Annotated in this window: 49 protein-coding genes, 1 rRNA gene and 1 pseudogene (1 of these 51 only partly in view); 11 read left to right on the top strand and 40 right to left on the bottom strand. The window is 73.2% G+C overall.

Annotation, left to right across the window (positions count from 1 at the left end; genetic code table 11):
* On the bottom strand, positions 1 to 602 hold the 5' portion of the coding sequence (locus ACZ68P_RS18340) for a DUF1684 domain-containing protein (RefSeq protein WP_471007258.1). It extends 187 nt beyond the left edge of the window; 602 of the gene's 789 nt are visible here — the first part of the coding sequence; its start codon is at positions 600 to 602; its stop codon lies off the left edge, out of view.
* A 181-nt stretch (positions 603 to 783) separates the two neighbouring features.
* Positions 784 to 2,040, bottom strand: coding sequence for a DUF5685 family protein (locus tag ACZ68P_RS18335; RefSeq protein ID WP_471007256.1), 1,257 nt, complete (start codon positions 2,038 to 2,040; stop codon positions 784 to 786).
* Between the two features lie 322 nt (positions 2,041 to 2,362).
* Between ACZ68P_RS18335 and ACZ68P_RS18330 the strand changes: the two genes are divergently transcribed.
* A complete protein-coding gene (locus ACZ68P_RS18330) occupies positions 2,363 to 2,797 on the top strand; it encodes a cell division protein SepF (RefSeq protein ID WP_365721019.1) in 435 nt (144 codons plus the stop codon).
* A gap of 173 nt (positions 2,798 to 2,970) precedes the next feature.
* Here ACZ68P_RS18330 and ACZ68P_RS18325 read toward each other — a convergent pair whose 3' ends face one another.
* Positions 2,971 to 4,704 carry an MFS transporter gene (locus ACZ68P_RS18325; RefSeq protein ID WP_471007255.1) on the bottom strand — a complete coding sequence of 578 codons (1,734 nt, stop codon included), beginning with the start codon at positions 4,702 to 4,704 and terminating at the stop codon, positions 2,971 to 2,973.
* A gap of 405 nt (positions 4,705 to 5,109) precedes the next feature.
* Between ACZ68P_RS18325 and ACZ68P_RS18320 the strand changes: the two genes are divergently transcribed.
* A complete protein-coding gene (locus ACZ68P_RS18320; RefSeq protein WP_471007252.1) occupies positions 5,110 to 6,111 on the top strand; it encodes a phosphatase PAP2 family protein in 1,002 nt (333 codons plus the stop codon).
* Between the two features lie 124 nt (positions 6,112 to 6,235).
* Here the strand turns inward: ACZ68P_RS18320 and ACZ68P_RS18315 are convergent, their stop codons facing one another.
* The 4 genes from ACZ68P_RS18315 to ACZ68P_RS18300 all read right to left on the bottom strand — a co-directional run bounded on the left by ACZ68P_RS18315 (position 6,236) and on the right by ACZ68P_RS18300 (position 10,473).
* Positions 6,236 to 6,454, bottom strand: coding sequence for an I78 family peptidase inhibitor (locus ACZ68P_RS18315; RefSeq protein ID WP_471007250.1), 219 nt, complete (start codon positions 6,452 to 6,454; stop codon positions 6,236 to 6,238).
* A gap of 307 nt (positions 6,455 to 6,761) precedes the next feature.
* Positions 6,762 to 7,742, bottom strand: coding sequence for a helix-turn-helix transcriptional regulator (locus ACZ68P_RS18310; RefSeq protein WP_471007248.1), 981 nt, complete (start codon positions 7,740 to 7,742; stop codon positions 6,762 to 6,764).
* Positions 7,743 to 7,908: 166 nt separating this feature from the next.
* Complete coding sequence (locus ACZ68P_RS18305; RefSeq protein ID WP_471007247.1) at positions 7,909 to 9,183, bottom strand: glycosyltransferase family 4 protein; 1,275 nt, start codon at positions 9,181 to 9,183, stop codon at positions 7,909 to 7,911.
* A 597-nt stretch (positions 9,184 to 9,780) separates the two neighbouring features.
* On the bottom strand, positions 9,781 to 10,473 hold the full coding sequence (locus ACZ68P_RS18300) for a LysM peptidoglycan-binding domain-containing protein (protein ID WP_471007245.1): 693 nt from the start codon (positions 10,471 to 10,473) through the stop codon (positions 9,781 to 9,783).
* 381 nt (positions 10,474 to 10,854) lie between these two features.
* On the opposite strand from ACZ68P_RS18300, the gene ACZ68P_RS18295 reads away from it, so the two are divergent.
* Together ACZ68P_RS18295 and ACZ68P_RS18290 are read left to right on the top strand one after the other, a co-directional pair.
* Positions 10,855 to 11,637: a hypothetical protein gene (locus ACZ68P_RS18295; RefSeq protein WP_365721033.1), complete on the top strand. Its 783-nt coding sequence runs from the start codon at positions 10,855 to 10,857 to the stop codon at positions 11,635 to 11,637.
* 182 nt (positions 11,638 to 11,819) lie between these two features.
* Positions 11,820 to 12,086: a hypothetical protein gene (locus ACZ68P_RS18290; protein ID WP_471007243.1), complete on the top strand. Its 267-nt coding sequence runs from the start codon at positions 11,820 to 11,822 to the stop codon at positions 12,084 to 12,086.
* An 81-nt stretch (positions 12,087 to 12,167) separates the two neighbouring features.
* Here ACZ68P_RS18290 and der read toward each other — a convergent pair whose 3' ends face one another.
* From der to aroH, 5 genes are all read right to left on the bottom strand, one after another.
* A complete protein-coding gene (der, locus tag ACZ68P_RS18285; protein WP_365721037.1) occupies positions 12,168 to 13,616 on the bottom strand; it encodes a ribosome biogenesis GTPase Der in 1,449 nt (482 codons plus the stop codon).
* Positions 13,617 to 13,687: 71 nt separating this feature from the next.
* Positions 13,688 to 14,374: a lysophospholipid acyltransferase family protein gene (locus tag ACZ68P_RS18280; RefSeq protein ID WP_471007242.1), complete on the bottom strand. Its 687-nt coding sequence runs from the start codon at positions 14,372 to 14,374 to the stop codon at positions 13,688 to 13,690.
* Positions 14,329 to 15,015, bottom strand: coding sequence for a (d)CMP kinase (gene cmk, locus ACZ68P_RS18275; RefSeq protein ID WP_471007239.1), 687 nt, complete (start codon positions 15,013 to 15,015; stop codon positions 14,329 to 14,331). The genes ACZ68P_RS18280 and cmk overlap by 46 nt, the downstream gene beginning before the upstream one ends.
* A 167-nt stretch (positions 15,016 to 15,182) precedes the next feature.
* Entirely contained in the window at positions 15,183 to 16,271 is a 1,089-nt protein-coding gene (locus tag ACZ68P_RS18270; RefSeq protein WP_471007236.1) for a prephenate dehydrogenase, read from the bottom strand.
* Entirely contained in the window at positions 16,268 to 16,630 is a 363-nt protein-coding gene (gene aroH / locus ACZ68P_RS18265; RefSeq protein ID WP_365721045.1) for a chorismate mutase, read from the bottom strand. Before aroH ends, ACZ68P_RS18270 begins: the two co-directional genes overlap by 4 nt.
* 231 nt (positions 16,631 to 16,861) lie before the next feature.
* Between aroH and ACZ68P_RS18260 the strand changes: the two genes are divergently transcribed.
* Both ACZ68P_RS18260 and ACZ68P_RS18255 read left to right on the top strand, forming a co-directional pair.
* A complete protein-coding gene (locus tag ACZ68P_RS18260; protein WP_471007235.1) occupies positions 16,862 to 17,332 on the top strand; it encodes a Rieske (2Fe-2S) protein in 471 nt (156 codons plus the stop codon).
* A gap of 10 nt (positions 17,333 to 17,342) precedes the next feature.
* Positions 17,343 to 18,095, top strand: coding sequence for a nucleotidyltransferase domain-containing protein (locus tag ACZ68P_RS18255; RefSeq protein ID WP_471007232.1), 753 nt, complete (start codon positions 17,343 to 17,345; stop codon positions 18,093 to 18,095).
* On the opposite strand, the gene ACZ68P_RS18250 is transcribed toward ACZ68P_RS18255, so the two are convergent.
* The 14 genes from ACZ68P_RS18250 to ACZ68P_RS18185 form a co-directional block, all read right to left on the bottom strand.
* Positions 18,012 to 18,830 (bottom strand): nucleotidyltransferase domain-containing protein, encoded by an 819-nt coding sequence (locus ACZ68P_RS18250; protein WP_471007230.1) that lies wholly within the window; start codon positions 18,828 to 18,830, stop codon positions 18,012 to 18,014. The genes ACZ68P_RS18255 and ACZ68P_RS18250 overlap by 84 nt on opposite strands.
* Before the next feature lie 3 nt (positions 18,831 to 18,833).
* Complete coding sequence (locus tag ACZ68P_RS18245) at positions 18,834 to 19,859, bottom strand: ADP-ribosylglycohydrolase family protein (protein WP_471007227.1); 1,026 nt, start codon at positions 19,857 to 19,859, stop codon at positions 18,834 to 18,836.
* Positions 19,856 to 20,593, bottom strand: a complete 738-nt coding sequence (locus tag ACZ68P_RS18240; protein WP_471007224.1) for an NUDIX hydrolase — start codon at positions 20,591 to 20,593, stop codon at positions 19,856 to 19,858. The genes ACZ68P_RS18245 and ACZ68P_RS18240 overlap by 4 nt, the downstream gene beginning before the upstream one ends.
* On the bottom strand, positions 20,590 to 21,669 hold the full coding sequence (locus tag ACZ68P_RS18235; protein ID WP_471007222.1) for an AAA family ATPase: 1,080 nt from the start codon (positions 21,667 to 21,669) through the stop codon (positions 20,590 to 20,592). The genes ACZ68P_RS18240 and ACZ68P_RS18235 overlap by 4 nt, the downstream gene beginning before the upstream one ends.
* Entirely contained in the window at positions 21,666 to 22,319 is a 654-nt protein-coding gene (gene pnuC / locus ACZ68P_RS18230; protein ID WP_471007220.1) for a nicotinamide riboside transporter PnuC, read from the bottom strand. The genes ACZ68P_RS18235 and pnuC overlap by 4 nt, the downstream gene beginning before the upstream one ends.
* A 134-nt stretch (positions 22,320 to 22,453) precedes the next feature.
* A complete protein-coding gene (locus ACZ68P_RS18225; protein ID WP_471007217.1) occupies positions 22,454 to 23,758 on the bottom strand; it encodes a pseudouridine synthase in 1,305 nt (434 codons plus the stop codon).
* Positions 23,758 to 24,348: an SMC-Scp complex subunit ScpB gene (scpB, locus tag ACZ68P_RS18220; protein ID WP_471007214.1), complete on the bottom strand. Its 591-nt coding sequence runs from the start codon at positions 24,346 to 24,348 to the stop codon at positions 23,758 to 23,760. The genes ACZ68P_RS18225 and scpB overlap by 1 nt, the downstream gene beginning before the upstream one ends.
* The gene (locus ACZ68P_RS18215; RefSeq protein WP_471007211.1) at positions 24,345 to 25,250 is read right to left on the bottom strand and encodes a segregation and condensation protein A; all 906 of its coding nucleotides are present in this window, start codon (positions 25,248 to 25,250) and stop codon (positions 24,345 to 24,347) included. The genes scpB and ACZ68P_RS18215 overlap by 4 nt, the downstream gene beginning before the upstream one ends.
* A gap of 557 nt (positions 25,251 to 25,807) precedes the next feature.
* Positions 25,808 to 26,308 (bottom strand): hypothetical protein, encoded by a 501-nt coding sequence (locus tag ACZ68P_RS18210; protein WP_471007209.1) that lies wholly within the window; start codon positions 26,306 to 26,308, stop codon positions 25,808 to 25,810.
* Complete coding sequence (locus ACZ68P_RS18205) at positions 26,293 to 27,336, bottom strand: ParA family protein (protein ID WP_365721067.1); 1,044 nt, start codon at positions 27,334 to 27,336, stop codon at positions 26,293 to 26,295. The genes ACZ68P_RS18210 and ACZ68P_RS18205 overlap by 16 nt, the downstream gene beginning before the upstream one ends.
* A 431-nt stretch (positions 27,337 to 27,767) precedes the next feature.
* Positions 27,768 to 28,883 carry an alanine dehydrogenase gene (gene ald, locus ACZ68P_RS18200; RefSeq protein ID WP_365721069.1) on the bottom strand — a complete coding sequence of 372 codons (1,116 nt, stop codon included), beginning with the start codon at positions 28,881 to 28,883 and terminating at the stop codon, positions 27,768 to 27,770.
* A 151-nt stretch (positions 28,884 to 29,034) separates the two neighbouring features.
* Positions 29,035 to 31,020: an AAA family ATPase gene (locus ACZ68P_RS18195; RefSeq protein ID WP_471007205.1), complete on the bottom strand. Its 1,986-nt coding sequence runs from the start codon at positions 31,018 to 31,020 to the stop codon at positions 29,035 to 29,037.
* 335 nt (positions 31,021 to 31,355) lie between these two features.
* Positions 31,356 to 31,985: an NUDIX domain-containing protein gene (locus tag ACZ68P_RS18190; protein WP_471007203.1), complete on the bottom strand. Its 630-nt coding sequence runs from the start codon at positions 31,983 to 31,985 to the stop codon at positions 31,356 to 31,358.
* Positions 31,986 to 32,063: 78 nt separating this feature from the next.
* A complete protein-coding gene (locus ACZ68P_RS18185) occupies positions 32,064 to 33,713 on the bottom strand; it encodes a CTP synthase (RefSeq protein ID WP_471007200.1) in 1,650 nt (549 codons plus the stop codon).
* 438 nt (positions 33,714 to 34,151) lie between these two features.
* Here ACZ68P_RS18185 and ACZ68P_RS18180 point away from each other — a divergent pair, with 438 nt between their 5' ends.
* Both ACZ68P_RS18180 and ACZ68P_RS18175 read left to right on the top strand, forming a co-directional pair.
* Positions 34,152 to 35,954, top strand: a complete 1,803-nt coding sequence (locus ACZ68P_RS18180) for a glycoside hydrolase family 15 protein (protein WP_471007198.1) — start codon at positions 34,152 to 34,154, stop codon at positions 35,952 to 35,954.
* Positions 35,955 to 36,044: 90 nt separating this feature from the next.
* Complete coding sequence (locus tag ACZ68P_RS18175; protein WP_471007196.1) at positions 36,045 to 37,439, top strand: FAD-binding protein; 1,395 nt, start codon at positions 36,045 to 36,047, stop codon at positions 37,437 to 37,439.
* 3 nt (positions 37,440 to 37,442) lie between these two features.
* On the opposite strand, the gene ACZ68P_RS18170 is transcribed toward ACZ68P_RS18175, so the two are convergent.
* Together ACZ68P_RS18170 and ACZ68P_RS18165 are read right to left on the bottom strand one after the other, a co-directional pair.
* Positions 37,443 to 39,128, bottom strand: coding sequence for a flavin monoamine oxidase family protein (locus tag ACZ68P_RS18170; protein WP_471007194.1), 1,686 nt, complete (start codon positions 39,126 to 39,128; stop codon positions 37,443 to 37,445).
* A gap of 31 nt (positions 39,129 to 39,159) precedes the next feature.
* Positions 39,160 to 40,686, bottom strand: coding sequence for an APC family permease (locus ACZ68P_RS18165; protein ID WP_471007192.1), 1,527 nt, complete (start codon positions 40,684 to 40,686; stop codon positions 39,160 to 39,162).
* Positions 40,687 to 40,847: 161 nt separating this feature from the next.
* On the opposite strand from ACZ68P_RS18165, the gene ACZ68P_RS18160 reads away from it, so the two are divergent.
* On the top strand, positions 40,848 to 42,497 hold the full coding sequence (locus ACZ68P_RS18160; protein WP_471007191.1) for a PucR family transcriptional regulator: 1,650 nt from the start codon (positions 40,848 to 40,850) through the stop codon (positions 42,495 to 42,497).
* Positions 42,498 to 42,562: 65 nt separating this feature from the next.
* Here the strand turns inward: ACZ68P_RS18160 and ACZ68P_RS18155 are convergent, their stop codons facing one another.
* The 5 genes from ACZ68P_RS18155 to ACZ68P_RS18135 form a co-directional block, all read right to left on the bottom strand.
* Positions 42,563 to 43,654 (bottom strand): glycosyltransferase family 4 protein, encoded by a 1,092-nt coding sequence (locus ACZ68P_RS18155; protein WP_471007189.1) that lies wholly within the window; start codon positions 43,652 to 43,654, stop codon positions 42,563 to 42,565.
* Positions 43,655 to 43,998: 344 nt separating this feature from the next.
* On the bottom strand, positions 43,999 to 45,726 hold the full coding sequence (gene recN, locus ACZ68P_RS18150; protein WP_471007722.1) for a DNA repair protein RecN: 1,728 nt from the start codon (positions 45,724 to 45,726) through the stop codon (positions 43,999 to 44,001).
* 156 nt (positions 45,727 to 45,882) lie between these two features.
* Positions 45,883 to 46,785 carry an NAD kinase gene (locus ACZ68P_RS18145; protein ID WP_365721089.1) on the bottom strand — a complete coding sequence of 301 codons (903 nt, stop codon included), beginning with the start codon at positions 46,783 to 46,785 and terminating at the stop codon, positions 45,883 to 45,885.
* Complete coding sequence (locus ACZ68P_RS18140; RefSeq protein ID WP_471007187.1) at positions 46,782 to 47,597, bottom strand: TlyA family RNA methyltransferase; 816 nt, start codon at positions 47,595 to 47,597, stop codon at positions 46,782 to 46,784. Before ACZ68P_RS18140 ends, ACZ68P_RS18145 begins: the two co-directional genes overlap by 4 nt.
* A 7-nt stretch (positions 47,598 to 47,604) precedes the next feature.
* Complete coding sequence (locus ACZ68P_RS18135) at positions 47,605 to 48,330, bottom strand: hypothetical protein (RefSeq protein ID WP_471007186.1); 726 nt, start codon at positions 48,328 to 48,330, stop codon at positions 47,605 to 47,607.
* 42 nt (positions 48,331 to 48,372) lie between these two features.
* On the opposite strand from ACZ68P_RS18135, the gene ACZ68P_RS18130 reads away from it, so the two are divergent.
* Entirely contained in the window at positions 48,373 to 48,720 is a 348-nt protein-coding gene (locus ACZ68P_RS18130; protein ID WP_471007184.1) for an SCP2 sterol-binding domain-containing protein, read from the top strand.
* On the opposite strand, the gene ACZ68P_RS18125 is transcribed toward ACZ68P_RS18130, so the two are convergent.
* The 4 genes from ACZ68P_RS18125 to ACZ68P_RS18110 form a co-directional block, all read right to left on the bottom strand.
* Positions 48,709 to 49,626 carry an ABC transporter ATP-binding protein gene (locus tag ACZ68P_RS18125; RefSeq protein WP_471007720.1) on the bottom strand — a complete coding sequence of 306 codons (918 nt, stop codon included), beginning with the start codon at positions 49,624 to 49,626 and terminating at the stop codon, positions 48,709 to 48,711. The two genes, ACZ68P_RS18130 and ACZ68P_RS18125, sit on opposite strands and share 12 nt — an antisense overlap.
* A gap of 41 nt (positions 49,627 to 49,667) precedes the next feature.
* Positions 49,668 to 50,702 (bottom strand): FecCD family ABC transporter permease, encoded by a 1,035-nt coding sequence (locus ACZ68P_RS18120; RefSeq protein ID WP_471007182.1) that lies wholly within the window; start codon positions 50,700 to 50,702, stop codon positions 49,668 to 49,670.
* Complete coding sequence (locus tag ACZ68P_RS18115) at positions 50,699 to 51,751, bottom strand: FecCD family ABC transporter permease (RefSeq protein WP_471007718.1); 1,053 nt, start codon at positions 51,749 to 51,751, stop codon at positions 50,699 to 50,701. The genes ACZ68P_RS18120 and ACZ68P_RS18115 overlap by 4 nt, the downstream gene beginning before the upstream one ends.
* A gap of 266 nt (positions 51,752 to 52,017) precedes the next feature.
* The gene (locus tag ACZ68P_RS18110; protein WP_471007717.1) at positions 52,018 to 53,082 is read right to left on the bottom strand and encodes an HAD-IIA family hydrolase; all 1,065 of its coding nucleotides are present in this window, start codon (positions 53,080 to 53,082) and stop codon (positions 52,018 to 52,020) included.
* A gap of 84 nt (positions 53,083 to 53,166) precedes the next feature.
* Here ACZ68P_RS18110 and ACZ68P_RS18105 point away from each other — a divergent pair, with 84 nt between their 5' ends.
* Complete coding sequence (locus tag ACZ68P_RS18105; protein WP_471007179.1) at positions 53,167 to 54,453, top strand: DUF1015 domain-containing protein; 1,287 nt, start codon at positions 53,167 to 53,169, stop codon at positions 54,451 to 54,453.
* 54 nt (positions 54,454 to 54,507) lie between these two features.
* Here ACZ68P_RS18105 and ACZ68P_RS18100 read toward each other — a convergent pair whose 3' ends face one another.
* The 3 genes and pseudogenes from ACZ68P_RS18100 to rrf form a co-directional block, all read right to left on the bottom strand.
* Positions 54,508 to 55,314 carry a tetratricopeptide repeat protein gene (locus ACZ68P_RS18100; RefSeq protein ID WP_471007715.1) on the bottom strand — a complete coding sequence of 269 codons (807 nt, stop codon included), beginning with the start codon at positions 55,312 to 55,314 and terminating at the stop codon, positions 54,508 to 54,510.
* Between the two features lie 600 nt (positions 55,315 to 55,914).
* Positions 55,915 to 56,826, bottom strand: a pseudogene (locus ACZ68P_RS18095) (hypothetical protein); the annotation flags it as partial.
* Positions 56,827 to 56,963: 137 nt separating this feature from the next.
* A 5S ribosomal RNA gene (rrf, locus tag ACZ68P_RS18090) occupies positions 56,964 to 57,054 on the bottom strand; the annotation flags it as partial.

Genomic DNA, 57,054 nt, shown 5'->3' with positions numbered 1-57,054 from the left:
TCCCGGCCGCTGGTGGCGTCCGCGAAGACCGCCCAGAGCGTGCCGTCGTCCTCGACCGCGACCTGGAGGACGTGCTCGGCGCCGTGGAGCTCGAAGGCGAGGTCGCCGGCGAGGTGGAGCCCGCGCTCCCTGCCGTCCGCGTTCTCCACCCGGACGCTGCGGGCCCGCTCGTACGCGCGGAACGTGCCGGGTACCACCCAGCGCTCGTCGTAGGGTGTCGCCTCGATGCCCCGGAAGGACCGGCGGGTGTGCGACTCCGGGTCGAAGTCCCGTACCGCCCAGTCCCCTTCGCGGCGCAGAAGGACCAGCCGCCGCCCCGCGGACTCGGCGCGGGACTCGTGGACCGGGGAATGGTCCGCGGTGAGCCGGACGGTGCCGATCAGCGGCTTGCCGTCGACGGTGACGGCGTCCTCGACACCCGCCGTGAGGGTCACCTCGTCGCCGTCCACCCGCCACAGCCCGGGAACGGCCGGAATTCGCCCGTCCGGATAGTCGGAGAGCCAGTACGTGCCGGCGAGGGAGAGCGGTCCGTACGACGAGGCGACCGCGGCGACGCGCTGCTCGTGCCAGTGCCGCCAGTCCGCTTGGGGGTCCGTGCTCATGGGTTCCACCCTTCCACACGGGCCGGGGAACCCCGCGAGCCGGCCGTGACGTCGCGCCGGAGTACCCCGTACGGAAGACCACGGCCGGGCCGGGCCCGAGCGGATCCGGATCAGCCGGCTCGGCTCGGCCGGGACTCGACCCGTCTCGGCTCGGCTCTGCGGCGCGGACGACGACGGGACGTCAGCAGTCGCACCCGCAGCAGTCACAGCACTCGCAGGCGCAGTCGCAGCCGTCCTCGTTGCGGCAGCAGCCCTTGCGCTTCTTCCGGGACCACGGGCCCTCGTACTCCTTCGCGCAGCAGAGCTGGCAGGTGCAGAACAGCCAGGTGAAGGCGGCGCAGCCGGCGAGGAAGCCGCGCGGCTTCGGGCGCTGCGGCCCGCCGCCCCCGCCGAACTGCGGCGGCGGCCCGCCGTATCCCCCCGGGCCGCCCGGGCCCCCGGCCCCGCCTCCGTAAGGATTCCCGCCATACGGGTTCCCGCCTCCGTTCCCGTACGGGTTCCCGCCGCCCTGCGCGCCGCCGTTCCCGTACGGATTGCCCTGCCCCGGGCCCGGAGTGCCGTGCGCGCAGGTCGTCGTCCCGAACGCGCGGTCCACCGAGTTGCGCAGTTCGTGCGCCAGGAGCATGTGCGCCAGCGTGCCGTCGACGAACTCCGTGTCCCGCAGCGCCAGGCGTATCCCGTGCAGCGCGTCGTCCGCGAGGCGCCGGGCCTCCGCCAGGGAGGTGCCCGTGGCGGTGAGCGGGTTCCAGGCACCCGACGCGGCGTCGGCCTCCTGGTCCTCCACGGCGTCCAGGAGGTGGGCGAGGCGTCCGAAGAGCCGACCGGCCTCGGCCAGCGGCGCCGCGTTCCCCGGCCGGCCGGCCAGGGCGGCGGTGTGGGCGAAGGCGGCCGCGGTGGCCGTCTCGGTCGGTTCGGTCACGACCAGGAGCGACGTGCCGGGGCCGGCCAGGGACTCGATGCCGCCCTGCCGGTCCACCGCGTCCACCAGGACGTCCGTGTCGAAGCCGAGTTCACGGCCGGTGCGGGCACCCGCGAGGTCCCAGGACCTCGCGACGCGGCGGGCCGCGGCGGCGACCGGGCTGCGGGCCAACAGCCCGTCCCGGTCCGCGACGTGGTCGCGGACCTTGGCCGAGGCGAGCACCAGGGACACCGTGGCGGCGAGCCGGGCCCCCTCGCCGTGGGCGACGGGGGCCCTCTTCATCTGGCGCAGGGGGCAGGGCCCCGCCGTGCGCCGGCCGCCGGGGACCGCGCCGGTGCGCGTACCCGTCTGAGCCTCCGTCAGGACCGAGACGATGAGGCCGTCGTAGTTGGTCACCACCCGCGCGAACTGGCCATGATCGGCCCGAAGGGCCAGGCAGAGGCCGCAGAGATGGGCCATCCACTCCGTCTTGAGACCGTCGGTGAGACGGTGCGTGCAGGGCCTGACGATTCCGAACAAGAGACTCCCCCGTGAGTCGTGCGCAGGTGACGTGCGCGCGTGCGCCAGGCATCGTATCGAGCCGGGCCGTTCACCCGTACGCCCGCCACGTCACCCTTCCGGCCCGACTTTCATATTTTAAGTTGCGCAGCCCGTGCAATCCTCCGTCAGGCCCCGCATACCGCAAGTTTCCTGACGATTCGCCAGCAACCGGGCCTCACGTTCTGCACCAGTACCGTCACGAATCCCCTGCGCGGCGACTATCCACTTGGCGCGCGATCCGCATGATGGACCACGATAGGGAATGCGGAACCACAAGTGACCGCGCTGAAAGGAGGCGTCCATGGGATCGGTGCGCAAGGCGAGTGCCTGGCTGGGACTCGTCGAGGACAACGACGAGCGTTACTACGACGACGAGTACGCCGAGGGTGCCGAGAACGGCGACGCCTGGGTGACGGACCCGCGGGTGCGGGTGGCGTCCGACTCGGCGCATGAGCAGGGCCGCCGGATCGCGACCGTCTCCCCGGACGGCTTCCGGGACGCCCGGGGCATCGGCGAGCTGTTCCGGGACGGGGTCCCGGTCATCGTGAACCTCACCGCCATGGAGCCCTCCGACGCCAAGCGGGTGGTGGACTTCGCCGCGGGTCTCGCCTTCGGCCTGCGCGGATCCATCGAGCGCGTGGCGACCCGGGTCTTCCTGCTGACCCCCGCCGACACGCAGATCGTCAGCGGGGACTCCGCCGGGCGTGCGCAGGACGGTTTCTTCAACCAGAGCTGAGCGAGGTGCTCCCGGCCGGCCCGATCCGGTCCGACCGATGACACCTCGCCCGGTGAGCGCCTCGCCCGGGTCGGCCTCGGTCCGCGCCCGGCACATGCGCGCCCGGTACGTCCCTCGCCCGGGTCGGCCTCGGTCCGCGGTCGGCATGTCCGCGCCCGGTACGTCCGCTCCGGTCAGCGCGCGGTGTGTCCGGATGCGGCCCGCTCGGCGTGTTCACGGACGACCCGCTCGCGACCCGCGGCCTCCCCGGCAGGGTGTTGTCCCCGCCCGACGGGCTCGCTGGGCAGGGGCTCGCGCGTGGCCGGCACCCGTACGGCGTCGCAGGCGTCGGCGAGCACCGGGAAGGCGGCCGCCGTCTCCTCCGCGTCGGCCGGGCACTCCATGACCCGGGGCAGCCGCAGGGCCATCAGGGCGCCGAGCAGCAGCAGCCCCGCGCTGACGAAGAGCGTCACGTGCAGCCCGTTCACGAAGGCGTGCCGAGCCGCGTGGTACAGCGCCGATCCAGCCGCGCCGCCGAGCTGGTCGGCGGTCTGGTAGGCCTCGCCGAGCGAGTTCGCCGCGGCCCGGCTCGCGGCCTCCGGGACCCCCGGCACGGAGGCGAGACCGGGGGCGTACGACGCGTTCATCACGCTGCCGAGCAGCGCGATGCCCATGCCCGCACCGAGCTGGTACGAGGTCTCCCCGATGGCCGCCGCCCCGCCCGCGCTCTCCGGCGGGGCCTCGCTGAGCATCGACTCGTAGGCCGAGAAGAGCGTCGTCTGCAGCCCGAAGCCGAGCAGCACGAAACCCACGGTGAGCAGGAGCGGCCGGTCGTTCTGGCCCATCAGGACCAGCAGCAGGACGGCCGCGGCGGTGAGCACGAAGCCCCAGCCGACCATGTGGCGCGGCCCGATCCGGCGCAGCGTGTACGAGCCGGTGGCACCGGCCGCCATGGCGGCGAAGGTGAGGGGCAGCAGCCGCAGCCCGGTCTCCAGCGGGCTCAGGCCGAGGACCAGCTGGAGGTACTGGACGGCGATCAGCTCCAGGCCGACCAGGGCCAGCATGGCGAGCACGATGCAGCCCACGGAGGTGGTGAACGCGGCGCGGGAGAACAGCCGCATGTCGATCAGCGGGTGCGTGCGCCGCCGCTGCCGTCGTACGAAGAGGACCAGGAGCGCCGCCCCGAGGAGCAGCGGCCCCGCCGTGGCGAAGGAGAGCAGGGGCTCCCCCGCGCCGATCCGCTTGACCCCGAGGACCGCGCCGAGGACTCCGGCCGCCGCCATCAGCGCGCCGAGGACGTCCCAGGGACCGTCGCCGCTGCCCTTGGACTCGGGGAGCAGCCAGCGTCCCGCCGGGAGGATCAGCGCCATGAGCGGGATGTTGATCAGGAAGACCGAGCCCCACCAGAAGTGCTCGACCAGGAAGCCGCCGAGCACCGGACCGGTGGCGGCGCCGACCGCGGCGACCGCCGTCCAGATGCCGATGGCGGTGGCGCGCTCCCGCCGGTCGGGGAAGACCGCCCGGAGGATCGACAGGGTGGCCGGCATGATCATGGCGCCGCCGACCCCGAGGAGGGCGCGGGCCCCGATGAGCACCTCGGGGGCGGTGGCCAGGGCGGCCACCGCGGAGGCGACCCCGAACAGCGCGTAACCGAGCAGGAGCACCCGGCGCCGCCCCACCCGGTCACCGAGCGTGCCGAAGAGGATCAGCAGCGAGGCGCAGATCAGGGGGTAGGCGTCGACGATCCAGAGGAGCGCGGTGGAGCTGGGTCGCAGGTCCTCCGTGAGGGAGGGGACGGCGACGTGGAGCACGGTGGCGTCCAGGGCGACCAGCAGCAGGCTGACGCAGAGGACGAGGAGGACGACCCAGCGGTTGGCACCGCCGCCCGCGGCCCGGAGCCGTGCTCCGGCCGTGATCGTCCGCTGCATGTCCGTACCTCCCATGGAATCTCTCGCGCTCGGCGGTCGCCGACCGGGGCGCGTGGCCTCGGGGCGGCCCGGCATCGACGGGCGAGTGAGCCGTCAGCGTACGCGAGTTCGCGGCCCGAGCGCGTGGTGCAGCTCTCACCCCGTCGGGCCGGGAGGTGTGGCGTACGCCACTCCGCCCGCGCCGCGTGTCGCATGGAATTCCGCACGGACAAGCCTGCGAGGCATTATCCCGGCGTACAAACAGACTTCCGGAAAGTCGCCTCGCGCATTAGGGCCGAAGGTCATCGGATTCTCAGACCGGGGCCGGGGAAAAACCCCCGGTTGAGACCAACTCCACATCACATCGTCATCACGAAGAGACCGGATCGACCAGGCTCGCTACTCACTCCCTGTAACGTCGATTGGGTGCGTACCGACATCTTTGCCCGGCTGGACCGGGAGCCGGAACCGCCGAAGATAGAGGTCCCGCGGATGACCCGCACGCGTCTCGCCCTCTTCGGCGGGACGTCGGCGTTCTATCTCGCCATCGTGGTGGCCGTACTGCTGTCGACCGGGCTGGTGACCCTCGACTGGAAGATCATGCTCTTCCGTCCCTACCAGCAATGGCCGGAGCTGCACGCCTTCCTCGACTACTACGTGGTCCTCGGTCAGCGCGGCCCCACGGCCGTGATGGTGGCGGCCTGGCTGGGCTGGCGCTCATGGCGCCAGCACACGCTGCGGCCGCTGCTCACCCTCGGCGCGGCACTGCTGCTCCTGAACGTCACGGTCGGGGCGGTCAAGCTCGGACTCGGCCGTCTCGGTCCCCACTACGCGACGCAGATCGGCTCGGCCGAGCTCTTCGCGGGCGGCGATATATTTCCGTCCGGACACACCGCCAACGCGGTCGTGACCTGGGGAATCCTCGCCTATCTTGCGACGACCCCCCGGGCCAGGCGCTATCTCTCGGCCCTCTCGGCCGTGGTCGCCCTGGGCGTGGGCCTCACCACCGTCTACCTCGGTACGCACTGGCTCAGCGACGTGCTGCTCGGCTGGGCCGCCGGCCTGCTGATCCTGCTCGCGCTGCCCTGGTGCGAGCCGTTGATCGGCCGGGCCGAGGCGTTCGTCCTCGGCCTGCGGGACCGGGTGCGCGAGCAGCTGCGGGCCCGTCGCCGCCTGGTGCCCTCGCTGCCCGTCGCGACCGGAGGGCCGCGTCCGGCGCCGTATCCGCGGCGTCCCGCGGCGGCCGAGGAGCCGGTGCGGGAGGTCATCGGTTCGCGGACCGGCCGGGCTACGTCCGGGCGCGGGGAGGGGCGGCTCGCCCCGCCGCTGGCCGCCGCCCGGCCGCACGCCGTGCGCTCGGAGCGCACGCCGGTCACCCCTGCCGGCAGCCGTCGGCCGGGGCACTCGCGGCCGCTCACGGGCGGCTGAGAACCCCGCACGACCGCGACCCCGCACGACGGAGAGAGGGAAGGGCCCCGGCCGAAGCCGGGGCCCTTCCCTCTCTCCGTCGGTGGACGGGTGTCACACGGCGGCCGGTACGGCCCGGCGGATGTCAGCCGAGCCAGCAGCGGATGACGGTGCCGTGGTCCACCTCGAAGTTGATGCGCCCCTCGAGGTACTCCATCGTGATGATCGAACCGGGCGGAAGGGAGCGCACCACGCCCCAGCCGCGGGCTCTGGCGAGCTGCTCGGCGCGCTCCGCGTCGAGCCCCACATAGGACTCCGCGGAGCCGTCTTCGGAAGGTACGGGAGAGGTCGGCTTCGGTGTCATGTGCTCACGTTAGGCGGCGCCGGACGGTGACGGAAGCGCAGAGCGTTCGAGAAGCCCGAACAACCCCATGTACCTCACCGGTCACGCTTGTGTCACAGGTTCTCGACATATGTTTGGACACAGGATCATCACTCGATCCGGCGGTTTCCGGCCGTTTCTCCAGCAATTCCGCGACTCATATGGAAGGTCGCACAGAGGTAAGGCAATTCCGTTCCGCGCACGCCCAGGCGGAATTGACGGGGCGCCACACCCTCCGGCCGCATTACCCGCGGTCCGGGCCCCATTCGCCCTCTCTCCGGTGCCCTGATCAGCCCTCGCCGGGGGCGGTGGACCGCTCCAGGGCGCGGTCGATCCGGTCCCTGATCGTCCGCATCCGGTGATCGAGGCCGGGCGGCTCGAGCACCTCGAACTCCAGACCCATCAGGGCCACGTGCATCAGCAGATAGTCCATGTTCGGGGCGCCGGTGCGCAGCAGGCACGCATGCTCCCCGTCCGCCTCCAGGACGCCGTCCATGGGCCCGACGACCGTGGCCGCCTCCGCGAGCGGAACGTGGAGGCGGAACGTGGCCTCGAGGGCGTAGGCGGCGGTGGACACGCCCTTCGAGACATAGGCGGCGAGATCCTCGGCCGGCGGTTCGCGGGGAGGGAACCGCGGGCCGTGGGGCGGCCTGGGGTCGATCCGGTCGGCCCGGAACGTACGCCAGCCGGCCCGGTCCACGTCCCAGGCGACCAGGTACCAGCGGCGCTCGGTGCACACCAGGCGGTGCGGCTCGACGGTGCGACGGGTCGGGGCGCCGCCGTGGTCGCGGTACTCGAAGCGGAGCCGTTCGCCGTCCCGGCAGGCGGCCACGAGCTCGGTGAGGACCGCCGGGTCGACCTGGGTCGGCGGGGTGCGGAGCATCGGCACGGTGAAGGCGTTCAGCGCGCTCACCCGGCGCCGCAGCCGGCCGGGCAGGACCTGCTCCAGCTTGGCGAGGGCGCGTACGGAGCTCTCGCCGATGCCCTCGATGCCCTGGCCGGCGGCCGTGCGCAGTCCGACGGCGACGGCGACGGCCTCCTCGTCGTCGAGGAGCAGCGGGGGCAGCTCGGCGCCCGCGCCGAGCTGGTACCCGCCCCCCGTACCCGGGCTGGCGTTGACGGGATAGCCGAGCTCGCGCAGCCGGTCGACGTCCCGCCGCACGGTCCGCGGGGTGACGCCGAGCCGGTCGGCGAGATCGGCACCGGACCATTCACGGTGGGCCTGCAGCAGTGAGAGCAGACGCAGCAGTCGTGCGGAGGTCTCCAACATGCGGCCGAGTCTGCCAGCCGTCGCGGACAGGTACGGTCCGCAAGGGTCTCGCTCCCCGGCTGGAACTCCTCTCGCCCGTAAGACCCGGTGGAGAGCGCCGTCGGCGGAAGGCTTTCTCCGCCGACGGGGCGGCGCCTCCGGCTCGAACGGGCTCAACGGAACGGGCTCAGCGGAACCGGCGGACCAGTGCTCCGGCCTTCGCCTTCGCCGTGTAGACGGCGTCGACCGCCGTACCGACCGCGCGGTGCAGGGCGTCCCCGCCTCGTCCATGAGTGTGGGCACGCGCGCCCCGGGCGAGGAGCGCGGACCAGATCTCCTCGTGCCGGGCGGCGATACGGACCGGGTCGAAGCGCTCGGACGCCGCCAGGGCGGCCCGCGCGGTCTTCGCGCGCAGTTCGTCGTCCTCGATGAGTTCGAGCAGGGCCCGGGCGATCGCGGAGACGTCGTCGACCGGTACGAGACGGCCGTCGACCCCGTCCTCGATGATCTCCCGGGGGCCGTGCGGGCAGTCGGTGGAGACGACCGGCAGTCCGCACCGCATCGCCTCGACGATGGTCATCCCGAAGGACTCCCGCCGGGAGGTGACGGCGGCGAGCGAACCCTTGGCCCACTCCGGCTCCATCGGGTGGGCCGTTCCCATGAGGAAGACGTTCTCGCCGAGGCCGCGCCGTTCGATCCGGCCGGCGAGCGTCTTCCTCAGGTTGTCGGAGGCGTCCCCGGTGCCGTAGATCCGCAGCTTCCAGTCGGGGCGGGCCGCGGCCACCTCGGCGAAGGCGTCGATGAGCACGTCGTACCGCTTGACCGGCGTCAGCCGGCCCGCCGCGACGACGATCTTCGCGGCGGGGTCGGCCGGCGGCACGCTCGGCGCGGGGACGCTGTTGGGCACCGCGTCGATCCGTACGTCCGGCAGCGCGAGCGCGCGGTACGAGCGGGCGTCGGCCTCGGTGACGGTGGTGACGGCGTCCAGGAGGGCGTAGTGATGGCCGATGTCCCGGCGCAGCCGGTAGCTGTGACCGTCCAGGATCAGGTGCTCCTGGCCGACCAGGACGGGGCCGCGCCGGGCCTGGCGGGCGAGCTGGACGTTGAGCCCCGGGCGCGTGGCGACCACGACGTCGGCCTCGACGGTACGCAGGTGCTCGCCGATCCGGGCGTCGGTGAGCGCGCTGTACTGCTTCCACCGGCCGTCGCCGCGCGGGAAGACGCGGGCGGGCCGGGAGAAGTCGGGGTTCCCGCCGTCGTAGCCGGGGCTGTTCTTGCGCAGGTCGACCAGGTGACGCAGGGTCACGCCGGCGGGGACGCCGAGGATCGGCTCGTCGCGGTGGCGGAACACGGAGACGATCTCCACCTCGTGACGTTCGGCCAGCACCTGGGCGAGGGTGAACGTCGTCCGGATCGTGCCGCCGATGTGGTAGCCGTTGTGGAGCAGAAAGGAGATACGCATCGCGCTGCCGGTTCCCCCCGGTCAGATGGTCGGTCGGGGCGACTGTACTGCGTGGCCGCCCCGCCGTTCACGGTCGGTGGCCAGGGGCCAGGGGGCGGTGACGCGACCGACGGCCGTAGGGGCGGGAGGCCGCCCGGCCGGCCCCGTGCTGCCAACGGGATGCGGGAGGGCAGCTGTCGGGAACCTGACCGGCCGTCGGGACGTGCGGCGTGGCGGGTGGGAGGCGGGCGGCGCTCCGCGTGACCTCGACGTCCACGCGGAGATCACGTGGCGGCCGGGCGCCCTCGTCCCTGGACTACGGCGCGGAGCGGTCGCGTTCTCCGCGAAGGCCGCCTGGGGCGTACGACCGGAGGCCGCCGAGCCACGGCGGGCGGACCCGGCCGACGGGCCACCCAGCCCGGCGCAGGACCGGCAGCCGCCGAGCCACGGCCGACCCCCCGCGGCCAACGGCCCACCGGACCCCGGCGCGTGACGGGTGGTCGTCGCGTGCCTCGGCGGGAGGGTGGGCGACCTCCCCCGTGGCCTCACGGTCGACGCCATCGCCCCCACCGCGCCGGGTGGCGCCGCCGCTCCCGGCATCGGCGGCCGTTCGCCGTCCTACAGCGGGGAGATCCTCAGCATCGTCCCGGTGACGATCCGGTTCGGGTCCGTGCCGATCAGGGCGCGGTTCGCCTCGTAGAGCGCCTGCCAGCCGCCCCGGATCCCGTAGCGCCGGGCGATCGAGCTGAGGGTGTCCCCCGGCTTGACGACGTGAGCCCGCCCGCTCAGTCCGTACCGCTTCGAGCAGACCGGCCAGGCGCCCCACCCCTGGGTCCGCAGGACCTCCTCCGCCACCGCGATCTGCTGCTGACGGGTCGCCAGGTCGGCGCGCGGGGCGTGGCGCAGGCCGCCGAACTCCACCCAGGTCGACTGCCGGAACTGGAGGCCGCCGTAGAAGCCGTTGCCCGTGTTGGTGTTCCAGCGGCCGCCGCTCTCGCACTCGGCGACGCAGCCCCAGGGCCACTGGTCCTTGGCGCACGCGGCGGTCTGTCCGGGCGGAGCGCCCGATCCCGGCGGCGGCCCCGACGCCGGCGGGGCACCGGATCCCGGTGGTGTGTCGGGCTGCTCCGTCCCACCGGGTTCCCCGGGCGCGTCCGGGGGCCCGGGGTCGCCGGGCGTCCAGGGGCCGTCGGAGTCCCCGGGGCCCTCGGGGTCCCACGGGTCGCCGGCGTCCCACGGGCCGTCGTTCCACGGAACGCCCGGGGCCCATGAGGTGTCAGGGGCCCACGGGAAGCCAGGGGCCCATGGCACCGGCGGGACACCCGGGAGCCCCGGCGCCCCTGGCACACCCGGCGCGCCCGGCGCCCCGGAAGCCCCCGGAGGCGCCCAGGGGCCCGGCGGAGGATCGTCCGCCCGGGCCGGCGCCGGAACCAGCGCCAGCAGGGCGGCGGAGCACACACCCGCTGTCCACCATACGATCTTCGACATCGGTGCAGGCTAGGCAGCTCGACCCCCTCCGGTGGCCGTGCCGCGCGGTACGAAGCGCACCCCCCACCCGGTCGGAGGCACCGGCCGTCGCGCAACTTGGCGCGCCGCGACGCGTGACCCCGGCCGAGCCTCTCCCGTTGAACTCGTCATGAGACGAGCCGGGAACCGCCCGGTGTCGCACGTACCGAGTCCAGGGAGCCCCCCGTGCCGCGCATGCTCGACGTCAGCGAGGACGTACGCGCCGAGATCGGCGACGAAGAAGCCGACCGGCTGCTCGCCGGCGACAATGCCCCGGGCAGCTACGACTGCACCTCCTGCCGCACGCCGGGCGACTCCGAGCAGGAGCGCACGAGCACCGTGCTGTTCGTCGGCGAGGAGACCGCCGTCCTGGCGTTCGCCCACGCCAGCTGCATCCCGTCCCAGGTCGTCCAGGTCGCCGAGGAGCAGCTGCAGGGCGCCGTACGTTCCATCGCCGCGACGGACGCGGCGGACGCGCTCACCGCCGCCCACCCGGAGCAGGCCGTTCTCGGGGTGACCAGCGGTCTCGTGCTGATCGAGGGCGAGCTGCACCCGGCGCTGGTCGTCGAGCCGACCGCGCCCGTCGCGCGTCCGGGCTCGGACGGGCTGAGCGACGAGTTCCTGCCGCTCCTGATCGAGCAGGGCTTCGCCCCGGTGTCCGACGTGAACCGCAAGCCGGGCACGCTGCCGGGCTGGTCGGTGCTGGTGGCCATGGGGCAGCTGCACTCCGTGCTCCAGCCCGGTACGGGCGGCGGCGGCCAGGCGGCCTGGTGGCAGGCCCACCAGCCGCTGCAGGTCACGGAAGGCTGGCGCGCGGCGGCGAACAAGTCGCACACGGTCCTGGTCTTCGCGGCGCCGGTGGGCTCGATCGGCCAGCAGCCGCGCGAGGACCTGCTGCGCGACGCGCTGGAGAAGGCCGCCGCCAACGGCCGCCTGGTCGCCGCCGCGATGCCGCTGGCCGGCACGTGAGGGACCACGGGCGTGCCGGTTTAGGACCGGCGGGGCACGGTCCCGGGATCCCTACGGTTCCCCGCCCCCGGCGGGCCCCTCTTTCCGAGGGCCGCCCGCATCCGACGGACGACGGTGTCGTTGGCACGTACGTGCACACATACGACCCACTCCGTCATCCCTTTCCGAGTCAGATCCCCTCGATGCGTCCCGCGCAGGACGTGATGTCGGGCGAGTCGGCGACGCCGATCTACGACGCCCTGTACTCGGAGTACCGCCGGTCGTTCCGCGCCCTGCCGGGTGACCGCAGCGGCGAGGAGGATCTGGGCTTCCGGGCCTTCGGCACGCAGGTGGGCACGGGACTGCACGGGCACTACGGCCACCGGCACGCGACGCAGCCGGCGGCGTGGTCGGCGCAGCACCACCACCTCCCGGCGGCTCTCCCGCCGGGTCCCCGCAGGGGTCTGTAGGACCCGGGCGGTACGGCTGAGGGCCGGGGCACGCGCCCCGGCCCTCAGCCATGTCGTCCGTACGACTACTCCCGCGTACGCCTACTTCTTGCGGCCGCGCTTCTCGCGCACGCGCACCGAGATGTGGATCGGGGTGCCCTCGAAGCCGAACTCCTCGCGGAGGCGGCGCTCGACGAAGCGGCGGTAGCCGTGCTCCAGGAAGCCGGAGGCGAAGAGCACGAACCGGGGCGGCTTGGTGCCCGCCTGCGTACCGAAGAGGATGCGGGGCTGCTTGCCGCCGCGGATCGGGTGCGGGTGGGCGGCGACCAGCTCGCCGAGGAAGGCGTTCAGGCGGCCGGTGGGGACGCGGGTCTCCCAGCCGGCGAGCGCGGTCTCGATCGCCGGGACCAGCCTGTCCATGTGGCGGCCGGTCTTGGCGGAGACGTTGACCCGGGGCGCCCAGGAGACCTGCTGCATCTCGGTCTCGATCTCGCGCTCGAGGTAGTAGCGCCGCTCCTCGTCCAGCTCGTCCCACTTGTTGTAGGCGATGACGAGCGCGCGGCCGGACTCGACCGCCATGGTGATGATGCGCTGGTCCTGGACGGAGATGTTGTCCGTGGTGTCGATCAGGACGACGGCGACCTCGGCCTTCTCGATCGCGGCCGCGGTCCGCAGGGAGGCGTAGTAGTCGGCGCCCTCCTGGAGGTGGACCTTCTTGCGGATACCGGCGGTGTCCACGAACTTCCACGTGATGCCGCCGAGCTCGATCAGCTCGTCGACCGGGTCGCGGGTGGTGCCGGCCAGCTCGTTGACGACGACGCGGTCCTCGCCGGCGACCTTGTTGAGCAGCGAGGACTTGCCGACGTTCGGACGGCCGATGAGCGCGATGCGGCGCGGGCCGCCGACGGCGTTGCCGAAGGTCTGCTCGGGGGCCTCGGGCAGCGCCTCCAGGACGGCGTCGAGCATGTCGCCGGTGCCGCGGCCGTGCAGGGAGGAGACGGGGTGGGGCTCGCCGAGGCCGAGCGACCACAGGGCGGTGGCGTCGGCCTCGCCGGACGGGCCGTCGACCTTGTTGGCGCAGAGCACGACGGGCTTGCCGGCGCGGCGCAGCAGCTTGACGACGGCCTCGTCGGTGTCGGTGGCGCCGACGGTGGCGTCCACGACGAAGACGCAGGCGTCGGCGGCCTCGATGGCGTACTCGGCCTGGGCGGCGACGGAGGCGTCGATGCCGAGGACGTCCTGCTCCCAGCCGCCGGTGTCGACGACCTTGAAGCGGCGGCCGGCCCATTCGGCCTCGTAGGTGACGCGGTCGCGGGTGACGCCGGGCTTGTCCTCGACGACGGCCTCGCGGCGGCCGATGATCCGGTTCACCAGGGTCGACTTGCCGACGTTGGGGCGGCCGACGACGGCGAGTACGGGGAGCGGGCCGTGCCCGGCCTCCTCGATCGCGCCTTCGACCTCTTCGACGTCGAATCCCTCTTCCGAGGCGAGCTCCATGAACTCCGCGTACTCGGCGTCGCCAAGTGCCCCGTGGTCGTGCTGGTCGTTCATGAAGTCCGTTCCTTGATCATTCGTGGTCGGTGGGGTGCCCGAGCCTCGGGGCCCACTACTCAGAGTCTCGCTCAGCGCCCGGTGAGGCGCCTGGCGTTTTTCAGGTGGGCGGTGAGCCGCTCCTGAATACGGAGGGTGGCGTCGTCGAGCGCCTTGCGGGTTCGACGGCCGCCGGGTTCGCCCGCCGCGAAGGCGTCGCCGAAGACGACGTCGACGCGGCTGCGCAGCGGCGGCAGTGCCTTGATCAACCGTCCGGGGCGGTCGGAACTTCCCAGGACGGCCACGGGCACGATCGGCGCGCCGCTGCGGACGGCGAAGTAGGCCAGGCCGGCGCGCAGCGAGGCGAAGTCGCCCTCGCCCCTCGTGCCCTCGGGGAAGATCCCGAGGACGCCGCCCTGCTCCAGGACCGCGAGGGCGTTGGCTATGGCGTTCCGGTCGGCACTGGTCCGGTCCACCTTGACCTGCCCGATCCCTTCCAGGAAGGGGCCGAGGGGGCCGACGAAGGCCTCCTGCTTGATGAGGAAGTGCACCGGCCGGGGGGCGGTGCCCATGAGCATGGGCCCGTCGATGTTGTGGGCGTGGTTGACGGCGAAGATGACGGGTCCGGAGGCCGGTACCCGCCAGGCGCCCAGGACGCGCGGTCTCCACAGGCCGTACATCAGCCCGATGCCGATGCCGCGCCCGACAGCGGCGCCCCTCTCGGAGGGCAGGGTCACTTCGCGGCCGCCCTCTTCTCCTCGACGAGGGTGACGACGCATTCGATGACCTGGTCGAGGGTGAGTTCCGTGGTGTCGACCTCGACGGCGTCGTCGGCCTTGGCCAGCGGGGAGGTCTTGCGGCTGGAGTCGGCCGCGTCCCGCTTGATCAGGGCCTGCCGGGTGGCGGCCACGTCGGCTCCCTTGAGCTCGCCGGAACGGCGCGCGGCGCGTGCCTCGGGGGACGCGGTGAGGAAGATCTTGAGGTCGGCGTCGGGGAGGACGGTCGTGCCGATGTCCCGTCCCTCGACGACGATGCCGCCGTCCGCGCTCTTGGCGATGGACCGCTGCAGCTCGGTGATCAGGGACCGCACCTCGGGGACGGCGCTGACCGCGCTGACCTTGGAGGTGACCTCCTCGGTGCGGATGGGCCCTGCGGCGTCGGCTCCGTCGACGGTGATCGTCGGTCGGGCCGGGTCCGTACCGGAGACGATGACGGGCTTGGCGGCGGCGTTGGCGACGGCGTCGGCGTCGTTGACGTCCACGCCGTTGCTGATCATCCACCAGGTGATGGCGCGGTACTGGGCGCCGGTGTCCAGGTAGCTCAGCCCCAGCTTGGCGGCAACCGCCTTCGAGGTGCTCGACTTGCCCGTGCCGGAGGGCCCGTCGATGGCGACGATCACGGTTTCCACGGTGGGGAACACCTTCCTGGGTACGCGGTGAGGCCCATCAGATGCGGGGGGCCACCCCAAGGTTACCGATTCCCGCGCACCCATTCGGCCCAGCGGGCGGGACGACCGCGTCACCCCGCCCGCCCGGCCGGGGGACGGCCCCCGTCGACTCGCCCGCCGGGCCGGGGGGACGACCGGCGTCAGCCCGCCCGCAACGCCCAGCCCCGCTCCCGCAGCGCGGCCCCCAGGACCGGTGCGGCGGAGGGCTCCACCATCAGCTGGACCAGGCCCGCCTGCTGCCCCGTGGCGTGCTCGATGCGGACGTCCTCGATGTTGACGCCCGCGCGGCCCGCGTCGGCGAAGATGCGGGCGAGCTCCCCCGGCTGGTCGCTGATGAGGACGGCGACGGTGTCGTACTGGGCCGGGGCGGCGCCGTGCTTGCCCGGGACACGGGCGCGGCCCGCGTTGCCGCGGCGCAGGACGTCCTCGACGCCCGAGGCGCCGCCGCGGCGCTCGGCCTCGTCCGCGGACTGCAGCGAGCGGAGCGCCTGGACGGTCTCGTCCAGGTCCGCCGCGACGCCCGCGAGGACGTCGGCGACGGGTCCGGGGTTCGCGGAGAGGATCTCGACCCACATGCGCGGGTCGGAGGCGGCGATCCGGGTGACGTCGCGGATGCCCTGGCCGCACAGGCGTACCGCCGTCTCGTCCGCCTCCTCCAGCCGCGCCGCGACCATCGACGACACCAGCTGCGGGGTGTGGGAGACGAGCGCGACGGCCCGGTCGTGCGCGTCGGCGTCCATGACCACCGGGACCGCGCGGCACAGCGCGACCAGTTCCAGGGCCAGGTTCAGGACCTCGGTGTCGGTGTCCCGGGTGGGGGTGAGCACCCAGGGGCGCCCCTCGAAGAGGTCGGCCGTCGCGGCCAGGGGTCCGGAGCGCTCCTTGCCGGACATCGGATGGGTGCCGATGTAGGCGGTGAGGTCGACGCCCAGCTCCGCCAGCTCCCGCTTCGGGCCGCCCTTGACGCTCGCCACGTCGAGGTAGCCGCGGGCGAGGCCGTCCCCGATGGCGAAGGCGAGGGTGGCCGCCACGTGCGCGGGCGGTACGGCGATGATCGCGAGGTCGACGGGACCCTCGGGCTCCTCGTCCGTACCGGCGCCGAGGGCGGCGGCCGTGCGGGCGCGTGCCGGGTCGTGGTCGCGGAGGTGGACGGCGACGCCCCGCCCCGCCAGGGCGAGGGCGGCCGAGGTGCCGATCAGGCCGGTTCCGATGACGAGCGCGGTCCTCACTGGGCGATGTCCTTGCGCAGGGCGGCGGCGGCGCCGAGGTAGACGTGGGCGATGTCCGGCTTGGGACGGTCGGACTCGACGTGCGCGAGGAGCCGTACGACCCTCGGCATGGCGCCCTCGACGTCCAGCTCCTGCGCGCAGATCAACGGGACGTCGACGATGCCGACGCGACGCGCCGCGGCGGCCGGGAAGTCACTGTGCAGATCGGGGGTGGCCGTGAACCAGATGCTGATCAGGTCGTCGGCGGTGAGCCCGTTGCGCTCCAGGACGGCGGTGAGCAGCTCCTCGACCTGCTCGTGCATGTGCCCGGCGTCGTCCCGTTCCAGCTGGACGGCGCCTCGGACCGCTCGTACCGCCACGTCGTGCTCCTTCGAAATGCGATCAGTGCTCCGATCAGCCTAGTGATCCGCCCGGGGGCCGGGCGGGGCCGACCGTCCTCCGAGACAGGGTCACTGTCGCTCCACGCCGGGCCCGTCGCCACTCGGCGGAGGCGGGGGGCCGGGTGCCGGGGCGGCCGTGCGGGGGAGCCGGACGGGCGGGTACAGGCGTGTTGCCGGGTGCCGGGCGGGGCCGTGACCAAGCTGGACGGCATGAATCCAGAAGCTCCAGACGTCACGCCCCGCCGTACGGTGCTCCTCGCCGGCGCCGGTTCGGTCGCCGCCCTGGCCACCGGCTGCGGCTCGGACGGCGACAAGGGCGGCGCCGCGACGGCGAGCCCGACGGACACGGCGACGGACACGGCGCCGTCCGCGCCGGACACGTCCGCGCCGGCCGGCGACGCGCTCGCGCGCACCTCCGACATCCCGGTCGGGGGCGGCACCGTCCTCAAGGAGCGGAAGGTTGTCGTCACCCAGCCGGTGGCGGGCGAGTTCAAGGCCTTCTCGGCGATCTGCACCCACCAGAGCTGCCTGGTGAGCAAGGTCGAGGGCGGCACGATCGACTGTCCGTGCCACGGCTCGAAGTTCCGGATCGCCGACGGCTCGGTGGCCCGCGGACCGGCGACGCGACCGCTCCCGGCCGAGCGGATCACGGTGTCCGGGGACGAGATCACGCTGGCGTAGCCTGTCGCGCATGACTCCGGTAGAACTGGTGCGCGACCACACGATCTACTCCTGTGTCATGGGGTCGCGCGCCTTCGGTCTGGCCACCGAGGGGAGCGACACCGACCGTCGGGGGGTCTTCCTCGCTCCGACCCCGCTCTTCTGGCGCTTCGAGAAGCCCCCGGCGCACGTGGAGGGGCCGGGCGAGGAGCAGTTCAGCTGGGAGCTGGAACGCTTCTGCGAGCTGGCGTTGCGCGCCAACCCCAACGTCCTGGAGTGCCTGCACTCCCCCGTGGTCGAGCACATCGACGCCACCGGCCGCGAACTGGTGTCGCTGCGGGAGGCGTTCCTGTCCCGTCAGGCGCACCAGACCTTCGTCCGGTACGCGGGCGGCCAGCGCAGGAAGCTCGACGCCGACGTCCGCCGGTACGGGGCGCCGCGCTGGAAGCACGCCATGCACCTGCTGCGGCTGCTGATGAGCTGCCGGGACCTGCTGCGCACCGGTGAACTGACGATCCACGTGGGCGACGAGCGGGAGCGGCTGCTCGCGGTGAAGCGCGGCGAGGTGTCCTGGTCCGAGGTGGAGTCCTGGATGGCGCGCCTGACGGAGGAGGCCGACCGCGCCTCCACCACGAGCCCCCTTCCCGCGGCCCCGGACCACGCGCGCGTGGAGGACTTCCTGACGCGCGCGCGCCGGTCCTCAGCCCTCTCCGTGCTCGATCCGGACCCGGACCACGAGGTCGTGCAGGGCGTCGTGCCCGGCGGTGGCGTCCGGGAGGCCTGACGCGTCCTGCGCCTCGTCCAGGACGCCGTGGAGCGCCTCGACGTCTCCGCGCACACGCTCCGCGTCCACCTCGGCCGGCCCGTGCTCGGCCGCCGCCTTCGCCGCGATCAGGTCCGGTACGTAGCCGGGGGCCTCGGGCACCTCTCCCAGGAGCGTGGGCAGGTGGGCCTGCACCTCCCCCGCCCGCATCAGGTGGATGCCGGTGAGCAGCGCCCGGACGGTGTAGAGGAGCGGCTTCAGCTCCCCCGTCTTCTCGAACAGCCGCCACTGCGTGCCCGCGAAGCCGCGGTAGTGGTGCGCGTGGTGGGTGGTGAGCACCTGCGGTACGAGCGCGCTCAGCTCGGCGTGGACGTCGGTGGTGTGGGCGACCAACGGCGAGAGGAGCTGCTCCAGGACGTAGCCGTTGCGCCGCAGCATCAGCCGGGCGAACTTCCGCAGGTCGTGCGTGACGAGGTCCATCTCGACCCCGTCGCGGTCCCACATCCGGCTGCGGGTCTCCTCCGGATCGCGCAGCCCGATGAGCCCGGCCACCGGCAGCAGGTGCGCTCCGCGCAGGTCGACGTCCGAGTCGCGGGAGGGAAAGCCGTAGAGATGGGCGCCGGAGACGGTGGCGAAGATCAGGGGGTCGGGCTGCTCCGCCACGACGGCGGAGAGGTCGACGGCGGGGTCGAGGACGGCGGTGGGGTTGCGGACGTCGGTGGGGTCGAGGGCGGCGGAGGTCGGAGGGGCGGTCATGGATCAAGCGTCCCAGAGGGCGCCGAGGGCCAGGAGTTCGGAGCGGTGCTCGACCCGGTCCGCCCAGGCGTCCGGCCAGGCCCCGGCGCCCAGGTGGGCGCCCGCGAAGGCACCCGCCAGGCAGGCGAGGGAGTCGGAGTCCCCCCGGGTGCAGGCGGCCCGGCGCAGGGCGGTGAGCGGGTCGCCGGGGAAGAGGAGGAAGCACAGCAGCCCGGTGGCCAGCGCCTCCTCGGCGATCCAGCCGTCACCGGTGTACGTGCAGGGGTCGAGCTCCGGATCCGCCGTGCGCTGGACGGCGTCCAGCCTCTCCAGGGCCGCCAGGCACTCGTCCCAGCCGCGCTCGATGAAGTGCCGGGCCGAGGGGTCCTGGGAGCGGGTCCACAGGTCACCGAGCCAGGCTTCGCGGTACACGGAACGGTTCTCGTACGCGTACGAGCGCAGGTGCCCCACCAGGCCCGTCGGGTCGACGCCCTGGGCCAGCAGGTACACGGCGCGGGCGGTCAGGTCGGCGGCGGCGAGGGCCGTGGGGTGGCCGTGGGTGAGGGCCGACTGGAGCTGGGCGGCGCCGGCCCGCTGCTCCTCGCTCAGCCCGGGCACGAGCCCCAGCGGGGCGACCCGCATGTTGGCACCGCAGCCCTTGGAGTGGATCTGGCTGGCGTCCTGCCACGGCCGGTCGCCGTCGAGGAGCGCGCAGGCGACCAGACAGGTGCGGCCGGGGGCCCGGTTGTTCTCCGGGGAGTGGTACCAGGCGACGAACTCCTCCCGGACCGGCCCGGTCATGTGCGGTGGGGAGAGCACCCCCCGGTCCATGGCCGTGCGGATGCCCCGCGCGAGGGCGAGCGTCATTTGCGTGTCGTCCGTGATGTAGGCCGTGCCTCCGCTGACCGGCAGTTCCATGTCCCGCCAGGGGCCGGATTTCGCCAGGATCGACGGCACGTCGTTGAACTCCGTCGGGAATCCGAGCGCGTCGCCGAGCGCCAGCCCGATCAGTGCCCCGGTGGCCGCCTGCTTCGTCCTGTACGTCGTCATGTGGATCGTCCTTCCGGTCGCAGCAGCGGCGGGTGGAGGGCCGTGGCCTCCCCCGCCCGGTAGAGAGCGGCCGGTTTCCCCCGTCCGCCGGTGAGGCGCGGTGGCCCTTCCACGGCCCGGACGAAGCCGGGGGTGGCGAGGACCTTGCGCCGGAAGTTGGGGCGGTCGAGTTCGACCCCCCAGACCGTCTCGTACACCTGCCGCAGCTCGCCGAGGGTGAACTCGGGCGGGCAGAAGGCGGTGGCGAGGCAGGTGTACTCCAGCTTGGCGCCGATCCGCTCGCGGGCGTCGGCGAGGATGCGGTCGTGGTCGAAGGCGAGGGGCCCGTGCGTCCCGTAGGGCGTCCAGCGCGCCCGCGCCGCGTCGCCGCCGCCGCGCGGCTCCGGCGGATCGGGGACGAGCGCGGTGTACGCGACCGACACGACCCGCATCCTGGGGTCGCGGTCGGGATCGCTGTAGGTGCGCAGCTGTTCGAGGTGCAGCCCGGCGACGGTGTCGGCGGCGAGACCGGTCTCCTCGGCGAGTTCCCGGCGCGCGGCCTGTTCGGAGGACTCGCGGGGCAGGACGAAGCCGCCGGGCAGGGCCCAGGCTCCGGCGTACGGCTCCTGGCCGCGTTCCACGAGCAGGACGTGGAGGCGCTCCTCGCGGAGGGTGAGGACGGCGAGGTCGGCGGTGACGGCGAACGGCTCGAAGCCGTGCGGGTCGTAGCCGTCGGGGGCCTGGGCGCGGTTCATCGGCGCTCCGGGAGGGGGTCGGCGAGGTGCCAGCCTTCGGCGAGCAGGGCGTCCACGGCGGCGACGGCTGTCGCGAGCCGCTCCTCGTGCGGGCCGGTGAGGACGGCGGTGCGGCGGCCGCTGTGGGCGAGCTGGGTGACGAAGCGGGCGGTCATCCAGGGCCGCAGGTGCTCCCCGTCGCGCAGCCCGTCGTCCTCGAAGTCGACGCCGTGGTGGTCGGTGAGGAGCCAGAGGTGCTGGCGGCCGTGGGCGGCGATCTCACCCGTGTCGGAGCTGGTGGTGCCCATGTACCGCTCGTGCCAGATGGTGGTGGCGAAGGCGTCGGTGTCGCAGATGAGCACGGGGGACCCGGCCCGCGCGGCCTCCTCCTCCAGCTCGGCCTGGCGCTGGGCGATGACGGGGAAGTCGCTGGACCGGAAGGTGACGTCCGGCCATGCGGCGTCGGGGCGCTCGGCGCGCAGTTCGGCGAGCTTGAGTTCGCTGTACTCGCGGCCGTACTCCGGTACGTAGCGGGTGCGGGACCAGACCCCGCCGCGGCGCCGGTAGTGGTCGGCGAGGGCGAGGGCCATGGTGGTGGTGCCGGTGGACTCCGCGCCGAGGACGACGACCCGCCGGGTGAGCGCGGCCCGGACGGGCGCCTCCAGGAAGTCCCAGCAGCCGGCGGGGTCCTTGCGGACGGCGGTGCCGGACACCGGGAAGAGCGTGCGGTCGGGGTCGACGCACACGGCGTCGGCGCCGAAGCGGCGGCCCAGCTCCTCCCCGTAGGGCTCGGAGGTGAAGACGGCGTCGACGGGCTCGGGCACGGCCGCGCGGAAGACGGCCATGTGGGCGGCCCACACGTCGGGGTCGCGGAGGTCGACGGGGATGTCGTCGACGGCGCCGACCACGAGGACGTCGGGGTGGATCTCGCGCATCCAGTCGACCCGGTCCTCCAGCGTCAGGGTCTCGACCGAGGAGGCGCAGACGAGGACGGTGAGGCGCTCGCAGCGGTCGCGCGCGGTGCGGACCAGGTGGTGGTGGCCGGCGTGCGGCGGATAGAACTTGCCGAGGACCAGGCCGTGGCCGTAGCGCTTCATGCGGCGGCCCCCACGGGGAGCGGGTGCCGGGCGGCGAGGGCGCGGCTCCAGCGGCGCAGGCCGAGGACGCAGAGCGCCAGGAAGCCGGCGTAGAGCAGGGAGGTCAGGTACAGCTCCTTGTACGCGTACAGCGGTACGTAGATCACGTCGGCGGCGATCCAGAGCCACCAGGACTCCAGCCGCTTCCGGCACTGGCCGTAGGTCGCCGGCAGGGAGAGCGCGGTGGTCAGGGCGTCCCAGAAGGGGACGGTCGAGTCGGTGGCCCGGTCGAGCAGCAGGGTGAGGGCGAGGGTCCCCACCACCCCCGCCGTGATCAGCCACGTCCACTCGGTGCGTGTGGTGCGGCGCACCGGGAGGGCGTCGGAGCCTGGTCCACCCCCGTGGGTCCAGGTCCACCAGCCGTACACGGCGAGGGTGATGAAGACGATCTGGAGGCCGGCGTCGGCGTAGAGACCGGCCTGCGTGAAGAGGAGGACGAAGAAGAGGTTGTTGGCGATGCCGATGGGCCAGTTGGCGAGGTGCTGACGGGCGACCAGCCAGACGCAGAGGGCTCCGCTGCCGAATCCGAGGACCTCGGTCCAGCTGACCGGGGTGTCCAGGACGGTGAAGAGCGGCTGCTGCAGGGGTTCGACGATGCTTGCGAGGCTCACGCCCGCCTCCTTTAAGAGTCACCTTGACTATAAAGCGCGGGAGGCTTCGGCCACAAGTGCGAACGGCGCATGCGAGAAGCCCGTGACCGCCGGGCGGTCACGGGCTTCTGTGCGCGTCGTCGGGGCGACGGGTCCTACATGCCGACTTCCTTCATCAGCATGCCGACCTCGGTGTTGGTCAGCCGGCGCAGCCAGCCGGACTTCTGGTCCCCGAGTCCGATCGGGCCGAAGGCGGTGCGGACCAGCTTCTCGACCGGGAAACCGGCCTCGGCGAGCATGCGGCGCACGATGTGCTTGCGGCCCTCGTGGAGGGTGACCTCGACCAGGTAGTTCTTGCCGGTCTGCTCGACCACGCGGAAGTGGTCGGCGCGGGCGTAGCCGTCCTCCAGCTGGATGCCGTCCTTGAGCCGCTTGCCGACCTCGCGGGGCAGCGGGCCGGTGATGGCGGCCAGGTAGGTCTTCTTCACGCCGTACTTCGGGTGCGTGAGGCGGTGGGCCAGCTCGCCGTGGTTGGTGAGCAGGATGATGCCCTCGGTCTCGGTGTCGAGCCGTCCGACGTGGAAGAGCCGGGTCTCGCGGTTGGTGACGTAGTCGCCGAGGCACTGGCGGCCGTCGGGGTCCTCCATGGTGGAGACGACCCCGGCGGGCTTGTTCAGCGCGAAGAAGAGGTACGACTGGGTGGCGACGGTCAGACCGTCGACCTTGATCTCGTCCCTCTCCGGGTCGACGCGCTTGCCCTGCTCCAGGACGATCTCGCCGTTGACCTCGACGCGGGCCTGCTCGATCAGCTCCTCGCACGCGCGGCGCGAGCCCATGCCGGCCCGGGCGAGCACCTTCTGGAGCCGCTCGCCCTCCTGCTCGGCGCCGGGGAAGGTCTTGGGCGTCTTGATCTCCGGCCGGTCGGCGTACCGGTCGCGGTTGCGCTGCTCGATCTTGGCGTCGAGCTCGCGCGAGCGGGCCGGGGCCTGCCGCTGTCCGTGCGGGCCACGACGGGGCGGGGTGCCGCCCTGCGGGGCCTTCGGGCCGCCCTTGGCGCCACCGCGGGCCGCGGCGCCGCGGCCCTTCTTGGGGCCCTCGGGCGTGCCGCCCACGTCGTAGCGGCGCTCCTCCGGGCGCGGGTTGCGCGGCCGGTCGCTGCCGCCCTGCCGGTCGTCGCGGCCACCACCGCCACCGGCGCCCCGGTAGCCGCCACCACTGCTGCTGCCGCCACCGGCGCCTCGGTAGCCGCCGCTGCCGCCCTGCCGGTCGTCGCGGCCACCACCGCCACCGGCACCCCGGTAGCCGCCACCACTGCCGCTGCCGCCACCGGCGCCTCGGTAGCCGCCGCCACCGCCCGCGCCGCCGCGGCCGCCACTGCTGCTGCCGCCGCGGCCGCCGCTGTTGCCACCACGGCTCCCGCCGTTGTTTCCGCTGCTGTTCCTGCCGCTGCTGCTTCGCATCAATCTTCCGTCGTCTTGTCGTCTGCGTCCGGGTCGAACGACACAACCCCCTCCAGCGTCTCCGCCTCGATCGCGTCCGCCTCGGGGAGGAAGGGCGCGAGCTCCGGCAGTTCGTCCAGGCCGCGCAGGCCCATCCGCTCCAGGAAGTGGTTCGTCGTCCTGTACAGGATCGCACCTGTTTCGGGTTCCGCGCCCGCCTCCTCCACCAGACCCCGCTGGAGGAGGGTCCGCATGACCCCGTCACAGTTCACTCCGCGGACCGCGGAGACCCGCGAGCGGCTGACCGGCTGGCGGTACGCGACGACGGCGAGGGTCTCCAGGGCCGCCTGGGTGAGCCGGGTCTGCTGGCCGTCCAGGACGAACGCCTCGACGGCGTGGGCGTACTCCGCACGGGTGTAGAAACGCCAGCCGCCGGCGACCGGACGCAGCTCGAAGCCGCGGCCCTGGGCGGTGTATTCGTCGGCGAGTTCGCGCAGGGCGTCGCCGACCTCCCGGCGGGACACGTCGAGGACCTTGGCGAGGTGGTCCTCGGTGGCGGGCTCGTCGACGACCATGAGGACGGCTTCGAGGGAGGGCTTGAGGTCGCTCACGCGCGGGCCTCCGTTTCGTGATCGGATTCCTGGTCGAACTCGTCGGTGACGCGGGTCTCCCCGTCGCCGCCGGTCCAGGACACGGTGAGCTCGCCGAGGGCGTCGTCCTGGTCGAGGCCGACGGAGCGGTCCCGGTAGAGCTCCAGGAGCGCGAGGAAGCGGGCCACGACGGTGAGGGTGTCGGGGGCCCCGGCGGCGAGCTCCCGGAAGCTGACGGTGCCCCGCTCCCTGAGGAGCGCGACGACGATCCGGGCCTGGTCGCGGACGCTGACGAGCGGGGCGTGGATGTGGTCGACGTAGACCTGCGGCTTGGCCTTGGGCTGCATGGCCTTGACGGCGAGCCTGGCGAAGCCCTCGGCGCCGATGCTGATGACGACCTCGGGGAGCAGGGCGGCGTGGTGGGGCTCCAGGCCGACGGTGCGGGGGTACCGGCGGCCCTCGGTCTCCCACCGCTCGGCGAGGATCTCGGCGATGCGCTTGTACGCGCGGTACTGGAGGAGGCGGGCGAAGAGCAGGTCCCGCGCCTCCAGGAGGGCGAGGTCGGCCTCGTCCTCCACCTCGGCGGCGGGCAGCAGGCGGGCGGCCTTGAGGTCGAGGAGGGTGGCGGCGACGACGAGGAACTCGGTGGTCTGGTCGAGATCCCAGTCGGCGCCCATGGCCCGGATGTGCGCCATGAACTCGTCGGTGACCTTGGAGAGGGCGACCTCGGTGACGTCGAGCTTGTGCTTCGAGATGAGCTGGAGGAGAAGGTCGAACGGCCCCTCGAAGTTCTCGAGCCGCACGGTGAACCGCCCGTCCCCGGGCAGGGCGCCACCGGGCCCCTCGGGCGAGGGGACGCGGGACACCTCGGGCTCGTCGACACCCGCTTCCCCGGGCGAGGACGCGCGGGACCGTGCGGGCAAGCCGACACCAGGCCCTTCGGGCGAGGTGACGCGGAACACTTCGGGCGAGGGCGCGCGGGGCCCCTCGGTCACGGCGCCACCCGCCCCCTCGGGCGCGGAGGCGGAAACCCCCTCGGGCGCGGAGACCGCGGGGGCCCCTCGGGACACCTCAGGGAAGGACGCGCGGCCCCCCTCGGCCACGGGCGTCTCGCCCGGACGGGCCTCGGGGGCGGGCCCGGGTGCGTCAGCGGACGGTTCGGGGCCCTGGGCGGGGCCCGGGTCCGCCGGTGGGGCGGTCTCCGGGGCCGGAGCCTCCGCGGGCCCCGCGGGGGCGGGCGTGGCCGCCTGGCCGACGCCGGGGGTGGTCTCCCCGCCGGACCCGCCCGGGTCCGGCGCCTCCTCCCCCGGGGCGCGCCCGCCGGAGGGAGGGTCGGCGGGGAGGGGCGGTTCCGAGCCGCTGGGGGCCGCTCCGGGCCCCCGGCCGAGGGTGCGGCGGGGCGGGCGGGACGTTTCGGCGGGGGGCGGGGGCATCGGGGTCCAGGGAGGAGCAGGGGTGCGGCAGGCCCGCAGGGTACCCCTCAGCGGCCGCGCAGGCGGCGCACGAGGATGCTCGCGTCGCCCCGGGACTCCAGGTCCGCCAGGACCACCGCGACCGCCTCACGGACGATCCGGCCCCGGTCCACGGCGAGTCCGTGCTCGCCGCGCAGGACGAGGCGGGCGTGCTCCAGGTCCATCAGCTCCTCTGCGGAGACGTAGACCGTGATCTTCTCGTCGTGCCGCTCACGCCCGCTGGGCCGCCGGTTCGGGGACCGGCCCCGTCGGCGGGCCGCCGGGGCGACCGGCTTCGCCTGCGGCCCGGACTCCGCGGGCTCGGCCGTCCGGGCCCGCGGCTCCGCCGTCTCCGACCCCGCCGCCGAGTGCTCCGCCGATGCGGAGCCCTCGGCCGCCTCCGGGCCGCTCTCGCCCGCCGGAGCCGGCACGCGGGCCTCGCCCCTGCGCGGCGACGACGCCTGGAGCGCCATCCCCCCGGTCGTACGGAACAGTTCGTCGGCGCCGGGCAGACTCACTCGGCGTGACACCGGGCGAGCACCTCCCTGGCGAGCTGTCGGTAGGCGGCGGCGCCCACGGAGTTCGAGGCGTACGTCGTGATCGGCTCACCGGCGACCGTGGTCTCCGGGAAGCGCACGGTCCGGCCGATCACCGTGTGGTACACGTGGTCGTCGAAGGCCTCGACGACGCGCGCGAGGACCTCACGGCTGTGCACGGTCCGGGAGTCGTACATCGTGGCGAGGATCCCGTCGAGCTCCAGCTCGGGGTTGAGCCGCTCCTGGACCTTCTCGATCGTCTCGGTCAGCAGGGCCACGCCGCGCAGGGCGAAGAACTCGCATTCCAGCGGCACGATGACCTTGTGAGCCGCCGTCAGCGCGTTCACGGTCAGCAGACCGAGCGAGGGCTGACAGTCGATCACGATGTAGTCGTAGTCGTTCAGCAGCGGCTTCAGGGCGCGCTGGAGCGTGGACTCGCGCGCGACCTCACTGACCAACTGCACCTCGGCGGCCGAGAGGTCGATGTTGCTCGGCAGCAGGTCCATGTTGGGAACGGCGGTCTTGAGCAGCACCTCGTCCGCCGACATGCCCCGCTCCATGAGCAGGTTGTAGACGGTGAGGTCGAGCTCCATCGGGTTCACGCCGAGACCGACCGACAGGGCTCCCTGCGGGTCGAAGTCGACGAGCAGCACCCGTCGCCCGTACTCCGCGAGCGCGGCACCCAGGTTGATGGTCGACGTGGTCTTGCCGACGCCGCCCTTCTGGTTGCACATCGCGATGATCTTCGCGGGCCCGTGATCGGTCAGGGGGCCCGGGATCGGGAAGTACGGCAGGGGCCGTCCGGTGGGGCCGATCCGCTCGCGGCGCTGCCGGGCAGCGTCGGGTGCGAGGGTGGCCGCGTACTCCGGGTCGGGCTCGTACTCGGCGTCAGGGTCGTAGAAGTGCCCCTCGGGCACCTCGTCGTAGGCGGCGAAGTGGGTGGACTCTCGGCCACTCTCGTTGCCGGCCGTGGCGTTCACGTGTAGGCCGTCCATCATCTTCATCGTGTGGGCTGTCGTCATGGGCTGATGTGTCGCGAAGGTTCGCACAGCGACGGAGCCGACAGGGTTTCCTGGCTGCCCACCCCCGGGAGTAAATGTCGACTCATTCACAAGTCGTCTTACCTCCTTGGAAGTGACCAGGAACATTTATCGATAGGTCAGCGTGGCACCATGCCGACGGTTGGCGACTCTATGGCGTGTCACCGCTCCGCAGCAACACAATCCGCCGGACCCGGCCCGATGTGTCGGCAACCGAACACCCCTCTGTCAAGGGCGCGCAGCCACGCATCCACACGTTTCGGGGGTGTGCGAAACGGTTAAAGGGTTACGTTCGAGGCGAGTTGAACCGGCCCTTCGGCGTGGCCGGACACACATCCGGCCGGACCTTGGTGCACAAGGTCCGGCCGGATGCATGAGGTTGACGGCGACCCTTGACAGGAAGCCGGTGAGCGTCAGCCGAGGAGGCTGCTCAGCTCGACGTGCGGGAGGCCGTGCGCCTCGGCGACCTCCTTGTAAACGACCTTGCCGTCATGGGTGTTGAGGCCCAGACCCAGCGCGGCGTCGCGGCGCAGCGCCTCGACCCAGCCGTTGTTCGCGAGCGACACGATGTAGGGAAGCGTGGCGTTGGTGAGCGCGTACGTGGAGGTGTTCGGGACCGCTCCGGGCATGTTGGCGACGCAGTAGAAGACCGAGTCGTGGACCTGGAAGGTCGGCTCCGCGTGGGTGGTCGGACGGGAGTCCTCGAAGCAGCCGCCCTGGTCGATCGCGATGTCGACAAGGACACTTCCGGGCTTCATCTTGGCGACGAGCTCGTTGGTGACCAGCTTCGGGGCCTTGGCGCCGGGGATGAGGACGGCGCCGATGACGAGGTCGGCCTCGACGACGGCCTTCTCCAGCTCGAAGGCGTTGGAGACGATCGTCTTCACCTTGGTGCCGAAGATCTTGTCGGCCTCGCGGAGCTTGTTGATGTCACGGTCGAGCAGGGTCACGTGGAAGCCCATGCCGACGGCGATCTGGGTGGCGTTCCAGCCGGAGACGCCGCCGCCGATGACGACGGCCTCGCCGGCGTGGGTGCCGGGGACGCCGCCGGGGAGCACGCCGCGGCCGCCGACCGAGCGCATCAGGTGGTAGGCGCCGACCTGCGGGGCCAGGCGGCCCGCGACCTCGGACATCGGGGCGAGCAGCGGCAGCGCGCGGTTCGCGGTCTCGACGGTCTCGTACGCGATGGCGGTGGTGCCGGACTCCAGCAGGGCGTCCGTGCACTCGCGGGACGCGGCGAGGTGCAGGTAGGTGAAGAGGGTCTGGTCCTTGCGGAGGCGGTGGTACTCCTCCGCGATGGGCTCCTTGACCTTCAGCAGGAGGTCGGCGGTCTCCCAGACCTCGTCGGCGGTGGGCAGGATCTGCGCGCCGGCCGAGATGTACTCCTCGTCCGTGATCGAGGAGCCGACTCCGGCGTTCTGCTCGACGAAGACCTGGTGGCCGTTGCGGACGAGCTCGTGGACACCGGCAGGGGTGATGGCCACGCGGAACTCGTTGTTCTTGACCTCGCGGGGGATGCCGACCTTCATCGTCGATCACGGTCCTTGAATCAGGGGAGGGGATAACTGGGGGCACTGCGATACATACCCGGATGCACCATGGCGCACCGGGACAGACCGCGATCGAACGCGGCGCACCCAGTCTAATGAAGGAGTTCCCGCTGTCTAGCCTTGCAAAGCATTAATCTTCGAGAGGAGCACTGCGGATTTCGTAGGCGGAGGTACCGGTTCCAAGGAGTCTTTCGGCAGCTGAGCGGTGCAGGCGGGCGGCGGCGGGATCACCGAGCCGGTCCAGGGTGTCGGCCAGCCGCAGCTGCAGGGCCGCCTGGAGCCGTACGTCCTGGGCGCGGCGGGCCCACTCCACGGCCTCCTCGCACGTCCGCAGCGAATCCTGCGGACGCCCGGCGTACTCCTGGACCCGCGCCGCCTCGCTCAACGCCCGCGCGTATCCGGGGAGATCGGCCTGGCGGCGGTAGCCCGCGGCGGCGGCGCGCCAGTTCCGCAGGGCCTCGCCGTAACGGCCCGCGTAGGTGTGCACCGCGCCGAGCCGTGCGTAGAGCCGGGCCTGGTCGGCCCGCTCGTCCCGGGCGAGGCGCTGGGCGAGCGCGCGGCCGTACCAGTCGCCGGCGCGCTGCCAGTCCCCCAGCTCCTGGTAGGAGCCGCCTACGGATTCCATCGCGCGGCCGACGGCGTACGGGTCGTTCGCGGCCCGCCCGGCGTCCAGCGCGGCCCGGTAGCGGTCGAGCGCGTCCCGGGTCCGGCCGGTCCTGGCGTCCAGATCGGCCAGATTCAGCAGGGCGGCGGCCCGCTCCCGGTGCAGTCCCCGGCGCTCGGCCACGTCGAGGACCAGCCGGTGCAGCCCGTAGAGGTCCGGGGCCGCCGCCTCGGCCCCCCGGTGGGCGGCGAGCGCCCGGACCAGGGCGGCGACCAGACGGCGGGCCAGGGTGTCGAGCTCCCCGTCGGCGACCGCGAGCCGGGCGGAGGCGAGCAGGACGGGCCTGCGGCTCTCCAGCCACTCGGCCGCGGCGGGCACGTTCGGGAAGCGCAGGGCTCGCGGCAGGCCGGCCAGGTTCCTGCGGGCGGCGGACCCCTCGGGTTCGGTGACGGCGCGGCAGGACTGGAGGAGCCGTACGGTCCGCTCCAGCATCCGGGCCCGGGCGAGCTGCACCTCGGCGGTCCTGTCCCGCTCCTCCAGCTCGGCGCGGAGCAGGGGCACGAGGTGCGCGGGGACCTCGTATTGTCCCCCGTCGCCCTCCCTGACCAGCCCGAGGGCGACGAAGTCGGTGAGCGTGGTGGCGGCCGCGGAGACGGAGCAGCCGGCCAGGGCGGAGGCGGTGTGGGCGTCGGCGCGGCCGAGCGGGGCGAGGCAGAGGAGCCGCAGGGTCCGCGCGGCCGGCGCGGGCAGGGACTCGTGGACGAGGCGGAAGGCGCGGGTCAGCGGGTCGCCCGGGAGCGCGCGCAGCCGCTTGGCGAGATCGGCGACGGACGCCTTGGGGCGGGCGGCGAGCCAGCCGCCGGCGAGGACCAGGGCGGCGGGCTGGCCTCCGCACTCCTCGGCGAGGGTCTCGGCGGCCTGCGGGTCGACGGTGACGCGCACCGAACCGGTGTAGGTGGTGAGCATCTCGATGGCCGACTTGGGGTCGATGCCGCCGAGCGTGCAGGGGCGGACGTCCGGGATGCCGGTGAGGGGGCCCCGGGCGACGGCGACGACCAGGGCGTCGGGGTTGTCGGGGATCAGCGGGTCGACCTGTTCGGCGTCGACCGCGTCGTCGAGGACCAGGACGGTCCGCCGGTCCGCGAGGGCGTCGCGGACCAGTCCGGTCAGCTCGTCCTCGGCGGCGCCGGGGGGTTCGTCGACACCGAGATCCTGGAGCAGGCCCCGGGCCGCCCGGGCGGTGGGGACGGGGTCGCCGCCGGGTTCGGTGAGCCGGGCGCGGTACACCCCGTCGGGGTACCGCTCGCCCAGTGCGGCCACCAGCTCCTCCGCGAGGGCGGTGCGCCCGGAGCCCGGCCGCCCGGCGATCAGCAGGACGCGCGCGCGAGGGGCCTTGCGGCCGGTGAGGGTGTCCAGCCCGGTCCGTTCGATGTCGGCGCGCAGGGCCTTCAACTCCCGCTGCCGCCCGAAGAATCGCCGCACCCCGCCCGCTGTCACCGCCTGATCCGTCACGGGCCACGCTCCCGTCCACCTGCGCACGAGCCGATCCCGCGGGGATCTCCGCGCGGGCGATGCCGAGCGTAGTTCAGGGCATGGTCCCTACCCGGCGGAGCGCGGCGGACACGTCCCCCGATCGGATCAGCAGATCGTCGGACCGCAACCGCCGGGCGGAAGGCGCCGGACCGCCAGGCCTCGGACCGTAACCACCGGGCCGAAGGCGCCGGACCGGACCGCCGGACCGAGGGCTTGGACCGCCGGACCGAGGGCTTGGACCGCCAGGCCGACGGCGCCGGACCGGCCGGGGTGCCGAGTCGGCCCGGCGCCCCGGTCGGCCCGAGGGCTACGCCCTACGCCTCGAACGGACGGGCCGGCCACGGCGAGGTCGCCGGGCGCAGTGTGTCGAGGCCGCCCTCCACCGCGCGCGCGGCCGCCAGCGAGAGGACGCCCACCACGAGGCAGTTGTTGTGCAGCTCCCCCGCGAGGGCGCCGCGGACCAGGTCGTCCAGGGGGACGCGGGCCAGCTCCATGTCGGCCTCCTCCTCGGCGACCTCGAAGCGCTCGCCCTCGGCCGCCGAGAGGTCCCGGGCCAGGAAGATCCGTACCGCTTCGTCGCAGCCGCCCGGCGTCGTGTAGACGTCGGTCAGGACCCGCCAGTCCTCGGCCTTGACGTGCGCCTCCTCGTACAGCTCGCGCTCCGCCGCGTGCAGCGGGTTCTCGCCCGGGACGTCCAGGAGCCCGGCGGGGATCTCCCACAGCTTCATCCGCACGGGGTGCCGGTACTGCTTCAGCACCAGCACCCGGTCCCGCTCGTCGAGGGCCACGACCGCCACCGAACCGGGGTGGACCTGGTAGTCGCGGCGCGCGACCGTGCCGCCGGGCATGACCACGTCGTCCGTGCGGACACTCGTCTTGTTGCCCTGGAAGGGGGTCGTCGTGGCGACGACCTGCCACTCCTCCGGGGTGTCCTGCAACTCCATCTGCGTCCTCCCACACACGAAAAACCGGGGTACGGGATCCCTGAGGACCCGTACCCCGGCAACGTTAGCCGCTGGCGCCTACTTGCCCGTCTTGCGCTCCACGGCGGCCTTGACCAGGCCGGCGAAGAGCGGGTGCGGACGCGTCGGGCGCGAGCGCAGCTCCGGGTGGGCCTGGGTGGCGACCAGGTAGGGGTGGACCTCACGCGGGTACTCGACGTACTCGACCAGCTTGTTGTCCGGCGAGGTGCCCGAGAAGACCAGGCCGGCCTTCTTCTCCAGCTCCGCGCGGTAGGCGTTGTTCACCTCGTAGCGGTGGCGGTGGCGCTCCTCGACGTACGGCTGGTCGGCGTAGACCTCGCGCACGAGGGAACCCTCGGCCAGCTTCGCCGGGTAGAGGCCCAGGCGCATCGTTCCGCCCAGGTCGCCCGCGCCCTCGACGTACGCGAGCTGCTCCTCCATCGTCGAGACGACGGGGTGCGCGGTCGCGGGGTCGAACTCGGTCGAGTTCGCCTCGGGGATGTCGGCGAGGTTCCGGGCGGCCTCGATCACGATGCACTGCAGGCCGAGGCAGATGCCGAGCAGCGGCACCTTGTTCTCTCGGGCGTAGCGGATCGCGCCGACCTTGCCGCTCACGCCGCGGTCGCCGAAGCCGCCGGGGATGAGGATGGCGTCGACGTCGCCGAGCTGCTTCTGCGCGTCGGCGGGCGTCTTGCAGTCGTCGGAGGTGACCCACTTGACCTTGACGCGGGCCTTGTTGGCGAAGCCGCCGGCCCGCATGGCCTCGGTGACCGAGAGGTACGCGTCGGGCAGGTCGATGTACTTGCCGACGAGCGCGACCGTGACCTCGTGGTCGGGGTTGTGGACGCGGTCGAGCAGGTCGTCCCAGGTGGTCCAGTCCACGTCGCGGAACGGCAGGTCGAGCTTGCGGACGACGTAGGCGTCCAGGCCCTCGGTGTGGAGCACCTTGGGGATGTCGTAGATCGACTTGGCGTCGATGGCGGCGACGACGGCGGCCTCGTCCACGTCGCACATCAGCGAGATCTTGCGCTTGATGGCGGTGGGGACGTCGCGGTCGGCGCGCAGCACGATCGCGTCCGGCTGGATACCGATGTTGCGCAGGGCGGCGACCGAGTGCTGGGTCGGCTTGGTCTTCAGCTCGCCCGAGGGGCCGATGTAGGGCAGCAGCGAGATGTGCACGACGAAGACGTTGTCGCGGCCGACCTCGTGGCGGACCTGACGGACGGTCTCCAGGAACGGCAGCGACTCGATGTCGCCGACGGTGCCGCCGACCTCGGTGATGACGACGTCCACGTCGTCGGTCGCCATGCGGCGGATCCGGGACTTGATCTCGTTGGTGATGTGCGGGATGACCTGGACGGTGTCGCCGAGGTACTCGCCGCGCCGCTCCTTGGCGATGACCTGGGAGTAGACCTGCCCGGTGGTGACGTTGGCGGAGCCGTCGAGGTCGACGTCGAGGAAGCGCTCGTAGTGGCCGATGTCCAGGTCGGTCTCGGCGCCGTCGTTGGTGACGAACACCTCGCCGTGCTGGAACGGGTTCATCGTGCCGGGGTCGACGTTCAGGTACGGGTCGAGCTTCTGCATCGTGACCCGCAGGCCCCGCGCCTTGAGGAGCGCACCCAGGCTGGAGGCGGTCAGGCCCTTGCCGAGGGAGGAGGCGACACCCCCGGTGACGAAGATGTGCTTGGTCGTCGTGGTTTTGGGCGGCATCGCCAAGAGGGGGCTCCCGTGGTCGCGTTCTGGAGGTGCGTACCGGCTGCCCCTCCGGAAGAATCGGGGGGTGCCGTCGCTGCGGTTTCGGGGGCCTCGGCTTTCGCCGTTTCCCACCGGTCCACGGGGTACCAGGGTATCAGCGACGAAGGGAGACCGCTTCCGGCCACACGGGGCAGTCGGGTGCCTACGGACGGCTACACCACAGGTCACGACAGCCTCACCCGTTCGGCGCAACGCCGTTACAAGGGCGTTGCCGCGCCTGCTTAGGGTGCGACGTATCCTGCTCGGACACTCCCTGCCGAGCCGAACCGGCCATCGGCAGTACCCCGCCAGTCAACCGGAAGCGTGGAGCTCGTCAACCATCCCTTGACTGCTGGCACCATCTGTAGCAAGCGCCCCGCGGGGCGGACGTGGCCGTTCGACTGGAGATAGCACGTGGCCGGGCGCATCGAGGATTACGCACTCATCGGAGACATGCAGACCGCCGCACTGGTCTGCCGGGACGGCAGCGTCGACTGGCTCTGCCTTCCACGCTTCGACTCGCATGCCGTCTTCGCCGGGCTTCTCGGTACGGAGGAGCACGGTTTCTGGCGGGTGGCACCCGCCGTACCGGACGGCGCCACACCGCCGCCGGCCGACCGGCGCCGCTACGTCGGCGACTCGCTGATCCTGGAATCGGAGTGGGACACGCCGCGCGGCACGGTCCGGGTGACCGATTTCATGCCCCCGCGTGACGGCGCGCCCCAGCTGATCCGGATCGTCGAGGGCGTCTCCGGACGGGTGCCCATGCACTCGGCGCTGCGGATGCGGTTCAGCTACGGCCGGGTGGTGCCGTGGGTGCACAAGGTCGGAGACCGTACGGTCGCCGTCGCCGGGCCCGACTCCGTGTGGCTGGACACCGAGATCGAGACCCACGGCAAGGACCTCACCACCTACTCCGACTTCACCGTCACGCCCGGTGACCGGATCACGTTCACCATCAGCTGGCAGCCCTCGCACAAGGAGCCGCCCGCCCTGCCGGACCCGGAGGGTTCGCTGGAGGCGACGGCCGACTTCTGGCGCGACTGGGTCGCGCACTGCACGTACCACGGCCCGTACCGCGAGGCGGTGGTCCGCTCGCTGATCACGCTGAAGGCGCTGACGTACGCGCCCACCGGCGGGATCGTCGCCGCGCCGACCACCTCCCTGCCGGAGGAGATCGGCGGGGTCCGCAACTGGGACTACCGCTACACCTGGCTCCGCGACGCCGCGATCACCCTGTCGTCGATGCTGCGCACCGGCTACCGCGAGGAGGCGCGTGCCTGGCGGGACTGGCTGCTGCGCGCGGTCGCCGGCGACCCGGAGAACCTGCAGATCATGTACGGCATCGCGGGCGAGCGCGAGCTGGGTGAGGCCGAGCTGGACTGGCTGCCCGGGTACGAGAACTCGGGCCCAGTCCGGGTGGGCAACGGCGCGGCCAACCAGCTCCAGCTCGACGTGTACGGCGAGGTCACAGAGGCCCTGCACCTGGCCCACATGACGGGACTCTCGCGCAACGACTACGCCTCCCTGCTCCAGCTGAAGCTGATCCGCTACCTGGAGACCCACTGGGACCAGCCGGACGAGGGCATCTGGGAGGTGCGCGGGCCGCGCCGCCACTTCGTGCACTCCAAGGTGATGGCCTGGGTGGCGGTCGACCGCACCATCAAGCTGATCGAGTCCGGGGACGCCGACGGCCCGCTGGAGCGCTGGCGGGACCTGCGCGACGACATCCACCGGGACGTCTGCGAGAAGGGCTACGACAAGGACCGCAACACGTTCACGCAGTCGTACGGCTCCAAGGAGCTGGACGCCTCCCTGCTGCTGATTCCGCAGATGGGCTTCCTGCCGCCCGACGACAAGCGCGTCATCGGCACCATCGAGGCGATCCAGCGGGAGCTGTCCACGGAGGACGGTTTCGTGCTGCGCTATCCCACCGCCGGCGAGGAGGCGGGCGTCGACGGCCTGGAGGGCGACGAGGGCGCGTTCCTCGCCTGCTCGTTCTGGCTCGCCGACGACCTGGCGATGATCGGCCGGGTGGACGAGGCCCGCAGGCTGTTCGAGAAGCTGCTCTCGCTCCGCAACGACCTGGGACTGCTCGCGGAGGAGTGGGACCCGCGGCTCCAGCGCCAGGTGGGGAACTTCCCGCAGGCGTTCAGCCATGTCCCGCTGATCGACACGGCGCTGCGGCTGACGGCGAGCGGGGCGTACGGCGGCTGAGCCGCGGGCCGGGGGCGGCCGGGCGGCGGACCGCCGCCCGCCGCCCTACGATGAGATGGTCCTGTCCCCCCTCGGAAAGGGGGGCTTCCCATGGCTCCCCCGCACACCGTTCCCGAAGCCGCCCTCACCGCCCTCCGCGCAGATCTGGCCGGTGAGGTCCTCGTCCCCGGCGATCCGGGCTACGACGAGGCCCGGACGGTCCACAACGCCATGATCGACCGCCGTCCGGCGGTCATCGCCCAGTGCGCGAACCCGTCGGACGTCTCCCACGCCGTCCTCTTCGGCCGCGCGACGGAGCTGCCGATCGCGGTACGCGGCGGAGGGCACAGCGTGGCCGGGGCGTCCGTCGCCGACGACGGCCTCGTCGTCGACCTGCGCCGGATGCACGCGGCGGCCGTGGACCGCGAGGAGATGACCGTACGGGTCGGCGGCGGCGCGACCATGAGCCATCTGGACCGGGCGGCCCAGCCGTTCGGCCTCGCCACCACCGGCGGGCGGGCGTCCACCACGGGCGTCGGCGGGTTCACGCTGGGCGGCGGATCGGGCTGGCTGGAACGGAAGTTCGGCCTGGCCTGCGACAACCTGGTGTCAGCCGAGCTGGTGACGGCGGAGGGCAAGTACGTCGTGGCGAGCGAGCGGGAGAACCCGGAGCTGTTCTGGGCCCTGCACGGCGGCGGCGGGAACTTCGGGGTCGCCACCTCCCTCACGCTGCGGCTGCACGCGCTTCCGGCCATGAGCATGGCCATGCTGTTCTACCGCCCGGAGGCCGCGCCCGAGGTGGGCCGCGCCTTCCGTGACGTGTTCGCGACCGCTCCCGCCGAGGCCGGCGGCGGCATGATCTACTTCCCCGCCCCTCCCGAACCCTTCATCCCCGAGCGCCTGGTGGGCACGCTCGTCTGCGCCGCGCTGATCACGTACGCGGGCCCGGTCGACGAGGTCCACGAACTGGCCGCGCCCCTGCTCGCGCTGCGGCCCGAGGTCGAGGTCGTCACGGACATCCCCTACGCGGATCTCCAGTGCATGATCGACGACCCGCCGGGGCTGCGGAACTACTGGTCGGCGGAGTACCTCGGCGAGTTCCCCGACGAGGCGGTCGACGCCTTCTGCTCCCGCGCGGCGAGGATCCCGATGCCCACCGCCACCCAGCACGTGCTGTTCCCGATGGGCGGCGCGGTGGCGGCCGGCCCCACCGGCTACCCGCTGCCGTGGCGGACCGCGCCCTGGGCGGTCCACCCCTTCGCGACCTGGGAGAGGCCGGAGGACGACGACCGGGTCGTGGCCTGGGTGCGGGACGTACGGGCCGACGCGAGGCCGTGGTCGATCGACGCGGTGTACCTCAACTTCATCGGCGCCGAGGGCGAGCAGCGGGTCGTCTCCGGCTTCGGCGCCGAGAACTACCGCCGACTCGCCGCCGTCAAGGCCGCGTACGACCCCGACAACGTCTTCCGCTTCAACCACAACATCACGCCGGCCGCGGCCGCCTGACGCTCACCTCAGGGCGTCGATCACCTCCCGGGCGGCCCGCTCCCCCTCGGTGGCGCCGCCTTCCATGAAGCCCTGGAAGTCGTAGCTGCAGTGCTCGCCGCCGATGTGGACGTTCCCCTGGGCGGTGCCCTCGTAGCCGGCGTAGCGGTGCAGATAACCGACCGGCCAGCAGGAGTACGCGCCCAGCGTGTGGGGGTCGCGATGCCATGCGGAGAGCTGGGCGCGGCCCGTGTACGCCGCGGAGGTGCCGGGGAAGAAGGCGTCGACGCCCGCGAGGTGACGGGTCACCAGGTCGCGTACGTACGGGTCGGACTCGGTGGAGAACGGCCCCGCCGGGGTGAGCGCCCGGGCGAGGCCGCCGCCGCCGTACTGGATGAGGATGCCGCCCGTACCGCCCTGGATCTTGGTGGTGTCCCAGGTCTGCTGCACGGCCGTGTCGGTGAAGCAGTCGCCGGCCGAGACGCCCGGCCAGGCTCCCTGGCCGCGCCAGGGCCGGGTGGCGAACTGCATGTTGAGCTTGGTGCAGTGCCCCATCCGCGCGTCGCGCAGCAGGTTCGTCATCAGGGGGTCGAAGCCGGCCCGGGTGAGGTCGAGTCCCTTGAGGATCGGCAGCGGGAGGCAGAGGACCGTGTGGTCGGCGGTGACGGTCCGGACGGCGCCGGCCTCGGTGAAGGTCAGCGTCTGGGTGCCGTCCGCGTTGGCCCGTACGGCGGTGAGGGCCCAGCCGTGGCGCAGGGTGCCGGGGGCGAGGGCGGCGGCGACGGCGTTCGGCAGCCGGTCGTTTCCGCCGGTGATGTGGTAGCGCTCGTTGGACAGCCCCCAGATGTTGAAGTGGCCGGGATTGGTCTGGTAGCCCATGAGCAGCACCAGGGCGAGCGAGGACTGTTCGGTGGTGTCGGCGCCGTACTCGACGTTGTAGGCGACGTCGATGAACCGGCCGAGCGGCGAGGAGTGCCCGCCGGGGACCCGGGACTCGATCCATTGGTATATCGACATGTTGTCGAGCGCCGTGCCGGTGGGGGTGGTCCGGTTCCACGTGACCTCCCCCGCCTCGGAGAGGTCTCGGCGCAGGGACTGGTAGACGGCCTTGAAGTCCTCGTCCGCCTGGTGACGGGGGTAGTAGGCGCCGTCGAACCAGAGGACCTCCTCGGCGCCGGTGGGCCCGCCGCCCAGAAAGTCCTCGACGGGAAGGCCGAAGCGGCGGCAGAGCGCCAGCATCTTCTTGTGGCTGGTGTCGATCAGCTCCCCGCCGATCTCCGAGGTCTGTCCGTACGCCCAGTGGCCGCGCTGGGTCCATATGCGGCCGCCGACCCTGGAAGGGTCCGCCTCGTAGAGCGTGGGGGCCAGGCCGGCGTCCTGGAGGGTCAGGGCGGCGGTGAGGCCGGAGATCCCGGCGCCGACGACGGCGATCCGGGCGCCGCTCGCGAGCGTGGGGGCGGGGGCGGCGGTCCGGGTGGCGGCGTGGGCGGCCGTGGGGACGCCGGAACCGGCCGCGAGGCCGACCGCGGCGGCGTACTTCAGGAGGGATCTCCTGCCGACGGCGTCGGAGCCTCCCCGGCCGCCGGCCGAGGGGTCGCCCATCTCGCGTCGTGCGCCGCGCAGCTCGGCCACGGGGATCCCCAGCCGTCGGGCGTCGGCGTGCTCGGCGGCCAGGTTCTTCAGGAGGTGCATCAGGTGGGTGCGTGCCATGGGGCTCTCCTGGGCTGGTGGGTGGAAGGGATCAGCTCGTGGACGCGGCGGCGGGGGCAGGCCGCTCGGGCTCCTCGGAGCGTTCGGTGGCGTCCTCCAGGACGATCCGGCCGATGACCTCGTAGCGCTCGGGCCGCCTGGCCTTGAGGTGGAGACCGAGGCCGAGGCCGCCGAGGAAGACCGCTCCGACGATCCACGGGATCGCCGCGAAGAAGAGGGAGTCGGCGGCCAGTCCCGCGGCCGTCTCCATGTTCATGATCAGCAGCACGACGACGGCGATCATCCCGACGCCGCCGAGCAGCGGCGCGGTGAAGGTCCTGAACCAGTGCCGGTCCTCGGGGTGGTTCTTGCGGAAGTAGCCGATGACGGCGAAGGAGCAGAGGGTCTGGACGATGAGGATCGCCATCGTGCCGAGGATCGCGAGCAGTGTGTAGAGGTGGATGTACGGGTCCTGGCCGGTGAGCCAGAAGGCGCCGACGAGGACGACGGCGATGGCGCTCTGGACGTACGAGGCGATGTACGGCGACCCGTGCCGGGCGTGCGTACGGCCGAGGGCGGGGTGGAGGAAGCCCTCCCGGCCGATGGCGTAGAGATAGCGCGAGGCGCACTGGTGGAACGCCATGCCGCAGGCGAAGGAGCCGGTGAGCAGCAGCCACTGGAAGGCGTCGACGGCCCAGGCCCCGATGAAGGTCCGGGTGGGGGCGAAGAAGAGCTCCAGGGGCGTGGCGGAGGACGACAGCGTCACCGAGCCGGCAAGGCCGTTGCCGGCGATCGCCATCCAGGAGACGTAGATGTAGAAGAGGCCGACGCCGATGACGGAGACGAGGGTGGCGCGCGGGATGACCTTCTTGGGGTCGCGGGACTCCTCCCCGTACATGGCGGTGGACTCGAAGCCGACCCAGGACCAGAAGGCGAAGAAGAGTCCGAGTCCCGCGGAGGCGCCGGTGAAGGCGTTCTTGGGGTTGACGGGCTCGACGGGTATGCCGTCGGGGCCGCCGCCGGAGATCAGCACGGCGGTGGCGACGGCGAACAGGACCGCGATCTCGGCGACGAGCATCACGCCGAGCGCCTTGGCGGTGAGGTTGATGTCGAAGTGCGCGAGGACGGCGGTGACGGCGAGCATCGCCGCCGCGTAGACGATCCACGGCAGGTCCACGCCGAGCTGATCGGCGACGGTGGTCTTGGTGAAGTAGGCGAAGACGCCGACGATCGACGCCTCGAAGACGATGTAGGCGAGGACGGCGAGCATGCCGGAGGCCATGCCGGCGATCCGGCCGAGGCCGTGGGAGATGTAACCGTAGAAGGCGCCCGCGGCGGTGATCCGCTTGGCCATGGCGACGTAGCCGACCGAGAAGACGGTCAGGACGAGCGTCGCGAAGAGGTAGCCGGCGGGGGCTCCGGTGCCGTTGCCGAAGCCGACGGCGATGGGGAGGTTGCCGGTCATCGCGGTGATCGGGGCGGCGGTGGCGACGGCCATGAAGACGACGCCGACGAGCCCGACCGAGTTCGCCTTGAGCCGGTGGACAGCGGGGGGACCTGGAGGGGAGTTCTCTGCCATGGCGGGAGAGCATCCTCCGGGGTGACGTACGCCACAATCGACAGGGGGTCGTGCAAATGGCTCCCGGGGGCGACGAGTTGTCGCCCTCCCGGACGAACTGTCGGGCCCGGTGTCCGCCGGGTGATGTCCCGCGAACGGGGACGCGGGTAGCGTCCGGGCCCATGGACAGTCAGGGCGGGATCACCGTGCAGCGGGCGCTGGAACTGCCCGGGCTGCGCGGCGGGCTCCCGGAGGTCGTCGCCGGCGGGGACCGGCTGCACCGCACGGTGCGCTGGGTGCACGCCGGCGAGGTGCCGAACATCGCGTCGCTGCTCAAGGGCGGTGAGCTGCTGCTCACCACGGGCCTCGGACTCGGTACGCGTCCGGCGGAGCAACGCGCCTTCGTGCGCCGCCTCGCGGACCGGGGCATCGCCGCGCTCGTCGTGGAGCTGGGCCCGCGCTTCTCGCGGCTGCCTGCCACGATCGTGGAGGCGGCCCGGGCGGCGGGCCTGCCCCTGGTGCAGCTGCACCGCGAGGTGCCGTTCGTGGCGGTCACGGAGGAGATCCACACCGAGATCGTCAACGGGCACTACGCCCTCCTGCGGCAGGCGGAGGAGGTGCACCGGCGGTGCACGGAGGCGCTGCTCGGCGGAGGCGGTGTGCCGCAGGTGCTGGGGATCCTGGCCGACTTCACGGCCAACCCGGTCTTCCTGGAGACGGCGGACGGCCAGCTGCTGTACGCGGCGGGGGCCGAGTCGGCGCCCGCGGACCCGCTCCAGGTCTGGGACGGGCTGCGCGGCCAGCGGGCGGCCCGGGAGTCGGGCCCGCCGGCCGGGGCGGTCCTGGTGGACGTGCCGGGCGGCGGCCCGGGCACCGGCGCGGTCCGCGCGCGGCTCGCCCTGCTCGCCGTCTCCGGCCCCCTGTCCCTCGTCCACCGGATGGCGGCGGAGCGGGCGGCGGGCCTGCTGGCGGTCGTCCTCATGCAGGCGCGCCAGGAGGAGGAGCTGGCCGCACGGGGCCGGGGCGACTTCCTGACGGACCTGGCGGAGGGCCGGATCACGCCGGAGGACGCGCCGGCACAGGCGCGGGTGCTCGGCTTCAAGCCGGGGGACGGGCCGCTGCTGCCGGTGGTGATGCGCCTGGCTCCCGAGCTCTCCCCGTCCGGGAACTGGGCGCTGCTCGCCCGGGCGGTGCTGGAGGAGCTGGCGTCGGTGGGCGTTCCGGTGCTGCTGGGCGTGCGTCCCGTCGAGGGCCGGGTGCCGCTGCTGCTGGGCCTGCGGTCGGAGTCGGAGCGTACGGCGGTGGCGGACCGGGTCGCGGCGGCGCTGCGGGCGGGCGTGGAGCGGGCGGGACTCGCGGGAGCGGCACCGGGCGGAGCGTGGGGACGGGCCGGGACGCCCGCGCCGGTGATCGTGGTCGGCATCGCGGGCAGCTGGGCGGCGGCCTCGGCGAGCCTGCGCCACGCGGCGGAGACGGCGACGGCGGCGCAGGGCCTCGGCGACCGCCCGTGGTACGACGCCCGGCGCCTGGACATCGACCTGCTGTTGTGGCGCCTGCGGGACCACCCGGATCTGGCGGCCTTCGTGGACCGCGCGATCGGTCCGCTGCGCGACCACGACCGCACGTCCCGGCCGCCCCTGCTGCCGACGCTGGAGACGTACCTGGCCCACGCGGGCCGCAAGGCGGAGACGGCACGGGAGCTGCATCTGAACCGTCAGACGCTCTACAACCGCCTGGCCCGCATCTCCGAACTCCTCGGCACGGACCTGGACGACCCTCAGACGGTCCTGGCCCTGTCGCTGGCCCTCCGGGCACGGCGGCACACGGCGTAGGCGGCGGGCCGCGGCAGGGGCCGCCCCGTCCCGTGCTCATGCCTGGTGGGGTGCCGGAGTGGCGGCTAGCGTCGCCCCGCCAGTTCGTCGTACACGCTCAGAACGTGCGCGATCGTCTCGTCCTCCGTCGGCCATGTCCGCGCCTGCACCCGGCCCGCCGCCGCGAGGTCCATCCGGCGGTCGGTGTCCTCCAGCAGCCCCCGCACCGCGTCCGCGAGCGCCGCCGCGTCCCCCCACGGCACCAACTCGGCCGCGCCCCCGACCAGTTCCGGGACACCGCCGACCGCCGTCGCCACCAGCGGCACCCCGAGCCGCAGGGCCTCCTGCGCCAGCGGGGAGCGGGCCTCCCACCGCGACGGCAGGACGGCGACGTCGGCGGCGGCCAGCAGCTCCGCCACGTCGTCCCGGCGGCCGATCAGCCGGACCGCGAGGCGCTCGGCCTCGATCCGCCGTTGCAGCGCCGCCCGTTCGCGTCCCTCCCCCGCGATCACGAGCAACGGCTGCGGGTCCAGATCGCGCCAGCGGCGGGCCGCGTCGAGCAGCATCCCGTACCCCCGCTCGGGCTCCAGCGCGCCCACCGCCATCAGCAGGGGCCGGTCCACCGCGCCCAGCTCCGCCCGCGCCTTCCCGTCGTGCAGGCAGACCGGCGCCCGCGAGGCGGGCACGGTCACCGGTGCCAGCCGCGCGTCCCGCGCGCCTCGCCGCCGCGCCCGGTCGACCAGCTCCGAGGACGTCCCGAGCACGACGTCCGCCGTCCGCGCGGTCCTTCGCTCCAGGAGCCGCAGCAGCCCGCCCCGCGCGCCCTCCACGTGGTTGCGGGTGTGCCAGGTCGTCACGAGCGACGGCGCCGCCCGGCCGGCGCCACCCGTCAGGGCCAGCACCGCCCGGACCGAGGCGTGCAGTCCGTGGGCGTGCACGACGTCCGCGCCGACGCAGGCGTTCCGGAGGACCGCGACCGTGGCGGGGTCGTTACGGCGCGGCACGGGGACGAAGCGCGCGCCGGCGCCGATGAAGTCGTAGACGCGATCGAGTTCGGCCGGGGCGCAGACGGTCACCCGCACGCCCCTCGCCACCAGCCCCGAGGCAAGTGATCTGACGTGAGCGCTGCTGCCCGCGCTGCCGCCGCCCAGCACTTGGACCGTACGGAGCTGTGTCACGCGCCCAAGGATGCCAGTCCGTACGCACGTTCCGGCACCGAAGACGCTTCGTTGTCGTGTCGTTCCGGTGTCCGGCGCCGCAACACGCCGAGCCGGATCACCCACACGGGTGAGCACGCCCCCGCGCCGGGCTGACAGCGCACCGGGCTGACAGCGGACGCCACGAAGGCTGCCGTGAGGTGAACGGGCCGCTGCCCTTCCGCGACGGCCGGTGGCCCGGCCAAGGGGGCGGAGAGCCCGCCGGACGAACCGGTCGGCCCGGAGATCGCCGGGTGATTGAAGGCCGCGCCGATGACCGGATCCGCCCGCCGGGCCGAGGGGCCCGGCGGGCCCGAGGCGCCGTCTCAGCCGTCCGCGCGGGCCGTGGCCAGGAGTTCCTCCGCGTGGGCGCGGGCCGTCTCGGAGTCCTCCTGGCCGGCCAGCATCCGCGACAGTTCACGGACGCGGTCCTCGCCCTCCAGGACGGTGACGCCGGACCGGGTCACGGACCCGTCGCTGGTCTTCTCGACCAGGAGCTGACGGTCCGCGAAGGCCGCGACCTGGGGGAGGTGCGTGACGACCACCACCTGCGCCGACTTGGCGAGCTTGGCGAGCCGCCGGCCGATCTCCACGGCCGCCTTGCCGCCGACGCCCGCGTCGACCTCGTCGAAGAGGTAGGTCGGCACCGGGTCCGTACCGGCGAAGACCACCTCGACGGCGAGCATCACCCGCGACAGCTCACCGCCTGACGCGCCCTTGGCGATCGGCCGCGGCGGGGCTCCCGGGTGCGGGGCGAGCAGCAGCTCGACCTCGTCGGCGCCGGAGGGCCCGTACGCCACGCTCCGGCCGCCGACCTCGACACCCGAAGCCTCGTCGGCGGACTCCGTCTGACGGATGTCGAAGGACACACGGGCGTGAGGCATGGCGAGGGAGGACAGTTCGGCGGTGACGGCGTCGGCGAACCGGGCGGCCGCCTCCGTACGGGCGTCGGTGAGCGCCTGCGCGAGGACCGACAGCTCGGCCCGCAGCGCGTCCCGTTCGGCCTCCAGCTCGCCGATCCGGTCGTCGTCGCTCTCCAGCTCGGTGAGCCGCGCCGCGTTCTCCTGCGCCCAGGCGAGAACGGCGGAGACGTCCTCGCCGTACTTCCGGGTGAGCTGGGTCAGCGCCGCGCGCCGCTCCTCCACGACGGCGAGCCGCCGCGGATCGGCGTCCAGGTCGTCGGCGTACCCGGCGAGCTCCCCGGCGACGTCGGCGAGCAGGATGGAGATCTCCCCGATCCGGTCGGCCAGCGCCGCGAGCGCCGGGTCGTGCGACCGTACGCCGTCGAGCGCGCGCCCGGCCCCGGCGACCAGGGTGGTCGCGTCGACGGCCTCCGGGTCCTCCGGGTCCCCGACCAGCGCTCCGTGCGCCAGCGCGGCGGCGGAGGCGAGGGCCTCGGCGTGGCCGAGCCGTTCCGCCTCGGCGGCGAGTTCGACGTCCTCGCCGGGCAGCGGCTCGACGGCCTCGATCTCACCGAGCCCGAAGCGCAGCAGATCGGCCTCCTGGGCCCGCTCCCGGGCCCGCGTGGTGATCTCGTCCAGCTCGGTGACGACGGCCCGCAGGCGCCGGTACGCCTCCCCGTACGCGGCCAGGGGCACGGCGACGGCGTCACCCGCGTACCGGTCGAGGGCCCCGCGCTGCCGGGCGGGCTTGAGCAGGCCCTGCTGGTCGGTCTGGCCGTGCACCGCGACGAGTTCGTCGGCGAGCTCGGCGAGCAGTCCGACGGGCACCGAGCGCCCGCCCAGGTGGGCCCGTGAGCGCCCCTCGGCCGAGATCGTCCGGCTGACGAGCAGCACGCCGTCGTCCAGCTCGGCGCCCGCCTCCTCGGCCCGTACGGCGGCGGTGGCGCCCGGAGGCACACTGATCCGCCCCTCGACGACGGCCGACGCCGCGCCGATCCGCACGAGGGCCGGGTCGGCGCGCCCGCCGAGCAGCAGCCCCAGGCTGGTCACGACCATCGTCTTGCCCGCGCCGGTCTCGCCGGTCACCGCGGTGAAACCGGGTGACAGCTCGACCACCGCGTCGTCGATGACCCCGAGCGACCGTATCCGCATCTCCTCCAACACGGGGAAGACCTTACGAGGTCCGGCCCCCGCTGTGCGACGACCCCTGCCGCAACAGCCCGAACCCGCAGGTCGCCGCGGCGTCTGTCACCCGTGGGAGTGGGCCGCCCGGGGCGGGCGCCCGGCCGGCGCGCCGGGCGCCGGACCTCAGTGCGGCGCGCCGCGCCAGCCCGAGACGGGGAGGGCGAACTTCGCCACGAGACGGTCGGTGAACGACGCGTGGTGCAGCCGGGCAAGGCGCACGGGCACGGCACCGCGCCGCACCTCCACCCGCGCACCGGCCGGGAGTTCGACGGTCCGGCGCCCGTCGCACCACAGCACGCCGTTCGGGGTGTGCGGCTCGACCTCCACCGCGAGCACCGACTCCGGCGTGGTCACCAGGGGCTTCGCGAACAGCGCGTGCGCCCCGATCGGCACCATCAGGAGCGCCTCGACCTCCGGCCAGATCACCGGTCCGCCCGCCGAGAAGGCGTACGCCGTGGAGCCCGTGGGAGTCGCGCAGATCACTCCGTCGCAGCCGAAGCCGGTCACCGGGCGCCCGTCGATGGCGACCACGACCTCCATCATGCGTTCCGGGGACACCTTCTGGACGGCCGCCTCGTTCAGCGCCCAGTCCCGGTGCAGCACGTCGCCGTTCTCGTACACGACGACGTCGAGGGTCATCCGCTCCTCGACCTCGTACGCCCGCGTGACCACCCGGTCCACGACCTTGTCCAGGTCGTCGCGCTCGGCCTCGGCGAGGAAGCCGACCCGGCCCAGGTTCACGCCGAGCATGGGCACGCCGGAGGCGCGGGAGAACTCGGCTCCGCGCAGCAGTGTCCCGTCGCCGCCGAGGACGACGAGCAGCTCACAGCCGTCGAGCGCGTCGGGACGCGCCTCCGGCACCATCTCGACCGACGGCGGCAGCGTCAGGTCGGCCGCCTCCGCCTGGAGTACGCGCACGCCGATCCCGCTGCGCAGCAGTCCCAGGACGACGAGTTCGGCACTGCGCACGGCGGCCGGACGGCCGGTGTGCGCGAGCAGGAAGACGGTACGCGTACCTGTGTTCAACGAGGTCCCTCCGCCACGGCGCGGTCGACATCCGCCGGATCGAGCGCGGGCGCCCCGGCCCGCAGCCACAGAAAGTACTCGACGTTGCCCGAGGGGCCCGGCAGGGGGCTGGCCGTGACGCCGAGGACGCCGAGCCCGAGCTCGGCGGCCCGCCGCGCCACGTTCCGTACGGCGTCGGCCCGCAGTTCGGGACTGCGGACCACACCGCCGGTGCCGAGCCGCTCCTTGCCCACCTCGAACTGCGGCTTGACCATGAGCACGAGGTCCGCGTCGGGGGCGGTGCAGGCAGCCAGCGCGGGCAGGACGAGGCCGAGCGGGATGAACGAGAGGTCTCCGACGACGAGGTCGACCGGCTGTCCGTCGATCGCGTCGAGGGTCAGCTCCCGGACGTTGGTACGGTCCTTGACGGTGACCCGCTCGTCGCTCTGCAGCGACCAGGCGAGCTGGCCGTAGCCGACGTCGACCGCGACGACGTGCGCGGCGCCGGCCCGCAGCAGGACGTCGGTGAAGCCGCCGGTGGACGCTCCGGCGTCGAGGGCCCGCCGTCCCTCGACCTTCAGCCCCTGGGGGACGAAGGCGGCGAAGGCTCCGGCCAGCTTGTGGCCGCCGCGGGAGACGTAGTCGGGATCGTCGTCGTCCTGGGCCACGACGATGGCCGCGGCCGTCTCGACCTGCGTGGCGGACTTGGTCGCGACGGTCTTGCCGACGGTCACCCGCCCCGCGGCGATCAGCTGGCCGGCGTGCTCGCGCGAGCGCGCGAGCTTACGGCGTACCAGCTCGGCGTCGAGTCGGCGGCGTGCCACTCCTGCCACGTTCGGTTCAGCTCCTGTGGTCGTTCGGGTCGGACGAGGGGTTCGGTCCGGGGCGTACGGCGTCGAGCGAGGTCAGCTCGTCGCGCAACCCCCGGTGTACATCCTCGTACACCTCCAGGTGTCCGTCCGCCGGGAGGTGGTCGGCGTCGGCGAGACGGCCGAGAAGAGCGTCCACGCCGGGGTGACCGGTGTCGGCGCGCTCGACACCGAGGGGCGCGGGCCCAGCGGGCGCGAAGTCGGCGTCCGCGAGGCGACCGACGGCGTCGGGGCCGGCGGTACCCGTGGCGTCGGGGCCGGCGGAGCCGAGGCCGGTGCCGTCCGGGCCGGGGCGGGCGGAACTGCGGCCGACGACGCCGGTGCCGTCAGGCCCAGTGCCCGTGCCGTCAGGCCCAGTGCCCTCGGGCACGGTCCTGCCAGGCCCCACGCCGTCAGCGCCCGTGCCGGCGGCCCCGTGGGCAAGGGCGCCCCGGTCGGCAGCCTCGCGACCGGCGGCACCCGCATCGGCGGCCTCGGTGCCGGTGTCGTCAGACCCGGCGCCCCGGCCGAGGCCGGTGCCGTCCGGGCCGGTGGGGCCGGTGGAGCCGGGGCCGCCACCGGCCGGGCCCGTCTCCGCCCCGCCTCGCCGGTCCTCGGCCGTCGCCGGCCGGGGCCGGCTGAGCGACCGGGGCGCGGGCGGCGCCGGCCGCGGCGGGGGCGCCGGCTGCGGCTGCGGCTGCGGCATCGCGTCGTTCATCCCCCGACGCTATCGCGAAGCCCTGGGGTAACGTCGATCACGATGGCCACGATCATGGAGTGCCGCAGCGCGCTCGACAGACTTTCGGACAACCTCGCACGGGCGGACGGGGAGGTCCGCGGCGCCGCCGCGCTCGACCGCACCCTGAGCTGCCACATCACGGACCTCGACACGACCTTCACCGGCCGCCTGGAGGGCGGCCGGATCGAGGTGGAGGACACGGTGGCGGGCCCCCCGCCCGGCAAGGCGCAGATCCGCCTGGCGATGACCGGCGACGACCTCGTGGCGATGGTGGCTGGCGAGCTGAACTTCGCCAAGGCCTGGGCCTCGGGCCGGGTCAGGCTGGAGGCCGGCTTCCGCGACCTGCTGCGGCTGCGGTCACTTCTGTAGGACGGACGCCCGGCTCCCGGACGCCCGGCCGCCTGCCTCTCGGCCCCCGGCGTCCGCCCCGCCGTTCGCCTGTCCGCCAAAGACCTGCCCAGGCGCCCGGCCCCGGGCCTTGCGCCCCGCCGGGACCACCAGCGGTGTCCCCGTCTCCGGGTCGTCGATGACCTGGCAGCGCAGCCCGAAGACCCGCTCGACGAGCTCGGCGGTCACGACCTCGGACGGCGGTCCCTCCGCGACGACCTCGCCGTCTCGCACGGCGATGAGGTGGGTGGCGTACCGGGCGGCGTGGTTCAGGTCGTGCAGCACGGCGACGAGCGTCCGGCCCTGGGTCTCGTGCAGCTCGGCGCACAGGTCGAGGATGTCGATCTGGTGCTGGATGTCGAGGAAGGTCGTCGGCTCGTCGAGCAGCAGCAGCGGCGTCTGCTGAGCGAGCGCCATCGCGATCCACACCCGCTGGCGCTGACCGCCGGACAGCTCGTCGACGTACCGCTCCCCCAGCTCCCCGACACCGGTCGCGGCCATCGACTCCTGGACGATCCGCTCGTCCTCCGGCGACCACTGGCGCAGCAGCCCCTGATGAGGGTACCGGCCGCGGGCCACCAGGTCGGCGACCGTGATGCCGTCGGGCGCGATGGAGGACTGGGGCAGCAGGCCGAGGGTCCTGGCGACCTTCTTGGCGGGCATCGTGTGGATGGTCTGCCCGTCGAGCAGGACCCGGCCCTCGCTGGGCTTGAGCATCCGCGACAGGGCGCGCAGCAGGGTCGACTTGCCGCAGGCGTTGGGCCCGACGATGACGGTGAAGGAGTTGTCGGGGATCGCGACGGACAGGTCACGGGCGATGATCCGCTGATCGTAGGCGAGGGTGACCGACTCGGCGCTGAGCCGCTGCGTCTGACTCTGACCGTCCATGCCCGTACTCCTGTTGTTCTTGTCGAGGTTCGTGTCGGCGCTCATACCCGGCCCGCCTTGCGTTCGGTGACGAGCAGCCAGAGCAGGTAGCAGCCGCCGAGGATCCCGGTGACGACACCGACCGGCAGCTGGCGCTCGCCGAAGGCGTTGGTCGCGGTCCAGTCGGCGACCAGGAGCAGCGCCGAGCCCATGAGGGCGGAGGCGCCGAGGTTGGGGCCGGGGGAGCGCGTCAGCCGGCGGGCCAGCTGGGGGGCGCTGAGGGAGACGAAGACGATGGGTCCGGCGGCGGCCGTGGCGACGGCGACGAGCGTCACGGCGGAGCCCATCAGCACGATGCGGGTCCGCTCGACCCGCACGCCCAGCGCGAACGCCGCGTCGTCGCCCATCTCCAGCATGCGCAGCGGCCGTCCGTGGGCGAGGATCAGCGGCAGCAGCAGGCAGCAGACGCCGAACAGCGGCCAGAACTGCGTCCAGTCGCGGCCGTCGAGCGATCCGGTCATCCAGACCACCGCGCGGGTGGCGTCGACCAGGTCGGCCTTGGTGATGAGGTAGTGGATGACGGCGGTGAGCATGGCGGCGGCGCCGATGCCGACGAGGACGAGACGGTAGCCGTGCACCCCGCGCTTCCACGCGAGGAGGTAGATCGCGGCACCGGTGACCAGACCGCCGACGACGGCTCCTCCGGCGGCGGCGAGCGCGTCGCCCTGGAAGAGCACGATGACGGTGAGCGCGCCGACGGTGGCGCCCTGGCCGAAGCCGATGACGTCGGGGCTGCCCAGCGGGTTGCGGGAGACGGACTGGAAGACCGCGCCGCCGATGCCGAGGGCGGCGCCGACGAAGACGGCGACGAGGATCCGCGGCAGCCGCAGCTGCATGACGGCGAACTCCTGCACGGCGGTGCCGTCTCCGAGCAGGGTGGTGACGATGTCGCCGGGCGCGATGGGGAACTCGCCGGTGCCGAGGACGACGACGGCGGCGGCGAGGGTGAGGACGAGCAGCCCGAGCACGGAGACGGCGACGCGGGGTTCGTAGCGTACGGAGAGCCCGCCGCCGATCCGTATCGACTTGGTGGTCACAGCTGGGCCATCCTCTTGCGGCGTACGAGTCGAATGAAGACGGGGCCGCCGACGAGCGCGGTGACGATGCCGACCTGGAGCTCGGAGGGACGGGCGACGAGCCGTCCGACCACGTCCGAGCCGAGGAGGAGGACCGGTGAGAGCACGGCGGCGTACGGGAGGATCCAGCGCATGTCGGGGCCGGTGAGGGCGCGCACGAGGTACGGGACCATCAGCCCGATGAACACGATGGGGCCGCAGGCCGCGGTCGCCGCGCCGCACAGCAGCGTGACGGACACCATCGCGATGATCCGGGTGCGGTTGAGGTGGGCGCCGAGGGCGCGGGCCGTGTCGTCGCCCATCTCCATCGCGTTGAGGGGCCGGGCGATGAGCAGGGCGAGGACGACGCCGACGAGGATGAAGGGGGCGACCCGGCGCACGGTCTCCATGTCGGCGGAGGCGAGCGATCCGACGGTCCAGAAGCGGAGCCGGTCGAGGGCGGCGGAGTTCAGCAACTGGACGGCGTTGACGTAGCCGTAGAGCGCGGCGGTGGCGGCGGTCCCGGCGAGCGCCAGGCGCACGGGGGTGGCGCTGCGGCTCCCGCCGAGGACGTACACGACGACGGAGACGACCGCGGCGCCGAGGAACGCGAACCAGACGTAGTCGGAGACGTCGGTGATCCCGAGGAACGCAATCGCGGAGACGACGGCGGCCGCGGCGCCGGCGTTGACACCGAGGAGACCGGGCTCGGCGAGCGGGTTGCGGGTGAGGCCCTGCATGACGGCCCCGGACAGGCCGAGCGCGACGCCGACGAGCAGACCGAGGAGGGTCCGTGGCACCCGGACGTCATGGATGATGACGTCGTTTCCGATGCCGCTGTTCTGGAACAGCCCGTGCCAGACATCGCCGAGCGGCACCGGTTTGGCGCCGATCATGATGCTCAGGACACAGACCAGCAGCAGGACTCCGACGGCCGCCACCAGCCCGACGGCGCGCGCGGAGTTCCGGCGCGTCGGCGGCTGGGCGGGACTCGTCGGCTCCGCGCTCGCGGGGGAACGACTCTCGACCAACACGGAGTTAGGTTAGCCTACCCTGCCATCTCGACCAGTCGCCCGGTACGCCGAACCGGCCTGCCCGCCCTACGCCCGCCCGCAGCCCCGACGCACGCCGAACGCCCGCGCACCATCGACCCCCCGCGCCCCGGCCGGCCACGCACCACCGGGCCCGACGTCCCGCGCACCACCCGGCCACGCACCGCCGACGCCCCGCGCCCCAGCCGGCCCACGCACCCCCCGGCCCGACGTCCCACGCCCCCCGGCCGGTCGCCCTCGGTCCCTCAGCGCCCGAGCCGTTCCAGCGCCTTGCCCGCGTCCAGGCCGCACGCTCCGGCGCCCGCCTCCGACCAGGCCGCCGCGCACAGCGCCCGCACCCCGTCCAGGATGTCGTCCCCCTCCCCGTCGAGCACCAGCGCTCCCCCGTTCACCGAAGCCGTCCATCCGCCGCAGGCGAACCCGCCGTCCTCCGCGTCCACGACCTCCGGCTGCCCCGCGAGCAGTCCCCGCAGATCCGCGTCCACATACGTCGGCCGGTGTTCCGGCACCGCCGCGAGGAGCTGCGCCACGTCCGTCACACCGGTGAGCACCAGCAGCGAGTCCACACCGCCGTTGAAGGCCCCCTCGATGTCGGTGTCCAGGCGGTCCCCCACGACCAGCGGCCGCTTCGCCCCGGTCCGCAGCACGGTCTCCCGGTGCATCGGAGGCAGCGGCTTCCCCGCCACCTTCGGCTCCCCGCCCGTGGCGATCCGTACGACCTCCACCGCCGCCCCGTTCCCGGGCCCGATCCCCCGCGCGCCGGGAATGGTCAGGTCCGTGTTCGACGCGTACCACGGCACGCCCCGGGCCACGGCGTAACTCGCCTCCGCGAACCGCCCCCAGGGCATGTCCGGCCCTCCGTACCCCTGCGCCACCGCCGCAAGGCCCTCCTCGTCCGCCGACTCCACCGGCACCAGGCCCCGCTCGCGCAGCGCCACCCGCAGCCCTTCGCCCCCGATGACCAACACCCGGGCGCCCTCGGGCACTTCGTCGGCGATCAGCCGGGCCACGGCCTGCGCGGAGGTGATCACGTCCCCCGCCTCGGCCGGCACCCCCAGCTCGGTCAGGTGCTCCGCCACGGCGTCCGGCGTCCGCAGCGCGTTGTTGGTGACGTACGCGAGGTGCATGCCACCGTCCCGCGCCTCGCCCAGCGCCTCCACCGCGTACGGGATCGCCTCCCCGCCCGCGTACACCACGCCGTCCAGATCCAGCAGCGCCGTGTCGTACACCTCGCTCAGCGGACGCTCGCTGCCGCCGGGCCGGTTCCTGCCCTGTCGGCCCCGACCGCCGCCACCCTCGCCGTCACCCATGACCTCGTACTCCTCACGTCGTGTCGCGTACTCCCCGCTGCCCCCGATCATCGCTCATAGCCACCACCCACTTACGATTGCGTAATGAACACCTCAGGTCCCGCGGCCGATGACGTCCGCGCCGACGGTCTGCGCCTGTTCCCCTTCCGGGGACTCCGCTACGTCCCCGAACGGGTCGGCAGCCTGGCCGCCGTGACCTCACCGCCGTACGACGTCGTCGTCCGGCCCGACGGGCTGCTCCACCTCGAGTCCGCCGACCCCCACAACATCGTCCGGTTGATCCTCCCGCAGGCCATCACCGCCGGCACCCGCCACCGCAAGGCCGCGGTCACCCTGGACCGCTGGATCGCCGACGGCGTCCTCGCCCCCGACCCGGAACCCGCGCTGTACGTGTACGAACAGCACGGCGACGGCATCCTGCAGCGCGGCGTGATCGGGGCGCTGGAGCTGTCCGCCCCGGCCGAGGGCGTCGTGCTCCCGCACGAGGACGTGATGCCGCACATCGTGGAGGACCGTGCGGCGCTGATGCGGACGACGGCCGCCAACCTGGAGCCGCTCCTGCTCACGTACCGGGGGAACGGCGACGGCGCCGCCGACGTCATCGAGCGCACCGCCCAGGGCGAGCCGCTGCTGTCCACGACCACGGAGGACGGCTTCTGCCACCGCCTGTGGTCCGTCACCGACCCGGCCGACGTGGCCGCGGTCAGCGCCGGCCTCGCCGAGCACCAGGCCCTCATCGCCGACGGCCATCACCGCTGGGCGACCTACCTCAGACTGCGGGACGAACACGCCTCCCCCGGCCCGTGGAACTACGGCCTGGTGCTCCTCATCGACACCGCCCGCTATCCCCTGCGGGTGCGCGCCATTCACCGCCTGCTGAACCGCCTCCCGGTCGCGGACGCGCTCGCGGCTCTCGGCGACGACTTCCGCGTCCGCCGCGTGGAAGGGCCGCTGCCCACCGCCCTGGAGGCCCTGGCGGCCGCCGCCTCCGAAGGCAACGCCTTCCTCCTGGCCGGCGACGGGGCGTTCCACCTCGTCGACCGGCCGGCCCCGGACCTGCTCGCCCGCACGGTCCGCACGGACCGCCCCGACGCCTGGCGCACCCTGGACGCCACGGTCCTGCACGCCACCCTCCTCGACCACGTCTGGCGCATCCCGGACGCCGCCGAGGACATCGCCTACATCCACGACACCGAGGCCGCCGTCGAGCAGGCCGAGCGCCGGAACGGCACGGCGGTGCTGATGCATCCGGTACGCGAGGAGGTCGTACGGGACCTGGCACGGCAGGGCGTCACCATGCCCCGCAAGTCGACGTCCTTCGGCCCGAAGCCGGCGACGGGCCTGGTCCTCAGAAGCCTGGCACTGGACTGAGCGTACGACGAAGGGCGGCGCCCCCGTGGGGGTGCCGCCCTTCGTCACGCGAGGTCAGGCCTTGAGGCCCTCATCGCCTTCGTCCTCGTCGTCCTCGTCGTCGTCAAGGTCGTCGTCAAGCTCGTCGTCGACGTCGTCCGCCTCGACGAGGGTCTCCGCCTCGGGGGCGACATCGACGACGGCTTCGACACCGGCATCGGCATCGGCATCGGCACCGGCGACGGTCTCGTCGATGACGTCCACGAACTCGACTCCGTCCAGCTCGGCGAGACGGTCGGAGGCGTCCGTCGCCCCGTCCTTGTCGGCTTCGAGCGCCTTGGCGAACCACTCACGGGCCTGGTCCTCGCGGCCGGCTGCCAGCAGGGCGTCCGCGTAGGCGTACCGCAGCCGCGCGGTCCAGGGGTGCACGGCGGTGGAGGCCAGCTCGGAGCTCTGCAGGGTCACGATGGCCGCGTCGAGCTGCCCCATGTCCCGGCGGGCACCCGCGGCGACGAGCCGCATCTCGACCTGTCCGGCCTTGTCCAGCTTCTGCGTCTCCGGCTCGCCGGCCATCGCCAGCGCCCGCTCGGGACGCCCCATTCCGCGCTCGCAGTCGGCCATGACGGGCCACAGCTCGACGCCACCGTTCATCCGGCGGGCGGCCCGGAACTCGGCCAGCGCCTCGGAGTACTTCTGCGTCGCGTACGCGGCGAAGCCGGCGGCCTCACGCACGGCGGCGACGCGGGACGCGAGGCGCAGGGCGATACGGGAGTACTCGTACGCCTGCTCCGGGTCCTCGTCGATCAGGTTGGCGACCATGACGAGGTTGCGGGCGACGTCCTCGGCCAGACCCTTGGGCAGGCTCATCAGCTCCTGCCGCACGTCCTGGTCGATCTCGTCACCGGTGACCTCCGCGGGAATCGGCAGCCGCTTGATCGGCGCCCGGTCCGGACGGTCCCGGTCACGGTCCTCCCGACGGCCGTAGCCACCACGGTCGTCACGGCCGCGATACCCACCACGGTTGTCGTCCCGACGGTCGTCCCGACGGAAACCGCCACCGCCCCGGTTGTCGCCCCCGCGATCGTCGCGCCGGAAGCCACCGCCACCGCGGTTGTCGTCACGGCGGAACGGCGGCCGCTCGCCACCACGGTTGTCATCACGCCGGTCGTCACGACGGAACGGCGGGCGTTCCCCACCGCGGTCGTCACGACGGAAGGAGGGACGGTCGTCACGGCGCTCGTCCCGACGGTCATCGCGACGGAACGGGGGACGCTCGCCACCACGGTTGTCATCACGCCGATCGTCACGACGGAACGGCGGACGCTCGCCACCACGGTTGTCATCACGCCGATCGTCACGACGGAACGGCGGACGCTCGCCACCACGGTCGTCCCGACGGTCATCGCGGCGGAACGGCGGCCGCTCGCCACCACGGTTGTCATCACGCCGATCGTCACGACGGAACGGCGGACGCTCCCCACCACGGTCGTCCCGGCGGAAGCCACCGCCACGGTTGTCGCCACCACGGCTGTCATCGCGACGGAAACCGCCGCTGCCACGGTTGTCCCCACCACGGTCGTCACGACGGAACGGCGGGCGCTCGCCACCACGGTCGTCCCGACGGAAGGAAGGACGGTCGTCACGGCGCTCGTCGCGCCCGAAACCGCCGCCGCCTCGGTTGTCCCCGCCACGGTCGTCGCGACGGAACGGCGGACGCTCCCCACCACGGTCGTCCCGGCGGAAGCCACCGCCACCGCCACGGTTGTCGCCACCACGGTCATCACGGCGGAACGGGGGACGCTCGCCACCACGGTTGTCGCCACCACGGTCATCACGCCGGAAGGGGGGACGCTCGCCACCACGGTTGTCATCACGCCGGTCGTCACGACGGAAACCGCCGCCACCGCCACGGTTGTCACCGCCACGGTCGTCACGGCGGAAGCCACCGCCGCCACCGCGGTTGTCATCGCGACGGAAACCGCCGCCACCGCCACGGTTGTCACCGCCGCGGTCATCACGACGGAACGCCGGACGGTCTCCGCCACGGTTGTCGTCACGGCGGAAGCCACCGCCACCGCCACGGTTGTCACCGCCACGGTCATCGCGACGGAACGCCGGACGGTCCCCGCCACGGTTGTCGTCACGGCGGAAGCCACCGCCACCGCCACGGTTGTCGCCGCCACGGTTGTCGTCACGCCGGAAGCCACCGCCACCGCGAGTGTCCCCACCACGGCTGTCACCGCCACGGTTGTCGTCACGGCGGAAACCGCCGCCACCTCGGGTGTCCCCACCACGGTTGTCTTCTCGACGCGGGCCACGGAAGCCGCCCCGCTCGCCGCCGTCCCTGCTACGCGGCTCGCGCTCCGGACGGTCGTCGGGAGAGTTGGTGGACATCGACGTGACTCCTGTCTTCGGGTACTGCAGTCATTCTCGCGCAGCCGGCACCCGGACGCGCTTCGGAAAGATACTGGACAAACAAAAAGGACCCTTGGTCCCAGCGTGAACGCTGGGACCAAGGGTCCTGAAAGATTGTTCGGCGGCGTCCTACTCTCCCACAGGGTCCCCCCTGCAGTACCATCGGCGCTGAAAGGCTTAGCTTCCGGGTTCGGAATGTAACCGGGC

Source organism: Streptomyces sp. NPDC036822 (assembly GCF_055609145.1).
The sequence above is the reverse complement of the archived record's forward strand: the minus strand, read 5'-3'. Positions and strand labels throughout refer to the sequence as shown.

Coding starts and splice junctions, on each gene's coding strand:
- ACZ68P_RS18110 (WP_471007717.1), bottom strand. CDS start 53,082: ATGGGTGACGGCGAGGGTGGCGGCGGTCGGGGCCGACAGGGCAGGAAC.
- ACZ68P_RS18325 (WP_471007255.1), bottom strand. CDS start 4,704: ATGCAGCGGACGATCACGGCCGGAGCACGGCTCCGGGCCGCGGGCGGC.
- ACZ68P_RS18135 (WP_471007186.1), bottom strand. CDS start 48,330: ATGAACGACGCGATGCCGCAGCCGCAGCCGCAGCCGGCGCCCCCGCCG.
- ACZ68P_RS18160 (WP_471007191.1), top strand. CDS start 40,848: ATGGACAGTCAGGGCGGGATCACCGTGCAGCGGGCGCTGGAACTGCCC.
- ACZ68P_RS18190 (WP_471007203.1), bottom strand. CDS start 31,985: ATGGAGTTGCAGGACACCCCGGAGGAGTGGCAGGTCGTCGCCACGACG.
- ACZ68P_RS18240 (WP_471007224.1), bottom strand. CDS start 20,593: ATGAACCGCGCCCAGGCCCCCGACGGCTACGACCCGCACGGCTTCGAG.
- ACZ68P_RS18310 (WP_471007248.1), bottom strand. CDS start 7,742: ATGTTGGAGACCTCCGCACGACTGCTGCGTCTGCTCTCACTGCTGCAG.
- der (WP_365721037.1), bottom strand. CDS start 13,616: ATGAACGACCAGCACGACCACGGGGCACTTGGCGACGCCGAGTACGCG.
- ACZ68P_RS18175 (WP_471007196.1), top strand. CDS start 36,045: ATGGCTCCCCCGCACACCGTTCCCGAAGCCGCCCTCACCGCCCTCCGC.
- ACZ68P_RS18305 (WP_471007247.1), bottom strand. CDS start 9,183: ATGCGTATCTCCTTTCTGCTCCACAACGGCTACCACATCGGCGGCACG.
- ACZ68P_RS18185 (WP_471007200.1), bottom strand. CDS start 33,713: ATGCCGCCCAAAACCACGACGACCAAGCACATCTTCGTCACCGGGGGT.
- ACZ68P_RS18125 (WP_471007720.1), bottom strand. CDS start 49,626: ATGGACGGTCAGAGTCAGACGCAGCGGCTCAGCGCCGAGTCGGTCACC.
- ACZ68P_RS18260 (WP_471007235.1), top strand. CDS start 16,862: ATGAATCCAGAAGCTCCAGACGTCACGCCCCGCCGTACGGTGCTCCTC.
- ACZ68P_RS18315 (WP_471007250.1), bottom strand. CDS start 6,454: ATGACACCGAAGCCGACCTCTCCCGTACCTTCCGAAGACGGCTCCGCG.
- ACZ68P_RS18205 (WP_365721067.1), bottom strand. CDS start 27,336: ATGACGACAGCCCACACGATGAAGATGATGGACGGCCTACACGTGAAC.
- ald (WP_365721069.1), bottom strand. CDS start 28,883: ATGAAGGTCGGCATCCCCCGCGAGGTCAAGAACAACGAGTTCCGCGTG.
- ACZ68P_RS18165 (WP_471007192.1), bottom strand. CDS start 40,686: ATGGCAGAGAACTCCCCTCCAGGTCCCCCCGCTGTCCACCGGCTCAAG.
- ACZ68P_RS18255 (WP_471007232.1), top strand. CDS start 17,343: ATGACTCCGGTAGAACTGGTGCGCGACCACACGATCTACTCCTGTGTC.
- ACZ68P_RS18225 (WP_471007217.1), bottom strand. CDS start 23,758: ATGCGAAGCAGCAGCGGCAGGAACAGCAGCGGAAACAACGGCGGGAGC.
- ACZ68P_RS18105 (WP_471007179.1), top strand. CDS start 53,167: ATGAACACCTCAGGTCCCGCGGCCGATGACGTCCGCGCCGACGGTCTG.
- ACZ68P_RS18290 (WP_471007243.1), top strand. CDS start 11,820: ATGCGTCCCGCGCAGGACGTGATGTCGGGCGAGTCGGCGACGCCGATC.
- ACZ68P_RS18235 (WP_471007222.1), bottom strand. CDS start 21,669: ATGAAGCGCTACGGCCACGGCCTGGTCCTCGGCAAGTTCTATCCGCCG.
- ACZ68P_RS18170 (WP_471007194.1), bottom strand. CDS start 39,128: ATGGCACGCACCCACCTGATGCACCTCCTGAAGAACCTGGCCGCCGAG.
- ACZ68P_RS18250 (WP_471007230.1), bottom strand. CDS start 18,830: ATGACCGCCCCTCCGACCTCCGCCGCCCTCGACCCCACCGACGTCCGC.
- ACZ68P_RS18280 (WP_471007242.1), bottom strand. CDS start 14,374: ATGCGTCGTCACCCTCGTCGAGGAGAAGAGGGCGGCCGCGAAGTGACC.
- ACZ68P_RS18245 (WP_471007227.1), bottom strand. CDS start 19,859: ATGACGACGTACAGGACGAAGCAGGCGGCCACCGGGGCACTGATCGGG.
- ACZ68P_RS18330 (WP_365721019.1), top strand. CDS start 2,363: ATGGGATCGGTGCGCAAGGCGAGTGCCTGGCTGGGACTCGTCGAGGAC.
- recN (WP_471007722.1), bottom strand. CDS start 45,726: ATGCGGATACGGTCGCTCGGGGTCATCGACGACGCGGTGGTCGAGCTG.
- ACZ68P_RS18130 (WP_471007184.1), top strand. CDS start 48,373: ATGGCCACGATCATGGAGTGCCGCAGCGCGCTCGACAGACTTTCGGAC.